Genomic DNA, 57,671 nt, shown 5'->3' on the forward strand with positions numbered 1-57,671 from the left:
TGTTGGTGCCAGACCATTTACTCTCTCATTCTAACAGCTTCGGCTTTGAGATGGAAAAAGACGCGGCTGGCTGCCGCGCCTTAAACCGTAACTTTATTGTAGGAGAATGTAGTATGAATGATAACTCTACCAACCGAACTCTGGCTCCGTGCATCCATCAGGACGTCCAGCGATCCGGCTTCTTGAAGCTCCGTTGGAGCGAAAAGCGAAGCCGCTGGGAGTGCGACGACGTCTACTTCTGGCAGGACCCCAAGACCAATTGGAACTGCCGCAGTAAAAGCGGCAAGCATTACTATGGATTTCGCAGTCTGCGGGCTCTGCTGAAAAGCTATGTGGCTGGCATGCTGGGTGAGAAATACGGCTGTTCCGGTATCAAAAATGTCCGGGCAAACTATCACTTTACCCAGAATCCCAAGACATTGGTCTGTCACGTCACCCTGTGCTGCACCTACCTGGTCCCGCCACACGTTACGGAGGAATTCGAATGAGCAGAAAGAAAAAAGCAGCGTCAGCCCAGTCCACCCAGCAGCTGATGGGCATTGACAGTCTCAAGGACTATTGTATCTCCACCCACATGGGGGATCTGGTGTTCTTCATCATCAAGCCCACCAACATCAGCGTCCTGCCGGACACCAGCATCACCGCAAGGATCTATGCTCTGCTCAATGTGATGAAAGGGCTGGCCGAGGTGGAAATGCTGGCCCTCAACTCCAAGGAGTCCTTTGAGTACAACAAAAACTTCTACCAGGAGCGCATGGAGCAGGAGGAGCTTCCCGCCATTGGCAAGCTTCTGGCCCAAGACAGCCAGCACCTGGATCGCATCCAGGTGTTGATGGCCTCCAGCCGGGAGTTTTATATCGTCGTTCGGCTGCGGGAAGATCAAGGCTCAGATGTCTTCCCCTATCTCTCCCGCATCGAGCAGAGCATCAACGACAACGGCTTCACCACCCGCCGGGCCACCCAGCAGGATCTCAAGCGGATGCTTGGTGTCTACTTCGAGCAAAACGTGACCACAGAAGACTTCGAGGACTTCGACGGGGACCGCTGGGTCACAACCAAAGAATAAGGAGGTATCCATCTTGGCAAGAAAACCGAAAAAGTCCGCTGCCCAGATCAGCGAGGAGGCCAACACCAAGTCCTTTCTGGACATGATCGCCCCCTCTGTGGTCAGCTTCATGCCCGACCACTTTATCTGCGGCAACACCTACCGTTGTGTCTGGGCACTCCGGGAATATCCCACCAGCACCGACGAGCAGGCCATTCTCCGTCATCTGGGCAAGAAGGACGGCATTACCCTGCATATCTACACCAGGCAGGTCACTGCCGCCGAAGAAAAGCGCATCATCCAGAATGCCACCAACAAGAACCGCCTGAGCAGCTCCAACACCAGCAATCTGCAGGAGACCATCACTGCGGAGAGCAACCTGCAGGATGTGGCCACCCTGGTGGCTTCCATGCACCGCAACCGTGAACCTCTCCTCCACTGTGCCGTGTACCTGGAGTTGGTGGCCCCAGATTACAATGCTCTCAAACTGCTCCAGACCGACGTGCTCACCGAGCTGGTTCGGAGCAAGCTGAATGTGGACAAGCTCCTGCTCCGTCAGCAACAGGGCTTCCGCTGTGTAGGACCCAGCGGTCACAACGTCTTCGGAGTCCAATTTGAACGGGTGCTGCCCGCAAGTTCCGTGGCCAACCTGTACCCTTTCAACTACTCCGGCAAGCTGGACCCCAAGGGCTTCTACATCGGCAAAGACAAATACGGCAGCAACATTCTGGTGGACTTCGACCAGCGAGACGAGGACAAGACCTCTGCCAACATTCTGATCCTGGGCAACTCCGGACAGGGCAAGTCCTACCTCATGAAGCTGCTCATCCTCAATCTGCTGGAGTCTGGCAAATCTGTCATCTCCCTGGATGTCGAACATGAGCAACAGGAGATGTGCGAGGCGGTGGGTGGTTGTTTTGCCGACCTCATGGCCGGACACTACCTCATCAACGTCCTGGAACCCAAGTGCTGGGACAACCAGCGTGCCGCTGGAGGCAATTCGCACACGGACATGGTCGGGACAGCAAACCTTCCCGCCTGCGACGACAGTGGATGCGTACCCAAAGCCTTTTTGGGCGATACCATGCTGGCTCAGCACATCTCCTTCCTGAAAGACTTCTTCCGAGCCTACAAGGATTTCAGCGATGCCCACATCGACACCATCGAAATCATGCTCTCCAAGCTGTACCAGAAGTTCGGCATCACCGAGAACACCAACTTTTCTCAGATGCGCCCGGAGGACTACCCCACCCTCTCCGACCTCTACGACCTGATGGAGGAGGAGTTTCACTCTTACGATGCCAGCTGTCACCCTCTCTACACAGAGAAACTTCTGCAGGAGGTGCTGCTGGGGCTGCACTCCATGTGCAAGGGCACCGATGCCCAGTTCTTCAACGGACACACGAACATTACCTCCAGCCGCTTCCTGGTCTTTGGTGTGAAGGGGATGCTCAGTGCGGCGAGAAATGTCCGCAATGCCATGCTCTTCAATGTGTTGTCCTATATGTCTGACAAGCTCCTCACCGAGGGAAATACCGTGGCCGCCCTGGACGAGCTGTATATCTGGCTGTCCAATCCCACTGCCATCGAGTACATCCGCAACTGTCTCAAGCGGGTGCGCAAAAAGGAGTCCGCCATGCTCCTGGCCAGTCAGAACCTGGAGGACTTCGACCAAGAGGGCATCCGGGAGATGACCAAGCCCTTGTTCAGCATCCCGCCCCATCAGTTTCTCTTCAACGCAGGCTCCATCGACAAGCGCTCCTACATGGATATGCTCCAACTGGAGGAAGCCGAGTACAATCTCATCAAGTTTCCCCAGCGGGGTGTCTGCCTGTACAAGTGCGGCAACGAGCGATACCTGTTGGAAGTCCATGCCCCGGCCTACAAGGAGAAGCTCTTTGGATCGGCAGGTGGTCGCTGATGGCAATCCCTGCGGCAATCGCCAAAGCCGCCGCCACGCTGCTCACCAACGAGAAAACTCGAAAAGGGTTTGGCTGGGTGCTGGTTGCAGTCTTCTCCCCTGTCATTCTTTTGATCGCCCTGCTCTGCTCCATTGGCTCGGGCGGTGCCGAACATAACAATGCCTCAGTGGAAGCGTGCTTCTACGGCAGCACACTCTCTGCTGAAGTCCCTGCGGAGTTTCGCAACTCCATTGAGGAGATGCGTTCCGCCTTCTCCCTTCTGGATTCAGCGGTGGCCTCTGCCAATGAGCAGACGGAGAGCGGCAACGGCCTTGACCCATTGCGAGTCAAGGCCGTTTTTTATGCTCTCTGCTTTGGTGAGGATGCTCCGTCCCAAAGCGAAGCGGACAGCTTCGTGGCATGCTTCTACACCACAGAAACCCGAACCCGCACCGTGGAGATAGAGCAAGAGGACGGCATCGTCACCACCGAGGAGGAGACCTACACCGTCAACGTGCCCCTTTCTCTCTACCAGGCATACACCCATCTGGAAGCTCATCTGGGCAGAGACATCACAGAGGATGACAGAAACAACATCAACCACGTCTACACCTCGGTGGCTGGAACTGCTGGCGGTGGCAGCTACAACGGTGAGTATCTCCGTGGGGATGGAACCAGCATCGAGCTGGACATCTCCACCTTCACCGATCCCTCCACCAAGAATGCCACAGACCTGGCTCTCTATGCCATTCACGCCTGGGAGTCCGGCTGGGGCTATGTGTGGGGAACCTACGGCAACGTCCTCACCGATTCCCTCTTCGCCTACAAGCAGGAACAGTACCCCGACGGTGTTGGTACCTATGCAGACTTCATTCGTTCCAACTGGCTGGGCGGTCGGACCACCGACTGCGTGGGTCTGATCAAAGGCTACGGCTGGCTCGACCCGGAGACACTCACCATTGGTTATGCCACCAACGGTATGCCCGACCTGGGCGCCAACCAAATGTTCTACTCCGCCTCCGTGTCTGGGCCCATCGATACCATGCCGGACACACCTGGCCTGGCCGTCTGGCAGAACGGACACATCGGTGTGTACATTGGCGGCGGCTATGTCATCGAAGCCATGAACACCCAATGCGGTGTGGTGAAGACCCAGCTGGAAGGTAGAGGATGGACACACTGGCTGGAGATTCCCTATATCAACTATAACTGAGAAAGGAAGTGCCCATGAAGCAAGTGAACCTGACCATCACCTTCGATTTGGCTGTGCCTGCAACCCTTGACTGGTTATCGGGATACCGATATAATCGGAGGTGGGTGATGCATATGACAATCCAACAAGTCCTGCGGGAAAAGGGTCTCTCCCGCTACCAGCTCTCCAAGCGCAGCGGGGTTCCATGGGCCACGCTGGCGGACATCTGCTCGGGCAAAACGTCGCTGACGCGGTGCAATGCCGGGACGCTGAGCAAGCTTGCCGCCACGCTGGACATCCCCATGGAGCAGCTTCTGACCATGACCGTAGAGCAAAGGCAGGCCACGGACGGGAAGCCAAACGACCGCTCCTATCTGGAAAGGGACCTGCCGGCCAGCCTGCAAAAGGCCCTGGATGAATATATCCAGGGAGAGAAAAACCATGTGTCCTACATGGACTGCCTGTGGGGAGAGCTGTATGGCGCCATCAACTCCAACCAGTGGAGCAACGCCATCACGCAAGAGCAGGCGGACTACCTGAGAGCAAAATATCTGTAATGGGGAGGAACGACACGTGATCGATTTTACCAACTGCCCTGTCAACCGTTTCCGTGCCTATGGCGGTGCGAACGGAAATAAGATCAATATCTCCTATGCGGGCTCCAGTTATATGCTGAAGTTTCCTCCACGCCCCAGCCGGAACAAAGAAATGAGTTACACCAACGGATGCATCAGCGAATATGTGGCCTGTCATATTTTCGAGATGCTGGGCTTCCGGGTACAGGATACTCTGCTGGGTAATTACACAGATCGTCGGGGCAAAAGCAAGCTGGTAGTTGCCTGCCGTGATTTTACAGAGGGCGGAAAGCGGCTGATTGAGTTCGCCCAACTGAAGAACACCTGTATCGACAGTGAGCAAAATGGCTACGGCAAGGAGCTGTCATCGATTCTGCAGGCTATTGATGAGCAAACATTATATCCAGCAGATGAACTTCGGAAATTTTTCTGGGATATGTTTATTGCGGATGCGCTTCTCGGAAACTTTGACCGGCATAACGGCAACTGGGGCCTGCTGGTAAATGAGGAGGAGCAAAGCGTGGAGATTGCGCCGGTCTATGACTGCGGCTCCTGTCTCTATCCGCAGCTGGATCTGCCCCACATGGCAGAGGTACTGAAGTCACAGGAAGAAATTGACCGGCGAATCTATGTGTTCCCCGCATCTTCCATTGAAGAAAACGGTGTGAAGATTCCGTACTTCGATTTCATCGCTTCCCTGCGCTATCCGGAGTGCAATGATGCACTCAGACGGATCGCCGCACGTATCGATCTGGACAGGATACAGAGGTTCCTGGATGGAATCCCGGAGCTCCAACCGCTCCAGCGGGAGTTCTACCTCACCATGCTGACAGATCGTAAGGAAAAGATACTGGACTACAGTATGAACCTCCTGATGCAGCAGGAGCAACAGTCGAGGAACCCCGAGTTGACAATGTGACCAGCTAGAATGCAGAGGGATCGCATCTCATAGATGCGGTCCCCTTTTCCATTCCGCTGATCATCTTGTCGGTAAACTCTGCTGGAGAAAACGCCCATCCAGATGGATGAGCTATTCTGCCCAGGATACAAATCCAAACTGATCTTACCCCTGTGTAGGCCGGAGCGAACGCTCCGGCCTTTCTCATTTCGGAGAACAGACTGTGTTTGTCTCATCCAACTCGACCCGGAACCCTCCACCATCGGCTATGCCCCCACTGGCTGGAAATTGAATACATCAATTACGACTGAGAAAGGAAGTGCCAATGAAACAAGTAAACCTGACCATTTCTTTTGACGAGGAAAAACTCTCCGCCCTGAAACGCTACATGAGCAAGCGAGATCTGGAACTGGAGCGTGAGATGACGGATGCCCTGGTAAAACTCTACGAAAAGTCTGCCATCTTCCTCATTCTCCCCGAGGAAGACACCACCAAAAACTTTATGGCGGGACTAATGGTCCAGAACTTGAGCCGAGAGCTGTTTGCTGTGGCAGACGAAAACGGCGGCAAGCTGAAAAATCGGGTGGTGCTGTTCTGCGATGAGTTCGGCACCATGCCCCCCTTTGACATTCTGCCCCTCTTCTCTGCTGGCCGCTCCCGCCGTCTCACCCTGGTACCCATCATTCAATCCTTGGCACAGTTGGAGAAAAACTACGGAAAAGAGGGCTGTGAAATTATTGCTGACAACTGCCAGGACACCATTTTCGGTGGCTTTGCCCCCAACAGCCAGACCGCTGAAGTGCTGTCCAAAGCCCTGGGCAGCCGCACCGTCCTGTCCGGCTCCGTGAGCCGTGGCAAGAACGATCCACGCCAGAGCCTGCAGATGATGGAGCGTGCCCTTCTCACCCCGGACGAGCTGAAATCCATCCCCAAGGGTAGCTTCATTGTCATGAAAACCGGCACCCATCCCATGCGTACACGCCTCCGGCTCTTCCTGGATTGGGGCATCACCTTTGGAGCGCCTTACATCGTGCCGGAGCGAGCCAATCGAGAGGTGGCCTATGCCAACCGTGTGGATCTGGAACAGAACCTGCCCCAGTCCAATAAGTTCGTGGGGCAGGATGCAATCTGGAATCAAACTGCGGTTAAGAGGAAATCCAGCCGCACGAAAGCGTTTGGAGATGATGAGATATGAGTTACTTCGGAACCATTTATGCAGACACCGAGCTACCCTCCCGAGCCAAGACAGTTTATATGTACCTGTGGGATCGCTCCGATGCCGAGGGCAAGTGCTGGCCGGGTATCAACACCATTGCTTCGGACATGAAGCTGTCCCGCTCCACGGTGAAGCGGGCGCTTCATGATTTGGAGCAGCACGGATATCTGGAGAAGACGCCTAGGCATCGAGCCAACGGTAGCTCTACCTCCAATCTATACACCGTCCGATAAGGCCGCAAAAAGCGCAGCTCTCCACCAAGGGGGAGCTGCGCTCATCTGCTGGACCCAGCGGTGGTTCATGATGGACCGCCCAGAAGGGCTCATTCTAACTGAGTATTCGTTCAGAGGATGCATTTACACGGTACACGTCTACGCATCAACCCATTTCAAGCTCACCGTTTGGGTGCATCCTGGTATTCTCTCACATGCAAAAGTTCCTCAGCGGCCTGAATTTCTTCTTCAGTTGGGACCCGGACACCATCCAAAGAATATGGGATGTTTAGGTTCTGCCATTTAAACGTACCCAAGGTGTGGTAAGGCAAAATTTCTACCCGTCGCACGGTAGGCAATGTCCTGATAAACGCATTCAGACGACGAAGGCCTTCGGTATCATCTGTCAGGCCGGGAACCAGTACATGGCGAATCCAAAGGGGAATTCCTTTTCTGGCAATGTATTGTGCCATTTCCAGAATATTCGTGTTGTCGTGACCGGTCAGGGCACGATGCTTTTGGTTGTCCACTTCCTTCAAATCCAAAATCACCAGGCTTGTATGCTCCAACAATGCATCGAACCGGGCCATCCAACGGGCATTGTCAGGAGAAAACGGCTGTCCGCTGGTGTCCAGTGCCGTGTGAATCCCTTTGTCATGGGCTAAACGGAACACCTCGCTGACAAAGTCCATCTGCAAGAGAGGTTCACCTCCGCTGATAGTCAGGCCACCGTTGTTACGCCAGTAATTCCGATAACGGTATGCCGCATCAAAGGCTTCCTGGGGCGTTTTCCCATTGCTTTGGGTAAAGGTCCAGGTTTCAGGATTATGACAGTATTGGCAGCGCATGGCACATCCTTGCATAAAAATCACGTATCGAACTCCTGGCCCATCCACCAAACCAAATGTTTCAACAGAATGGACATATCCAATCCGTTCATCTTGTGCCATAGTAGTCCACTCCTTCATATACATCGTTGTGTGAAAAACCCGCGGCCGCACAAGCAGCCGCGGGTTTCAAAATCATTTTATCAGATTACATGACCTTGTGGCAAGTGCGGGCAATCACATCCATCTGTTGCTCACGGGTCAGATCGATGAACTTGACTGCATATCCCGATACCCGGATGGTGAAGTTGCTGTACTCTTCCTTCTCAGGATGCTCCATGGCATCCATCAGCTTTTCCACACCGAACACATTGACGTTCAAGTGATGGGCACCTTGGTCAAAATATCCATCCATGACCTGAACCAGATTCTCCACCCGCTCCTGCTCACTGTGACCCAGCGCCTCAGGACTGATGGTCTGGGTGTTGGAGATTCCATCCAACGCCCAGTGGTAGGGCAGCTTAGCCACCGAGTTCAAGGAGGCCAGCAGGCCATTGGTTTCAGCCCCATAGCTGGGGTTACCTCCGGGAGCAAAGGGCGTGTAGGCCTTGCGTCCGTCCGGCATGGCACCGGTGGCTTTGCCGTACACCACATTGGAGGTGATGGTCAGAATGGAGGTAGTTGCCTCAGAATTGCGATAGGTGTGGCGGCGCTTGATCTTCTCCAGGAAGCTACGCAGCAGCTCAACGGCAATGTCATCCGCACGGTCATCGTCGTTGCCGTACTTGGGGAAGTCACCCTCCACCTCGTAGTCGGTCACCAACCCCTTTTCGTTGCGGATACACTTGACCTTGGCATACTTAATTGCACTCAGGGAATCAACCACATGACTGAACCCAGCAATGCCTGTGGCAAAGGTACGGCGCACTTCGGTGTCAATGAGGGCCATCTCAGCCGCTTCATAGTAATACTTATCATGCATGTACTGAATGAGATTGAGAATGTTGACGTACAGACCAGCCAACCAGTCCATCATCACGTCGTATTTCTGCATGACCTCTTGATAGTCCAGATACTCACTGGTGATGGGGGCGTAGGCCGGGCCCACCTGTTCCTCCAGCTTTTCGTCCATGCCACCGTTGATGGCGTACAGTAGACACTTGGCCAAGTTGGCACGAGCCCCAAAGAACTGCATCTCCTTGCCAGTCTGCGTGGCAGACACACAGCAGCAGATAGAGTAGTCGTCTCCCCAAACCGGCTTCATCACGTCGTCATTCTCGTACTGGACCGAGGAGGTATCAATGGAGACACGAGCAGCATAATCTTTGAATGCTTTGGGCAATGCAGAAGAGTACAGGACCGTCATGTTGGGCTCGGGAGCAGGCCCCATGTTTTCCAGCGTATGCAGGAAACGGAAGTCTGTCTTGGTGACCATGGAACGGCCATCCATGCCAATGCCACCCACTTCCAGAGTGGCCCACACCGGATCACCACTAAACAGCTGATTGTAGCTGGGAATCCGTGCAAACTTGACCATACGGAACTTCATAACCAGATGATCAATGAGTTCCTGGGCCTCATGTTCCGTGAGAACACCCCGCTCCATGTCCCGCTGAATGTAAATATCCAGGAACGTAGAGACACGGCCCACACTCATAGCCGCACCATTCTGCGTTTTGATTGCGGCCAGATAGCCGAAATACAGCCATTGGACGGCCTCTTTGGCATTGGCGGCAGGCTGGGAGATGTCATAGCCGTATGCGGCGGCCATGTCTTTCATACCCTTCAGCGCATGGATTTGCAGTGCAATCTCCTCACGCTGCCGGATCACGTCATCCAGCATCGTGCCGTCGCCGCAGTTGGCCAGATCTTTTTGCTTTTCCTGGACCAAGAAATCAATGCCATACAGCGCCACACGGCGGTAATCTCCCACAATGCGGCCACGGCCGTAGGTGTCAGGCAAACCCGTGACGATGTGGCTATGCCGGGCCTTCTTCATTTCAGGGGTATATGCATCAAACACCGCCTGGTTATGGGTACGGGCATACTGGGTGAAAATCTCATGCAGCTTTTCGCTGGGGGTATAGCCGTAGGTGGTACAAGCCTGTTCTGCCATCTTGATGCCACCATAAGGCATAAATGCACGCTTGAGTGGTTTGTCAGTTTGCAAACCAACCACCTGCTCCAAGTCCTTGAGTTCAGGATCAATGTACCCGGGGCCATATGCAGTCAGGCCAGAGACAACCTCGGTCTCCATATCCAGCACGCCACCCTTGGCTCGCTCTTGTTTCTGCAAGGCCTGCAAGGCATCCCACAACTTGTTTGTCGCCTCAGTAGGGCCAACAAGAAAAGCCTCGTCCCCATCATATGGCTTATAGTTTTTCTGGATAAAGTCGCGGGTATTGACCTCTTCCTTCCAGATACGGCCTTCAAAACCTTCCCACTGCTTATAATTTGTCATGACGTTCTCCTTTCACAAAATGCGGACTACATCAAAGCGGAAAAGAATCTATATGAATCCGCTGTACGGTGTAACGCTATTGCCTGCAAGTGGGTTAGCCACCGCTAACCACAGGAAATACATTACCACATCGCATTATAGATTGTCAAGGCGTTGCACAGATGAATTCATTTGACCCTACTATCTGATTTTGACACGATGGTTTTCACTCCAAAGACAAAGTAGATAACATGGCACACCCAGACAATGGCCAAAATAATACTGGGAATCACAATTCCACCTCGTAGCATCATAAAGATACCAACTCCCATCAGAAGTGTCACAGGCACCATGATGCCAACCTTTGTCTGTACTGTCATGCCCTTTTTCTTCACAAAGGAGTCCAGATGCTTTTGGTAAAGCCGCGTCCCCACAAACCAGCTATGAAGTCTTTGGGAGCTTTTTGCAAAGCTGAATACGGTGACCAGAAAAAACGGCACTGTGGGCAGTATGGGCAGCACAACGCCAATGCACCCCAGCCCCAGACAGACACAGCCCAGCACCAGAAAAAACAGTCGTTTCACTTTCATAGAAGGCCTCCCCTTTCCTCCCTACACCGGAATCACAAAGGGCTTTCCGTCCACGCTCTGGATGGTCAAGTCCACGTCATACACCTCTTTGACCAGTTCTCCGGTCAAAATGCACTCCGGTACCCCCTGAGCAATGATTTTTCCGCCCTTCATGGCCACAATTTCATCGCTGTAATAGAGGGACTGGTTGATGTCGTGGAGCACCATCACAATGGTAATGCCGTACTCCCGATTTAATTTTTGAATCAGTTTGAGGATTTGGAGCTGGTAGCGCACATCCAGATAGGTGGTGGGCTCGTCCAAAAAAAGCACCTTGGTATCCTGGGCCAGGGCCATGGCAATCCACACCCGCTGCTTCTGGCCGCCGGACAGCTCTGCCACCGGCTTGTCCTTGTGTTTGACCGTGTGGGTGATCTCCAGAGCCCAGCGGATCTTCTCCTCGTCCTGCTGGGGGTCGCCGGACAGACCCAGGGTATGGTAGGGGGTCCGACCATATCCCACCAGCTTCTCTACGGTCAGGTCTGGGGGGGCGGTGTTGTACTGGTGGACGATAGCCACCTCTTTGGCAAAGTCCTTCAGCCGAAGATGGGCGATGTCCTGCCCCCGGAACTGGATTTCCCCCTGGTCTGGTTTCAGATTTTTGGTCATCAGGTTGAACAGGGTGGATTTGCCACAGCCATTAGCGCCAATCAGTGTGGTAATTTTCCCCTCACGGAGGGAAAAGTCCAGTCCCTGGAGCACTTGGTGCTTTCCGTATGCAAAGGATAGGTTTTTGACGGTAAAAATATCACTGACCATAGCTCTGTCTGGACCTCCTCAGCAAAATGATAAAGAACGGGCCACCCACCACAGACATGATCACCGATGCACTGATCTCGTAGGGTGCGGCAATGGTACGCCCCACCGTGTCAGCCAGCAGCAGGGTGAATGCTCCCAACAGGATGGTGTAGGGCACCAGAATTTTATGGTTGCTGCCCACCAGAAGCCGGGCAATGTGGGGGACAATCAAACCCAGGAAGCTGATGGGGCCGATGACGGCGGTGGCAATCCCCGCCAGCAGCACGGCAATGACAGAGATGACAATCCGGCTCCGATTCACATTGACCCCCAGGCTTCGGGCAGTTTTGTCCTCCAAAGCCAGCAGGTTGCACTGTCCCAGCACAAAGAACGAGGCAATCAGTCCCACCAACCCGTAGAGGAGCAGGGTTTGCAGGTCGCTCCATGTCTTCATGGTAATATTGGCGTTGACAATGCTGGCCACCCCGGAATAGTTGCTTCCGGTGCCGGAGTTGAAGGCACTCATGAGGCCGGAGAACATGGCATTCACCGCCACGCCCACCAAAATGATACGCAGCGGGGACAGCCCGCCCTTCCAGGACAGGGAGTACACCAGGAAAAAGGCAAGCATACCACCCAGAAAGGCAAACAGCGGAGTAAAAAAGTAAAGTGCGGGGAAAAAGGCGGTGATGAGCACCGCCACCAGGCTGGCACCGGAGCTGATGCCAATGATGCCGGGGTCCGCCAGCGGGTTTTTCAGCACCGCCTGCAGCAGCACGCCGGACACCGCCATAACAGCTCCGCCGAACATGGCAATGAAAATACGGGGAAATCGCAAGTCAAAAATGGTGGCCACGTTTTCATTGTAGGCCACAAAGAGTCCTCGGAACAGCTCCACAGGGGTGACCTTCAAGCTGCCGGTGTTGACTGCAAAGAGAAACAGCCCAACCAGCAGCACAGCCGTTCCCACAAAAGAGCCGATGATCTTTTTTCGGCTGATCAAGACGAGTAGACCTCCTTCCATGAGATAAAGCAGGCAGGGCCGGGATGTCGAAGTACGGCATCCCGGCCTTTACTGTGGTATCAGCCCTTGCGTTTACGGGCAGCGTATACGGTGCATCCTGCCAGAGCTAGGCCGCAGCTCATCATCACTCCCACCAGAGGAAGCAACTGGGCGGAATCTCCGGTCTGGGGGACGTCACCCACCTGAGCAGTGTTTTCCGCATCGGTGATGGTGCTTCCTTTTTCCACCAGTGCATAGGCTCCGGCAGATTTGGTTATGACCGTATAATAGTCATCTCTCAAACTACCACGAACCAGCACTTTATTGTCCGTTGCCATGCGATACACAGCTACTTGTTGGTCCGCATATCCATTCGGAATGGGGAAACCAATGGAGACCGTTCCATTGGGTACCACCTGCTCCCCATTGGCATCCACAAATTTCACCTGGTAGAGCTTGAACTTCTTCCCAACCTCCTGGAGAGCGTAGGCAGCGGAAGAATACTCGCTGCCGGAGGTTATGGGCGTAATCTCAAAGCCCACGCCTGCAGGGAACACTCCCTTGTCAGCGCAGACGGTGACACCGGTCTTCTCATCCGTATAATTCACAGCAGGAGACTGCTCCACCGGCTCTTCCGGCTGGAAGTCAGGGTCATCCTCCGTGGTCTTCTCCAGACTAGACCAGTCAACTTTCATCAACACATCCTGATCACCAGTACCGGCGCTGATGGCCTCCATAATGGGCACGAAGACATGCAGGGGCACAAAGCCGTCCCGGTCAGCAATGGCGGTGGACACCAGGCGAATGCGCACCTGGTCGGGATATAGGTGGTTGGCATCGTTGTATTGGTCGATGACATCACTGCCGTCGGCATTCTTCTGTGTGGAGAGCACCTCGGCCAACACCAGATCTCCCTGGGGTCTGCCATACTGGCTGTACACATAGCCCTCATCGTAGTAGGACAGGGTGGACAGGTAGCCAAAGCGATTATCAATGGCCATGCCCTTGAAGTCCAGGGTCACATAATAGACTCCGTCTACCACTTCCAGCTTTACAGTGTGGTTGATGGCATTGTTGGACATGGACAGCTTGCTGCGGTCAGTCTGGTACATGTCCACCTTTACAGAATAGATGCCATCCTCCAGCACATCCTGATCCGGAGTTTCCCCGGTTCCGGTGCCGGAATAAACCACAATGCGATGTTCTGCCTTGGTGCCAGTCACTGTCTTGACCAAACGGTAACGGCCTTCAGGGGTAATTCCCTCCTGCTGGAAGGTGCCGGAGCAAGCATCCTCATCCTGGCTGACCTGTGTGGTGCTGAGGGTGTACCAGGTGCCGTTGCGAAGCTCCTGTACATCGGTGCGCACGGTGAAGGCATCCACAGTACCGGTCTTATCTGTGAGAATGGAGCCCTTGATAGACTCTTGAGAGAAGTCGGGCAAATCCACAGCCTGGAACTTTAGCAGCTCCTCCACGGTGTCAATGGAGGTTTTGCCCAACACTTCTTGCAGCTTGTCTTCGATTTCCCAAGACACATAGCCGCCCTTGCACAAAGCCCAATAGTAATAATCGAAGGCGGACAACTGAGACTGATAGCTCAAGGTGCCCTCCCCCACCTCCAGGGTGAGCCCCAGGTGATGCTTGGAGGGATATTCTCCTGCGGCCTTTTGAATGGTTGCAATCTGCTCCTGGGTAAAGCCGCTGAGATCACAGGTAGACAGGTCCACAGAGTTGTACTCAAAGGCGCTGGTAAATCCATAGCCTCCTTCCGCTACCTTGGCCAGCAACGGAGTAGGCAGGGTACGCAAACTATTCTTAGACAGATCCAGAGAGGAGAGGGCGGGATTGGTCTCTACCAGACTGGCCGGGACCTCCTCCAGCAGGTTATCGCTGAGATTCAGGGTCTCCAGGGCAAGCATCCCATCCAAATCGCTGCCCAACTGAGCAATATCATTTTGGTTGAGGTACAAGTCGGTAATGCCAGACATCTGGTTGATCCCCTCAGGAACCTGGATGAGTTGGTTGTCGGTGAGAGACAGCCAGGTAAAGGTCTCCCGCTGAGGCAGTGCATTGGCGTTGAGCTTCACCAGCTGGTTGCGAGCCAGATACAGACCAGTGACATGTTCCATATCATCAAAGGCACCGGCAGCAATGGAGGAGATCCGGTTATTCTCCAAATCCAGAATGTACTCGTCTTCCCCGGCACCTACCTGGCTGAGGCCGTCAAATAGTTTGTCGTTGATGACAGTAAGCAGGTTGCTGGCCAGCTTCATATCCTTCAGGGAGGAAAGCTGGGAGAAGGCATCGTCATCAATGGTGGAAATACAGTTGGCGGACAGGTTTAGGCTGGTGAGCTGCGTAAAGCCCAGGAACTCATCATGAATTTCAGAAATGCTGTTGCCGTTAAAGTTAATGCTTTCCAGGGACTTGTCCCCCAAATCAGCAAGCCATGAAATATCTTGAATCTTGAACGGATCAAAGACGCCGTAGGCGTTCATCAGGGTGCTGGAACTCAAATCCAGGCTCTTCCTGCCTTCCGCAAATCGGAAGTCGTTGAGCTCTTGCGTGGTGACATAGCCATCTCCGTCCATGTCCAGACCAGTCACGGTCATCAGCGCCCGGTTGATAAGCTTAGCCTGGGTGAAGCCGGAGTTTTTGATCTGGAAGCCCTCAAAGCCCTCGGTGACGGTGGTGTCAAATACCAGCTTCACCTGGGTGTATCGATCATACATGCCGTTCATAGCCTCAGAGCCGCCCATAGCCTGTACATTGACTGCACCCACCATATAACCACTGTCCAATGCGGAGATGGGCAAGGTGTACACAGCGGCTACCACTTTCCCGGAAGCGTCCATCTCAGGGACACGGGAGCCGTCGGTGATGGCGCCCTTCCAGGTGCCATCACTGCTCTGAATGGCAAAGTCCAGCATGGAGTGAGCGAACACGGTGTTGTAAAAGGAGGCGGTGAGAGTACCGTCCTGGGCCACCTTGATTTCCACATAGGGATCAAAGAAGCCAGCCAGCATGGACTCAGTGACCCCATCGTCAATGCGGAAGGCTTGGAAGGTGGCGGTGTACGTCTGCCCCGGCTTCATTTCACTGGCAGAAATTTGCGCACCACCAGTTGCATCGGCAGACTGATCCTCTTGCGTCAAGGTAACTTCGTCGAGGTTGCTGGCATCCAGCACCACGTGCTTGGTGCTGGAACCCTCCATCACTACGTCCAGGGTAATGGGCTGGGAAAGATCCCAAGTCTCAGAATCGAAGTTGAGCAGCATCTGCACGCCATCATCAACCCGCTTGAGGGCAAAGCCGCCCACGCCGCCGTTATAGACAAACTTCTCCTCCCGGTCCCCCTGGGTAACCCGGACAAAATACTGAGGGCTGGACATCTGGTCACTCCAAATGGCATCACCGTAACGGGTATCCTCAGTATTCAGGGTGAGGGTGGTGTATCCATCCTTGGGCTGGATCTCGGCACCGGTGAACTGGCCCAGCAAACTCCAGGTGTAGGTAGCAGTAGCCTCAAAGCTACTTCCCATACCATCTTTTACTGCAATGGCTTTGACCGTGGTCGTCTGGTTAATGGTAAAGGGGCCAGTGTACTGGGTGCTCTCCTGAGTGGGTGTGGTGCCGTCCAGGGTGTAGTAGATGGTGGCATCCGGGGTATCACAGGTGATGGTCACCTCTGTCTCCTCATAAATAGAGCCTTCGTTGGGGGAGATAACCGGTGTGGCCACAGAGGCAGTCTGTTGGTGGGCAGTGTCCCACTGCACGGACAAGGTGTAGGTGCCGTAAGTTCCATTACTCAGCTGATAAGTTCCGGAATAGTTCTGCTTTACACCATAATAGGGCAGTACAATGTTGGAAATGCCGCTGATGGTTTTATATCCCACTTCTCCAGACGCGGGAACAATCTCCAAAGCTGTTAGGTCTTGTGGGTCGTCCGAATTCTCTACCTGATACATGCTCAGTGCCGAGACCTTATTCCCCTGCCAATCCTGGAGATAGGTCAGTTTCATGGTCAGACTTCCATTCTGGTCTGCAGTGACCACAGCCTGAGTGTGTACATAGCTGGTCAGCTCCCATTGAGGGTCGTCCACCGAGATGGTTACCGCATACTCTTGGCCAGGCACCAGTTCAGGCATGGTGGTACGGGTAAAGGTGGCAGACACCACAGCGCTGGGATCATATTCACCCGGAACGTAGGCAATCGCCTTGACGGTGGTGGTTCTGGTTACTGTAAAGGGCTCGCTGTACACCTCTCCCGTCTGATAGCCGGAAGAATAGGACGGGTCACTGCCGTCGGTGGTGTAGAGAATGGTTGCCCCCGGAGTGTCACAGGTGATGGTGACCTCCTGGGAGGTTTCAAAATCTGCTCCACTGGGGGTGATCTCCGGAACTGCTGCCTCAGGCAGCACCTGCTCCAGCGTGGACCAGTCCACCGTGAGCACCATGTCACTCTGGGTCTCGTTGTTGAGGGTCACAGTACCTGTGTACTCATTACTGTCCCAGTAGGGCAGCACAAATGTGGCTTCGCCACGAATGGTATAATATCCTTCCGTGAAGGACACCTCATGAAATTCCAGTGCAACAGGGTCGGTGCTATCCTTTTCATAAACCTGCACGCCAGTAACCCACTGGGTCTCCGATGTCTCATAGTCGTCTGCCCAGACGACCACTTCAGGGAACCGGAGCTCCAAGGTGGGATTGCCATCGGAATCTGTGGTCACAGTGGCCGTGCGCTGAAGATGGCTGTAGAAACTGCTGTTCCATCCGCCTTCCTCGTCAGGCTTGCGCATCTGGACATCCACCTGGTAAGTGGCATTGGTTTCAAATTCTGGAGTGGACGGAGAAGCCGCCCACACCGGAGGTGTGGCCAGGCCCAACGTGAGGGCCGAAGCCAAGGACATGGCCAAGCTGCGCTTGACCCATGTCTGTTTGGTTGTTGTCATGATCTTGCCTCCTTTATGGATTTTGCTTTATTCCCTCGCCGTAGAGCAGCGGCTGCAGCTCTTCCAGCGCATCGGGGTAGTTGAACTTGGCACTCATGCCGAACAGGTCATAGGGCAAGTCATAGACACGCCCCTCCTGCACCGCCTCAAAGTGCTTCCAGATATCGTTGGTTTCAAATTCATCTTGGAACATCTCCACCACGTCTTCGGGCAGAGCATGGGCTGCCCGGAGAATGATATCTGGTTCCTTGGTTTTCATGTCCTCGGTGTTGGCGGTGAGGAATTCCTGGCCGTCCCCATCTCCATAGACGTTGACCCCACCGGCCAGTTTGACCAGGTTGCCCACATAGCTACTTTCCGTGGCCACAATGTAGGAACCGGGCAGACCCATGAGCACCAGCACCGTGGGGGGTTCTTTCCCCTCATTTTGGCTTCGGTACTCCTCCATAAACTGCTGGTATTCCTCCACCAGAGCCTGGGCCTGTTCCTCCCGGTCAAACTTCTCCCCCAGTCCCTCGATGGAGGCATACATTCCCTCCACGCTGCGCAGATTGAGAAACAGGGAGTTGACTTCAATGGAGGCGTATTTGGGCTGCAAATCGCTTTGCAGGCTGTTGGGGGAAATCACATAGTCCGGGTTCAAAGATTTGAGAATTTCCAAATCCGGACTCATAGCCGTCCCTACAGTGGTCACATCCTGATATCGTTCGGGAATGGTACTCAGAGTGGAGGAGCACACACCCACCAGATCCAGTTCCAGCTTGTCGCAGATGTCCACCGCAGCAGGTGAGGTTGCTACAATACGCACCTGGTCTGAACCGTCATCTGTGTTCTGCTCCGGATGTTGGTTGACACAGCCGGTGGCGGACAGGGCCAGCATTCCCGCCAGGCAGAGAGACAGAAGTCTTCTTGGTTTCATACTCGGCTCCTTCCCTCACTTCTTACCAAAGGGATGCTTGCCCTTTCTTACAAAGAAGACGTACCACACGCCGCCGCCCACAGCTGCGATGACCACCAGCCCTCCAATGACCCACCAGAGAACGGGAGAGCCGGAGGAGGAGTCGGTGTTTTCAGGAGCCTGGGTTTCCTCCACAGCGTTGCCCGAGGCGTCAAATTCCTCCAGGCCGCTGGCACTGGACTGGGCCTCTGGGTCTGTAGTGGGAGAAGGCTCCGGGGTAGCGGAGGGAGCCACTGTGGCCTCAGGCGTATGGGTAGCCGGGGCTGCCGGGGCCTTGGTGGGGGTGGGCGTGGAAGCCGCTGCCGGGGTCTTGGTGGCTGAAGGCGCAGGGGCAGCCGTAGCTTTGGGCTGTTCCACCGAGATGCTGGTAACAAAATCCCCAGAACCGGACTTCAGATTGCCCACGGTAATGTAAAAGATGACCTCACGGCCCATGGGGGTCACATACATATTGCAGCGGATGATAGATTTCTCGCTGTTGGCTTTCAAGCGAAAATCTGCAGTATTGCTGCCATAGTCTTCTTGCATCAGACTGGCAGAAACGGAACGTCCATCCACCTGAAACTTGGGTGATTGAATGTTGTCCATTAGATTTAAGCGAACGGTGATCCATGTGTTACCACTTGCATCTACCTCTACCAGAGCCTTTTTATTGGTAGCACTTTCTGTCATGGACTGACCTAGTACTGCAGAATTCTCTCCGCCAGAGTCTTCGATGACTCCTGTGGTTGGATGCCGGTAGTGGGCGGTAGCGGTGGCAGTATATATGCCGTGGGAAGCTGCCGATGCAGGCATGGAAACAATGCTCGCCGCAAGGGCGAGCATTGCCACCATACCGCAAAGCCCTCGAACAGCTTCTCTTGCGGTATTCTTCATAACATCAATCTCCCTATATCATTGTTCTTTTTTTCTGGCAAGCAGAATCCCCATCAGTCCGACACAGGACAGAGTCAACACTACAAAGGGAGCTACGTTTGCACGATCACCGGTGTCGGGATTGCCATTCACATTTGCGCTGTTTTCCGCATCCGTGATGGTGCTGCCCTGCTCCACCAGCGCGTAGGTGCTGAAGGTCTTGGTCAGCACCTTATAGTAGCCATTCTCCACAGTACCCTTAACCAGGGTCTTGGTTCCGTCCTCATTGATTCGATACAAAACCACCTTGTCAGCATCATATCCTTCGGGAATGGGGTAGTACACGGTGACCACACCGTTGGGCTGAACCTCAACACCATTCAGCTCAAAATGGATCTCGAACAGGCGGAACTTCTTGCCCATGTCGGCAAGCAGCTCAGCAGCCTTTTCGTAGACTTCCCCGGAGGTAATCTGGGTCACCACCTGCTGGACGCCCTCAGGAAACACACCTTTGTCAGCCTCTACCTTGATGCCGGTGGTGGTGTCGGTGACGTTGACGGCGGGGGACTGCTCCACAGGTTCTTCCGGCTGGAAGTTAGGATCATCCTCGGTGGTCTTTTTCAAGGTAGACCAGTCCAACTTCAGTAATACATCCTGAGTACCAGATCCAGCGGAGATGTCCTCCATGACCGGAACAAATACCTGAAGCGGCACGAATCCCTGCTCATCCTCCAGAGCATCCGATACCAGGGGGAATTTGATTTGATCTGGATAAAGTTTTCCAGCATAAATCCCACCCGCCTGATTGAATTCATCCACAATATCCGTTCCATCTGGATTTTTCTGTGTGGACAACACGGTTGCAGGCACCACAGTTCCCTGCAAATCACCATAAGCGCCGTATTGATAGCCATTTTCATAATAGGCCAGTTCCGCCAGATACCCATATTGATTCAGATAAGAAAGACCTTGAAAATCCATTGTCAGATAGTACTTACCGTCTTCCACGGTGAGTTTCAAGGTATGGTGGATGGCATCATTGGACATGGAGTAATCCGTTTGGTTTGTCTTGAACATTTCACCGTAAACAGAGTAGACCCCATCCTCCAGGGTATGTCGATCCAACTCCCCCTCTTTTCTCAGGTTATCCATAGCGGTTTGCAGTGCCTGAACTTGGGTATCCACCTCACTTTGTGTGGCATTGGCGTTGTCCAGCACTCGCTGAGCGTGGTCAATGGCCTGTTGCAATGCGCTCCAAGTAGCCTGCGTATATCCTTCATTCTTCAGAACACTCGCCTGTTCCAGAATAGTTTTCAACTCGTCCGTATTGGCGCGCTTCACCAAAGCCTCCAACGCGTTTCCTAGCTCACTCACAGCACGCGTAACTTCGGAGACACCTGCATTGTCGTCCCGCTCCACTTGTTTTGCTGCAGCCAGCGCAACCTGGAAGGGTTCCCATGTTTCAGGGGTATATTGAGACTCTTGGCAAACATCCGCTTTCTCGATGAGGGCACGGAGGGATGTCTTATCTCCTTTTTCTTCCAATTCGCTTATAGCAGCAGCAATAGCAGAGGCCATGTCCTGCTGCTCCTGAACCGTAAATTCCTTCTGATTCAGCACAGGAACTGCCTGGAAGCCAGCTCCCGACATCTCCAGCGTGGAATCGGGCCATATATTGGTGAGTTTACCACTCACATCTTCGATGGTTTCCTGCAAAGCCTGATAGGAGCTTTCCGTATAATTCCCTTTGGAAATATTCTTAGCCTTCCAAAGCTGATAACTTACATTTTCCTGAGCATTTTCCACCTCAGTAAGACTGCTCCAATCCACTTGTAGTCTGGCATACTGGTCTCCAGATGTGGGACTGATAGAGAACATAATGGGAACAAATACGTGCACATAGGCTGCATTGTTGACTGTGAACTCGCTGCTATTCTGCGGAATGTCAAACTCACCGGACTGATTGGCCACCACAACGGGAGTCACATCCAAGGCCATCATATGCTGATAGGGCAGGTTGTCAATGTCAATCAATCGAGGTTCATCATGCCCAAATCCAGCCGGTCGTGTCATGGTATCAGGATTAGACCCATCATACACCATTTCAGATTCTGGATTGTTATAGGCATCATACACGACGCTCCCATCTTGTGTTCGGTGTTGGGTCAACAGCTCTGCAGAAGTGTATGTACAGAAATTGTCGTCGGGATACCCGTATTTCGTTAAAACTTCTGCCTGGACAGATTCCAACTCCATCATAAAGCCATACTGCCCAATATACCCCATAGGCATAAACTCTACGATTGCAGTGGCTGTACCCTGCTCCACTACCAAGAGCGCCTGGTATTGGGTGTCGTCGGGATGTTTTTGCAGAAACGATTCACTGCCTCGAAGTGCTGCGTTTCCCATCGAGTACTGTCCACTACTGTTTGCATTCATTAAGTTCAAGGAAGCGGTGTATACCCCGTCTTCCACAGGCGCATCCAGTCGCTGAACAACTCTGGAGCCTTCTGGGTAGGTTATCTCATGGACAGTGTCCGCAAATCCATAATTGCTACCCAGGCTGGCTACCATAGCTGCTGCCAAAACGGCAGATGTGCCCTGCTTGGCCATACGTTTTCCAATCCACATAGAAGCAACCCCTCTCTTTCCTAAGAAAAAACTGACGATTTCTTGTTAGCAATTGCTAACCACTATACAAAAAGAAAGCCGCTGACACGGCAATTTGGGATCAAACCACCTCCTATTTCTATTCACATGATACAGCACCTTCCACCTTAGGTATGTTAGACTGTTCACCAGGCAAGCGATTAGCCGAAACTAACTGCCCGGCCAAAAAATAACTCCACAAGGAGCCGGATTTCGTCGATCTGTAAATCGCCATATATATTCTTCTCTTTGGACCTCAAACATTTCCTAAAGCACGCATAGTATATCCATTGTTTCCAGTGTAGTCAATGAATATTTTGTTGCACTTCTGCTACAAACCTATCTTTTCCCCATTAGAAAACGCCTGAAATCCTTTAGCCACAAAGAAATCAAGATTGGAGCAACTGTGCAACAGAAAATTTCTATCTTTCGGGCAACACCGTGTTTAATGGATGAACACAGTGAATACTGCTGTACTCTCTGGCATATGCATTTCCCCCACACTGCACTGCATCTTCAGGCACACGCTCCCATGAAGCAACGTGTCACGACCTTTCCCCATAGAGATAAACTGTAGCGCAGTTGCTGGGAAATATATGTAGCGTCCGTCCATTCCACCGTCCCGGAATTCCCCGTCGCATAGATATTGCAGCTTCTGAATCCGCCCCTCCATCTGCTTGCCGCTGGATGCCGACTGGGCCGACACAGTTTTGACGGTGAGATATACCAGTCCCTGGTGATCCTTCACCATCAGCTCACAGGGATGCTCGAAACCTTGATTTGCCATAGAGATATTGCTGTGATTTTTCATCTGCTCTCGATAGATGATAAACGGAAAGTGGTAGCTTCCGTCTTCCAGGAGGTCACAAATTTCGCCGCCATGAAATCGTTGACGGCCTGTAAAGTGTTCTTTGATTTCCATACGGCTCTCCTGTTCGGAGAGCCGATCCATAAATGCGTCAGAAAACCCCGCTGCCAGCCCCTGCAGCGCATTTTCTCGAATTTGACTTAATGGGACATCTAGGTACTGCATATATCGATGAAAAACACAGAATTTACGTCTGTATTGCTCCGCCAGCTTGATTCCAGGTACGGTGAGGGCCGTTTTGCGGTGTTCCAGCCGTTCTACAATTCCCTGTTTCTCCATGGCATCCATGGCACGGGTAATGGCCCATTTCCCTACCCCCAGGCTTCTGGCAGAATCGGTGACCGTACGCTTGGACGGCTCTGCCTCCAGATAGTACAGCAACAGCTGAATTTGAAATGGCGTCAATGCTTCTGACATACCAATCTTCCCTTCTCTCTCATCCCTTCATGCTGCAAAAACGGAATGCGCATGGGCGAATAACTTAGGCTTTCAACCGAGGTTAGCTTATGCTAACTTTCGAGTTAACTATACGCCTGTTTTTCCCACTTGTCAAGGAAGTGCTTTCTGCACGTACGCACAAACAGGCTTTGGATCTACCGGACAACAGAATTGCTGCCAAGAGAAAGACCCACAGCTCCTTTCGAACTGTGGGCTTCTCTCATTTCCTGATTGCACAAAGAATTATGAGCCTGCCCGATTCAACTGCCACTGAATGCTTTCGTTCTGAAGCTCTACCATGTGTCGGAACAGGCCACCTTCTGCCATCAGCTCTTGCGGGGTTCCCTGTTGGTCCACACAACCGTCTTTCAGAACAACAATATGGTCTGCCCCAGCCACAGTACGCATCCGGTGGGCGATGACCAGTACCGTCTTTCCGGCGAGAAGCTTCGAGAGCGCCCCCTGTACCTTGGTCTCATTTTCCACGTCCAGAGAGGCGGTGGCTTCGTCCAGCAATACGATGGGCGCGTCCTTGAGCAGCGCACGGGCGATGGAGATGCGCTGTCGCTCGCCGCCGGATAGCTTTGCGCCGTTTTCTCCGATGGGCGTTTGGTAGCCATGGGGCAGTTTGTTGACAAACTCCTCGCAGTTGGCGGCTTTGGCTGCGGCCATCACCTCCGCATCGGAGGCGCCGCGCCTGCCCAGGCGGATGTTTTCCATCACTGTGTCGTCAAACAGCACCACATCCTGAAAAACCATGGAATAATCGGTCAGCAGCACCTCTGGGTCCACCGTGGCAATATCCACCCCGCCCACTTTGATGGCGCCCCCGGTGACATCCCACAGACGCGCCGCAAGCCGGGCGCAGGTACTTTTACCGGAGCCAGAAGGACCGACCAGTGCAGTAATCTCGCCTTCTTTGGCGGTAAAGCTGACATCGTGCAGGACAGCCTTTTTGTCATAGGCAAACTCCACATGGTCAAATACGATGTCGTGTCCCTTGGGCTGGAAGATTTCCGCCCCTTCGTCGATGGGTGTCTCAAACAGAGCGTTCATCCGGTCTGCCGACACCTGGGAGACAAATAGCTCGGCGATCAGCGCAAGGCTCTGATCGAAGGGCGCATAGATACGGGTAATGACCATGAGGAACAGGAACAGCAGCATGAAGTCGATCTGTCCGGACAAAATTAGCCCCGCGCCCGTAAGGATCGTCGTTGCCACGCCCAGCCGCATGATGACGCTGGCCCCGTTGACGAACAGGCCGGTAACCAGCTCGCCGCGGATCATGATCCGTTCATGGTCGTCGATCTTCCGGTACAGCCCCGCAAGATAACGCTCCTCCTGATTGGTGGCACGGATCTCCCGCACATGTTCCAGCGCCTCCTGCATCCCATCTGAAACCCGCACGGCGGCGTGCTTGGTCTGCTCAGCCCGGCGCTCGGTGAGCTTCCGGCTTCCAAACAGCAGGCCAAACGCTACCGGAACTCCCCAAAGACAGGCAATGGTCAGCCGCCAGTCATACCAGAGCAGGCAGACCGCAATCACGGCGGTGGAAATGTAGGAGCCGTACAGGTAGCCCAGCACATGGCTCCAGACATGTTCCATGCGGTTGACATCACCCATCAGGGTCTCCGTCAGGTCGGCCAGATCGCGCTTACCGAAAAAGCCAAGGGGCAGCTTGCGTAGCCGTTCCGCCAAACCCAGCCGGGTGGCTTTGACTTCGCCGTACACAAGACCGTAGGTGGCCTTATACTGCTGGAAATGGGTGAGAAAGGAAAGAAGCGCAAACACCACAAGACCGGCCAGTACAGGCAGAGAGGCGGTCAAGGAGGCACTGTCGGTCAGAGATGCCATCAGGCCGGACATCACAAGGTACAGGATGCTGACCCCGCCCATGACCACCAGATTGACGACCACCGTCCAAAAGGTGCCCTTTTTGGTGTTCTGTACGCCCTGATCCGTCAGGGCATATTTCCGTTGAAATTTTGCTCCGAACATTTATTTTCCCTCCTTGCCGCTTTCCATTTTCCATTGGATCGCCCGATTATAGTCGGCCCACATCCGGGTGTACAATCCGCCTGCCGCAATCAGCTCCCCGTGGGTGCCCTGCTCTGTCACCCGGCCACCCTCCAGCACCAGGATCTTATCCGCGCCCACCACGGTGGAGAGTCGGTGGGCGATCATGATAACCGTACGATCCTTTGTCAGCCGAGCGAAGGCTTTCTGGATCAAGGCTTCATTTTCCGGATCCGCGAAAGCGGTGGCTTCATCCAGCACCACAATAGGGGCATCCTTCAAAATGGCCCGTGCCAGCGCAATGCGCTGCGCCTCGCCGCCGGAAAGATAGGTCCCCTCGGTTCCGATCACAGTATCCAGCCCCTGAGGCAGCTTTTCCAGAATGTCGCCGCACTGGGCGGCTTCCAGGGCGGCCAGCACCTGCTCCCGGCTGGCATTGGGACGGGCCGCCCGAACATTTTCCAGAATGCTGGCCTTGAACAGGCGGTTGTTTTGAAACACAAAAGCGACCTGATCCATCAGCACATGGGGATCGATCTGGCGTACATCCACGCCGCCCACTTCCACGGCACCGGTGTCCACGTCCCAAAACCGGGGAATTAGACTGGCGGCGGTGGTCTTGCCCCCGCCTGAAGGCCCCACTAGCGCCACGGTCTCTCCGGGCTCGGCGGTGAAGGAGACCTGGGACAGGGCGGGAGACTGCGCGCCGTCGTAGGTAAAGCTCACATCCCGGAATACCACCCGGTTGTCCCTGGGCGTCTGGGGATGATTCGGCACCGGCAGCATCGGTGCGTCCATGACCGGCTGGATACGCCCCAGAGCGGTGTTGGCCAGCATCATACCGGAAGCCGCAAACATAATCTTGGCCAGTGCCGTGGAAATGATGGCAGAGAATACGGCGTAGAAGGCGAAGTTTGTGACAAGTCCCGCAAAATCACCCGAAGCCAGTGCGCCGGGAGCCAGGAACAGCACCACCGGTACCAGAAACAGAAAGGCGCCCTCAGTAAAGGTCAGATTGATGGACTGCGGAACGCGGCACACATCACCTTGATAGTACTCCGCCTTAGCGCTGTACTCCTCAATGGCCTGCTGAAAGGCCTTGAAGGAGTAGACGGTCTGCTGAAAGATCTTGACCACCGGGATGCCTCGTACATATTCCGTGCCAGCTTTGGTCATACGGTCCTGGGCCGCCTGGTATTCCGCCATAAGCTCGGCGTTTTTGCCGCCCATCATGCTGAACATGGCAAGGATGGAGATCACCGCCGACAGCAGGCATGCCGCACCCATACGCCAATCAAACACGAACATCAGCACCAGCATGGCAAGAAACAGGGTGATTGTGCCCACGATGTCCGCCAGATTGTGAGCCAGCAGGGTTTCTGTATCGGCGGCCGCTGCGTCCAGGCGGCTGCGGATCAAACCGGAAGCATTGGCATCAAAATAGCCCAACGGAGCCTGCATCACATGTGCCATGCCCTGTTTGCGGATGTTGGACGCCGTGCGGAACGCCGCCAGATGGGTGCACATCAGACCCAGGAAGTAGATGAGGATGCCGCCCACCGCGAAAGCAAAGGCGATCCAGCCATAGCGCGTCACGCTCTGGGCCTGCGTCCAATCCGGCGCCACGGCAATCAAATCTCGGGCCGCCAGCCAGATACAGAGATAGGGAATCATACTGCACACCATGGATATTGCTGACAGTCCTAGCCCCAGGAAGGTAAGCCGCCTGTGGCTGCCCGCATATCCCAGCAGAACGGTCAGAGCGTTTTGCTTCTTTTCCTTCACAAATATTCCTCCTTTTATGGTTAGCTATCGCTAACCATTTGTGTAAAAAGAAAGGGGCAAAGCCCCGATCTTACGAAAAAGATTGGCGGTATGTTACTGGCCGATCAGCTGCAACCACCCGGCAGTGTAGAAATCCCGCAACTGGTCCACATACCGCATGGCCTGCTCCTTGGGCATGTCGTGGACGACGATCTCGAAAATGCCGTTAAACATTCCGCTGGCAATGATGTGGCATAGCTGTGCATCCAGCTGGGGGCATTCATGCCCCAGACGGTGGAGTACCTCCAGGTATTGGAGGGTGTATTCCACTTCGACCTCCACCATATTATGGACGAAATGCTCATAGCTGGTGCCCTCGGCCTTGCACAGCAGCAGCTTCACCGGCTCTCGGTGGTCGCAGATGTAGTCCACCATCCAATGGACGCATTGGCTGGACTCCAGTCCCATGTGTTCCGGCTGTTCCTGCTCCGGCAGCTCGGCAAAGGAGGTCTGGGCTTCCATGAACCGGCCCATCAGCGCAGCGGCGTGGGGCTCCACGATGGATGCAAAGAGCGCCTCTTTGCTGGAGAAATAGCCGTAAAATGCGCCGGTGGTGACACCAGCCTGCTTCACAATCTGCCGCAGAGATGCGCCCTGAAAGCCCTTCTCTGTAAATTCCTCCATAGCGGCCTGCTGGATTCTCTCCAGCGTGGCAGTCGATTTTTCTTCCATATACAACCTCATATAACAGTGACATATAACACTGTTATAATAGAGCGGTGAGCATTTTTTGTCAAGAGGCAGTGGAAGAAATATCGCAAAAGGGATTGCTGTATAAAATTAACACAGCAATCCCTTTATATCATACCAAACGTAGTTCCTATCCTTTTGTATAAACTTCTACTACTCCGTGTCCACCAAAACATAGTATACTGCTCACCTATACGCTACCAGAAAGTTCTGCGATAAAATATGGGCAAAATGGTCGTTTTATAACCTCAGATGTATCATCTTCACCATGCACCATCGATCAGAAACTGCCATACTGGCCTTTGTGGAGAATCGCAAACCATCTCTGGGGATATGGCGATAATAAGCTTCCTGGGCAAGAATCTCGACCCCGCCGCCGATTTTCCCGGTCAGTTCCGAGGCTTCATCCACATAGAAAAACATCCGGGCATCGCCGTGGCCTACCTGCCTCATGTACTTTTTCCGCATCATGGCCATGCCGCTTTTGCTCACAGCATCAAAGACAAGTTCTATCTCTCCGAATTGCTGCAGCATTCGAAGCAGCCCCATAACCTTGGCTTCCTCAAAATAGTGGAACAGCCCACCAGCGGTGACAAGGAGGGGAGCATCCGGCACATTGGCACGGATCCGCCTGATCCAGTCGTCATCAAAGGCATCGGCAGCAACATAGGTTTCCCGCTCCGGCTCCGGCAGCAACTCCCGCCGATACTCCACCACATGAGGCAAATCCACAGCATACCAGCGAGTGCGGCCGTTGTCGCAGCGATGATATGTGGTTTCCAGACCGCATCCAAGCTGGACGATGACCCCGTCCCGCCTGCGTCCCAGAAATGACCGGATGAACCGATCCATATTGGCTGACCGAACGGCGGAGGCCAGCAAGGTGTACTGGTTCTGGTCACCCGGCTTCAGCAGACCAGCCGGCAGCTTCTCCTTCAACTCCAGCGCCTTTTTATCGTATAGGATTTGCGGGCAATGTTCGCTGGCATAGAGCCTACCCAGCATAGGGACAAACAGCGTATCTTCCACAACGCCTAAATGGGACATTCGTTATCCTCCTTCCAAGCAACTAGCCTCAGCCCAGCGCCACATCCAGTGTCATCATGAGGGTAAATCCAACTGCAAACAGAATGGTTCCCACATTAGAGTGCTTTCCCACTGACATTTCCGGGATCAATTCCTCCACCACCACATAGATCATCGCTCCTGCGGCAAAGCTCAGGGCGTAGGGCAGTACCGGGACTAAAATTCCAGCCAGAAGGATGGTCAGGATGGCGCCTAACGGCTCCACCGCACCGGACAACGCCCCATACAGGAAGGAGCGGAATTTTGAGAACCCTTCCGCCTTCAAAGGCATGGATATGATAGCGCCTTCCGGGAAGTTCTGAATGGCGATTCCCAAAGAAAGAGCTAACGCCCCCGCCAGCGTGATCCCACTGTCTCCATAAAGCCACCCGGCGTAGACCGCGCCTACTGCCATTCCTTCTGGGATATTGTGCAGTGCCACGGCCAAAGTGAGCATGGTTGTCCTTCCAAGACTGCTTTTGAGCCCTTCTGCCTCCGAACTGCCGCGGTGCAGATGAGGAATCAGCCGATCCAGCCCCAGCAGAAATAGAACACCAAGCCAGAAACCCGCAACAGCAGGTACAAAGGACCATCGGCCCATATCTGCTGCCTGCTCCATCGCAGGTAACAGCAGACTCCAGATGGAAGCGGCCACCATCACTCCTGCCGCAAAGCCGGTAAGCGCACGCTGTACCAGCTCGCTCAAATTGTTTCGCATAAAAAAGACACAGGCCGAACCCAGCGTTGTCCCAACAAAAGGAATCAGCAGGCCTTGCCATAGTTCCATTGACATACGATCCTCCAATCTGGTCATGGTATTTGTTCGCAAAGTTTACCTGGACAATCTGGATATGCATGGACACCTCCAGTGCGCCGAGCGTCAGCAACAGGCTGCTTACCTGCCGCTCCAAAAGTGCTCTAACTGTTCGAAGGTAAAACGGGAGCGTCCCCATCGGACAGCTCTGATGAGTACGCTCCCATTTTCACTTTTACTTGCGCTTATATGACTCATGTATCATCAAAAAACGACCCATCAAGAAAAGTCGAGCGTAAAAATCATGAATCAGTAATAGTATCCATTCGGCATCAATCAGATATTTCATCCGGTCTGTTGTCATGATTGTGATGATGTTTTCCGCAACAGTGGTGCCCACCGTGCCCGCCGCAGCAACAATGGCCATTGGGGTTGAAGGGATCAAAATGCAGTAAATCAACTTTCTCGACGGAAACCTTAGTATTCATGACGTTGGTATTCTTGTGTTCCAGCATAAAAACACTCCTTCATTATAGTTTGTATTATTTGTGTTCCGAGAATGATCAGAACATAGAACGCTTGCAGTTAGCTATCGCTAACTGCATTAAATTCTACCACACGACTCTATCCATGTCAATCATAAGACCATTTGCATAGCGAAATCTTACCTTCTCCATGGGATTAAATTTTTTGGCCACCGTCCTTGCCACCACCGGTGTATTAGGGCCGGTTGTGGGAGCGCTGGTACATAATGCGGGTTCCGTCCTGGTCATTATCAACTCGGCGCTTCTCCTTGGCTGGAAGCAGAAGTCGCTATGACAAGCATGATTCCATCTCCTCTGTTCCCTGTATTCAGAAAATTCTTGCATCTTGTCGTATTATGATGTATCATCCAGTTAGTGTGCGCTAACCACTGGCGTTTGCTCTCGGAAAAGGTCTGTTTTATCGTGAGGCGGGATGAGAACATGTTGCGAGAATATCTACAAAGTCAACGGATTCACCAAATTTCATGGAGTGTCAGTATGCCTGGAGTCCAGATCTGTCACTTTTCCCTGACAAGGTCCAGCAGAAATGGACAACTGCCCATTCCGGTGGTGGGAAAGCCTCTGCATTTTGAAGCCTTCTTTTGTTTCGGTGGTCGGCTTTTCCTTCATCCTGATCAAGCAGAGCCCTATACCGTGGAAACGTCAGATATTCTTCTTCTCTCAGACCCCTCATGGCTTCTCTCCTGCCAGTGTAGCCCAGACCTGTGTGGTGTACTGGTGGCGGTAGATGCAAAGCTGGCAAAGGACAGTTTTTCCTCTATCTGTACCACAATGGGAATGGAACTCGACACTAGAATCGTCAGAGAAAAGATGATTTCAAACAGGGGGCATATGGTCATATCCGGAACCTCCTGGTCCCAAGCACTGTTTCAGGATCTTCTGAACCTGTCGAAAGAAGCTCAGGATCGGTATTGCGTATTTAAGGCTGTGGAATTGTTATATTTGCTCTGCTCCAAAGTACCAGTTTCTCATACACCAGGTACCAATGTCCATCGCTATGTCCCCCAGAGCATTTTGGAGGCCACATGGTATATGCAGGCCCATTTGGGGGAGAAACTCACCATCCCCCACATCTGCAAACAATGCTCTGTTTCCCCCACATTTTTGAAGGAATGGTTTCACCGTGCGTATGGGGTTTCCGTCCATAGCTGGTTGGTAGAACAGCGCATGAAACAGGCCCATAAACTGATTTGCACATCCAAACTCCCCATCCACCAAATCGCACAAGCCGTGGGCTACACCGGAATCAGTCAATTCAATGCAACATTCAAACGATTCTATGGTATGACCCCAAGCCGACTGAGAAAAATGTCAGAAACCGCAATCTCGCGTCCGATTTGACAACGAAAAGTGTCCTACTTTGCTGCTATAATGATGAGATATTCCAAAGAAGCCTGGAACAAAAGGAGTGACGCCAATGAAGCAGCATCGATTTTGGGCCTGGGGGGCCGTCATCTGTATGATCATGGTCATGGTGACAGGCTACAAGAGAAAGTAAGGGAAAGGATGGGTTACCATGAGTATTTATAGCAAATTGGCCTGCTTTGCAGGCGGAGCCTTGTTTGGATCCTTCGGGATCAAACTGCTGTCCAGCAAGGACGCAAAAAAAGCCTACGTTCATGCCACTGCCGTAGGACTGCGCATGAAGGATTCTGTAATGGAGACCGTAACCACGGTACAGGAGAATGCTGCTGACATTCTTGCCTCTGCCAAAGACTTGAATGAAGCTCGCGCTGCCAAGGAGGCAGAGGAAACTGCTGCCTCCAAGCTGGACGAGGTGGACGCCTAAGAAAACAGCAGAGGGAGCCGCATGGGCGGCTCCCTCTGCCTGTCGAAAAAGGTCACCTTTTGGTGGCCTTTTTCGACAGGCTGCGAGGAGCAAGCGTATGCTTGCTCCTCGTTGACTTTTGCTCAACCTATGCAGGCATGAACTGCGGCAGTAGCTCCATCTGCCACCGCCGTGGCCACCTGACGCACCTGCTTCACCCGAATGTCTCCCACGGCGTAGACACCAGGAATGCGGGTCTCCATCCAGTCGTTGACAGGGATGTAGCCGTCTTGCAGCTCCAGCTCCGTATACAGCTGGGTATTGGGTACCGTCCCGGCATAGACAAAGATGCCGCACCCGGGATCGTCCACGGTGGTGATGGAGCCGTCCACCTCACTGCGAAGGTCCAGCTGCTCCACTTGGTTCTCCCCGCGGACGGCGTGCAGGCGTGTGTTGAGCATCAACTGGATGTTGCGGGTCTTCTTCACCTTGTCTCGGAACTCCGCAATGCAGCCCAGTTGGGGCTCGAAGTGGATGATGGTCACCTTCTCTGCCAGGCTGGCCAGGTACAGGGCTTCTTTCACAGCGCCGTCAGCACCACCGACCACGTACACATGCTTTCCTGCGTAGTTGGCCCCGTGCTTGGCAGCGTTCATGCCCATTCCCTTTCCTGCCAACTCCATTTCTCCGGGAATCCCCAGCTTGCGCCCAGTGGTACCATTGGCCAGGATGAGCTTCTTGCAGGTATACTGTCCCTGGTCTGTGACCACCGTCTTCACGTCTCCTTGCATCTGGACCTGCTCCACCGTCTCCTGGCGGATTTCCACTCCGGCGCTCTCCGCCTGTTCCCGCATCCGGGCGGCAAAGGAGACTCCCGTCTCTCCAGGGATAATACCTGCATAGTGGGTAACCGTAGAGACCTTCCCGATGAGACCGCCCACCTCGCCTTTCTCCAGAATCAAAACCTTCTTGCCACGGCTGACACCGTAAATACCAGCACTAATCCCAGCGGGGCCAGCGCCCACCACAATGATATCATACATATCGCATACTCCTCTCTTTTTACATCAGGCCCAGGGCAAATTGCAGGACCAAACTCACAACGGTAATGGCCACCCAGCAGCAGGCACCCATGGCAATGGGCTTACCGCCGCTTTTGACCAATTGGATGATGTTGGTGTTCAGACCGATGGCAGCCATGGCCAACACGATCATGAACTTGCTCAGCTCCTTCAGGGGATCAAAGACCGCAGCGGGAATCCCATTGCTCACAGACACCGTGGTAATCACCGATGCGGCGATGAAAAACAGAATGAAGAAGGGAAAGATTTTAGACATCTGAATTTTGGCCTCGCCGTTGCCCCGCTCCTTCCGGGTGCGCATCAGAGCCAGCACCAAAGTGATGGGAATAATGGCCAGGGTGCGGGTCAGCTTCACAGTCACAGCCTTGTCCAGGGTCTGGGTACCCAGATTCCACATGCTGTCCCAGGTGGCAGCGGTGGCCGTGACCGAAGAGGTATCATTCACCGCCGTCCCGGCAAAGATACCGAAGGCCTCGCCAGAGGTGGTATCAAAGCCCACCAGCTGGCCCAGCGCTGGGAAAATCAAGGCGGCCAAGACATTGAAGAAGAAAATCACGGAGATAGCCTGGGCCACTTCGTTTTCGTCGGCGTCAATGACGGGGGCGGTGGCAGCGATGGCAGAGCCACCGCAGATGGAGGACCCCACACCCACCAAGGTGGCCACTTTGCCGGGGATGTTCATCCATCGGCTGAGGAGAACCGCCACCACCAGGGACACCGTAATGGTGCACACGATGATGGGTAACGATTGGCGTCCGGTTTGAATCACCACGTTCAGGTCCATTCCAAATCCCAGGAGCACCACCGCCCACTGTAACACTTTCTTAGAGACGAACTTGATGCCGCTGTCCACGGGCTCCCGCCACTTCCAAACTAAGGTGATCACCATGCCGGCCAAAATGGCGATGACCGCCCCACCAATAATCGGGAATGCTTTCCCTGCAAACCAAGATGGAACCGCTATGGCCAGGCACAGCAAAATTCCATATCCATTCTTTTTCACGAACTGCAACGTTATTCCACCTTTCTCTGATTTTGGTCTCTCTTGTTGTTCAAGTGCATTATAATATGGCTCTTCCAAAAAATAAAATTATTTATATTGATATATAGATAAATTTCCGTTATGATATAGGGGATGATTGACGAGGAGGGTCTCCCCATGCTGGACTTTCGCATTGAAACCTTTTTAAGTGTATGTCGGCATATGAGCTTCACCGCCGCCTCGGAGGAGCTGCACATCACCCAGCCCGCCGTCTCCCAACACATTCGCTTTCTGGAGAAGACCTATGGCTGTCCGCTCTTTCTCCGGGATGGGAAACGAATTGCCCTCACTCCGGCCGGTAAGGTGCTGCTGCGCACCATGGGTTCCCTGCGCAACGACGAGAAAGCCCTGATCCGGCGGATGCAAGAGGCGGGGTCCCAGGGGAAAACTCTGGTGTTCGGCGCCACCCGTACCATCGGAGAGTATGCCATCCTCCCTGCTCTGTCCCAGTATCTCAAACAGCACCCAGACGTGAATGTCCAGGTGCGGTATGGCAACACCCAAATGCTGGTGGACCTGCTCCACGCCGGGGAGATCGACTTCGCCCTGGTGGAAGGCTATGTCTCCCAGGACGACTTCGACATTTTGGTAGACCGGGTGGAGCCATATCTTCCGGTATGTGCCAAAGGCCACGTCTTTCAAAAGCCGGTGTCCTCCCTGCGGGATTTGCTGGGGGAGCGGCTGCTCATTCGAGAGAAGGGGTCGGGCACCCGTGAAATTCTGGAGAAATACCTCTCAGCCTTCAATCTGAGTGTATCCGACTTCTCCCACTATGCCCAGGTGGAGAACATGCACAGCATTGTGGGGCTGCTGCTCCAGGATTGCGGCATCGCCTTTGTCTACCAGGCCGCTGTGCAAGACCTATTGAAAGAGGGGAAAGTGAAGGTCATTCCCATTTCCGACTTCCAGATGCACCACGAGTTCACCTTCATCTGGAGCAAAAACAGCTGTTTTGCCCAGGAATACCGGGAGATCTGCCAGCAACTTCACAGCAACTGTCAACGCCCCCTTGACGAAGTCCCCGTCCAGTGATACCATTGGCGTTAGCGCAACCAAACTGCAAAGGAGTTTCACCATGCATTCCCAACTCATTTATCTCATTCTTCTCTCTACGGTCACCGGTGTGGGAGGCCTGGCCCTGGGTGGCCTGCTGGCTCTGCTGCTCAAGCGGGAGTCCCCCAAGGGCACCAGCCTGCTCTTGAGTTTCACTGCCGGGCTGATGCTGTGTATTGTCTGCTTCGACATGATTCCCGAGGCCATGGAGCAGGTGGACCAGCTCATCATTCCCCCTGTATGCCTGGTGCTGGGCTTTCTCATTACCTTCGCCCTCAACGCCTGGATTGACAAGAGCATGCACCACGAAGATCACCACCACCCCCACCACTGTGCCTGCGGCCACCATGACCTGAAGACCGCCGGGTTTGTGCTGGCCGCCGCCGTGGCCCTGCACAACATGCCGGTGGGTATGGCGGTGGGCACCACCGTGGCGGTACAGGGTATCTGCTATGCCAGCCTGCTCACCGCTGTCACCATCGCCTTTCACAACATCCCCGAGGGCATGAGCATTGCGGTCCCCCTCCTCCACGACGGCACCAAGCCTTGGTCTGCCATTGGCGTGGCCGCTCTTAGCGGCGCTCCCACGGTGCTGGGCGCTCTGCTGGGCTACTTCATCGGCAACCAGACCCCCATGGCCCTATCCGTGGCCATGAGCATTGCAGGCGGCGCCATGCTGTATGTAGTGTTCTTTGAACTACTCCCCGAGGCTTACCAGCAGTGGCGGTCCAAGTGGGCCATTCTGGCCACCATCATTGGCTTTGCCCTGGGTCTGCTGCTCATCTCCAGCCATCTGCACATCCACGTACATCCCCACTAATGAAAGGTGGTACAACTATGACAGACCGTGAACTGGTCGCTCTAGCCCACGTCATGCTGGACCGGGCCTATGCCCCCTACTCTCACTTCCCGGTTGGGGCGGCGCTGCTGTGCTCGGACGGGACGGTATTTACTGGCTGCAACGTGGAAAACGCGGCCTATGGACAGTGCCTATGTGCCGAACGCACGGCGCTAGTTAAGGCGGTGAGCGAGGGACACACCCACGACTGGGAGACCCTGGCTGTGATCTCCCGGGGAGAAGATTACTGCTGGCCCTGCGGCGCCTGTCGTCAAATGTTGTATGAATTCAAACCAAATTTACGTATTTTAGTGGCCCGAGGAGACCAAAGCTATCAGGAAGTAACCTTGGAGCAACTGATGCCCCACGGCTTTGGCCCTGAGCAGCTCAACGATGTTTGATGAATAAACCTCCTTTCCCCTGCCCATACTACCAGTGGCAGAGAAAAGGAGGTTTTTCACGTGTTTTTAGACAAATTAGCCTTGTCCCTGGCCATTATCGGTGGTCTGAACTGGGGCGCCATCGGTCTTTTTAACTTTGACTTGGTGGCCCTGATCTGTGGTGGCTCCGGCAACTGGCTGGCCCGCACCATCTATGCGCTGGTGGGTTTGGCCGCTGTGTGGTGCATCACCCTGCTGTTCCGTCCCATGGAACACCATGACAACCGACAGACCTATCACGGATAAGTCCGTAAAAATCCCCCGACTTTTGAAAGTCGGGGGATTTTTAAGCGTGTCGAAACCATTCGACACGCTTCTCAAAAATGCCAGCATTTTTTCGAGGAGTTGCAGCCCGCTGCATGCAGCCTTGGGTCAAAGGGCGACCCAAGGCCACACTGGCGGGCTGAGAAGTGTTTTTCCCGATGCGCATGTCCCCGGGAAAAACAGATTTTGATTTATTTTCCCGCCCTGGGCGGGAAAACTCTGCCGAGGGCCCGTTGATGATACAAGCAGATGTATCCTTCTTACATAGATATGAGGTTTTTATCTGCTTATTTTAACAACAAATTCACGGAACCGCCCAGGGCCTCAATGACCCCGTACCCTTCCCGGGCGTGGCAGCCGCCCACGGAGCCGGGATTCATCAGGTAGATACCCTCCCGGTACACCACCTTGGCTAGGTGGGTGTGTCCAAAGCAAGCCACCTGCACCTGGCGGTTTTTTGCCTCCTGGAGTAGCTCATCCAGCCCGCTTTTTACGTATTGCAGGTGTCCGTGAGTGAGGAGGAACCGCACTCCTTCCAGCTCCACCACCCGCAGGTCTGGGCCCTTGCCCCAGTCGCAGTTGCCCCGGACAATGTCCATGGGGATATCCGGGTACAGCTGGGACAGCTCGATACCGTCCCGGTAGTGGTCGCCCAGAAAGAAGACATGATGGGGCCGTTCGTGCTCCATGGCCTCCACCATCTTGCCCATGGCGCTGTGGGAGTCGGAGAATACAAGTATTTTCATGGTAGTCACCTTTTCTTTGTTTACTCATATAATAGAGCAGGCGAGCCAGAAGGGCTCTCCTGCCGTAGAGGAGGAATTGCCATGGCAAACTTGAATGGTCTGCTCCACAATCCGCAGGCCGCACAGCTGCTGTCCGACCAAAAAAAGCTGGAAGAGCTGCGTAACGCCCCGGAGACGCAACAGCTGTTCTCCATGCTGCAAAAGAGCACCGGCGGCGACCTGGAACAGGCGGCCAACCATGCCGCTCAGGGGGATTCCGCTTCCCTGGTCTCCGCCATTCGCAAGCTGATGCGGGACCCGGAAGGGGCCAAACTCATGGAGAAGATGAAACAACATCTCAACCAATAGCCACAAACAGGAGGGGGAGCCAATGGCGGAGTGGGAAGAAAAACTGGAGGGGATTTTGTCCAATCCCCAGGCCATGGAACAGATCATGTCTCTGGCCAAATCTCTGGAGGGGGGCGAGAATTCCGCCTCTCCATCCGCTTCCGCTCCGGCCCCTTCCCCGCCCTCTGCCCCCTCTGACTTGTCCGGGTTCTTGGGGAGTGTGGGGCAGCTGGACCCTAAAATCTTGTCCACAGCGGCCAAACTCTTCTCTCAAATGGGTAGACAGGACGATCGGCGCACCGCTCTGCTCCAGGCCCTGCGGCCCTTTGTGAAACCGGAGCGGTACGCCAAGCTGGACAAAGCCATCCAAATCGCCAAACTCTCGGTGCTCATCCGCAGCGGACTAGAGCTATTCCGGGCAAAGGAGGATGACCATGTATAGCCACTACTTACACGATGACGATTGGATGGTATTGGACGACCAGCCTGCCCAGGAGCCGCCCCGACGGGAGCGGCCCCACAGCCAGCCAACGCCCCCGGCCAACAACGCCCTCTTTCGAGAGGTGTCCGGGGGCCTGACGCAGCTATTAGACGGGCTTGGAAAGCATTTCTCCCTGGAAAACATCGACACGGGCGACATTCTCCTGGTGCTCATTCTGCTGTTTCTCTTTTTAGAGGGGGATAACCTGGAACTGGTCATCACCTTGGGGCTTATGTTGCTGTTGGGTCTGGGGGGCGATGAGGAAAAAACATAACCCTTTAGGGGGCCACAAAGCCCACCTTTTTATACACCTTCCGCAGGGTCTTCTGGGCCACGCGGGAGGCTTTTTCTGCGCCGTCACGGTAGACGCTCTCCAAATAGGCCTTGTCCTTCATGATGCGGGTGGCCTCCTCCCGGATGGGACGCAGGCACTCCACCACGGCCTCACCCACAGCGGGCTTAAAGACGCCGTAGCCCTGTCCGTCAAACTCCTGCTCGATCTCCTGGAAGGTCTTACCCGTCACGGAGGAGTAAATGGTCATCAGGTTGGCCACACCGGGCTTGTGCTCGGGGTCATAGCGCACACAGTTCTCCCGATCGCTGTCGGTGATGGCACGCTTAAACTGCTTCATGATGACGGTGGGGTCATCCATCAGGCACACCCGTCCGGTGTCCTCATTCTCCGACTTGGACATTTTGGAGTCGGGGTTGGTCAAGGACATGATACGAGCTCCCACCTTGGGAATGTAGGGCTCGGGCATCTTAAACACGTCTCCATAAATACCATTGAAGCGCTGGACGATGTTGCGGGTCAGCTCCACGTGCTGCTTCTGGTCCTCTCCCACAGGCACATAGTCAGGCTGATAGAGGAGAATATCCGCGGCCATGAGAGAGGGATAGGTGAACAGGCCACCGTTGATATTGTCCGCATTCTTGGCAGACTTATCCTTAAACTGCGTCATACGAGACAGCTCGCCAAACATGGCATAGCAGTTGAGCACCCAGCCCAGCTCGGCATGCTGGTGGACGTGGGACTGGATGAACAGGGTGTTCTTCTCCGGGTCCAGACCACAGGCAATATACTGGGCCAGCTGCTCCAGCGTGCGCCGACGCAGATCGGCGGGATTCTGACGCACGGTGATGGAGTGCAGGTCTGCCATGAAGTAGTAACAATCATATTCTTCAGCTCGGGCTGCCCAATTCTTAATGGCGCCCAAATAGGAGCCCAGGGTCAAATCCCCGCTGGGCTTAATACCGGATAGCATGACTTTCTTTTCCGTTTGCTGTTGCATATGCTTCACAACCTTTGCTATTTTTCCCAATCAGCCGCCCGTATTGGGCATAAATGGGCCAAATTTTAGCCCTTTGCTGTTTTCCACACATTATACCACATCCCTGTAAGGGCTGCAACCAGCGGGTGTAATTACTACAATTTGTTTCCACATCCTTAAGAATTCTTAAGAAAAGACCCATGGCAGTATTAAAATTTATCCCCCATACTATGACACATGTAGGGGGCTGTTCCCCCTGACACCTCATAGGAGACAGATACGCTATGACGAATATTTTGGAATACCTGGAACGCAGCGCACAGCTGTTCCCTGAAAAACCGGCTCTGGTGGACGAGCGGCAGTCGATTACCTTCACCCAAGCGCTGGAGGACAGCCGACGGGTTGGTTCCTCCCTGGCCCTCTCCCTGGCCAAGGGGCAGCCTGTGGCTGTCTATATGGAAAAGAGCGTGAAAAACCTCTGCGCCTTCTGGGGCATTGTGTATGCCGGCGGTTTTTACGTATCCTTTAATACCCAGCTTCCCACTTCCCGGCTCCAGCAAATGCAGTCGGTGTTGCAGGCGCCCTTTGTCATCACCGACGAGGAGCACCGGGCAGCCCTGGAAGAGGTGTTCCCGCCTCACCGCATCCTGCTCTATCAGGACCTGGTGAAAAGCACTGTGGACCGTGCCCTGCTGGCCCAAATCCGGCAGCGCCATGTGGACACCGCCCCTCTCTACGCCAACTTCACTTCCGGCTCCACTGGGGTACCCAAGGCCGTCGTGGTGGGACACCGCTCCACCCTGGATTTCATTGACCACTTCTGCCCCATCTTCTCCATTACCCAGAAGGACGTCATTGCCAACCAGGCCCCCTTTGACTTTGACGTATCGGTGAAGGACATCTACTCTGCCCTGGCCACTGGTGCCACCCTGGTGCTGGTGCCCCGCCCCCTGTTCTCCCAGCCTCAGCAGTTGCTGGATTTCCTGTGTGAACACCGGGCCACCACCCTGATATGGGCGGTATCCGCTCTGTGCTTAATCACCACTGTCCACGGTTTGGACTATCGCACACCAGAGACGGTGAACAAGGTGCTGTTCAGCGGCGAGGTGATGCCCGCCAAGCACCTGAAGATCTGGATGGAGCACTTGCCCCGCGCCCAATTTGTCAATCTGTACGGCCCCACTGAGATCACCTGCAACTGTACATACCATATCATTGACCGGGAGCGGTCCTATCCCGACGGCATTCCCATGGGACAAGCGTTTCCCAACGAGGATGTGTTCCTACTGGACGGAGACGACCAGCTGGTCACTTCTCCCAACGTAGTGGGCGAGGTGTGTGTGCGAGGCTCGGCCCTGGCCTTGGGCTACTACCGAAACCCGGACCAGACGGCCGCTGCCTTTCCCAACAATCCCCTCAACCCATGCTATCCCGAGCGCATCTATCGCACCGGAGACTTGGCCCGATACTCCACCCTGGGAGAGCTGCACTTCTGTGGTCGCAAGGACTTCCAGATCAAGCACATGGGCCACCGTATTGAGTTGGAGGAAATTGAGCGGGCTGTGTCCAATCTCCCCGGTGTGCATCGGTGCTGCTGCGTGTTCCACAGCGAAAAACATCGGCTGTATGCCTTCTATCAAGGAGAGCTCACCTCCAAGGAACTGCGCTTGCAGCTGCTCCCCACCCTTCCCCCGTATATGATTCCCAATGTGTTCCGTCAGGTGGACCAGTTCCCCCTGAACAAGAACGGCAAAATTGACCGCACATTACTGATGAAAGGAGCTGGTAGCCGTGGATGATATCGCTGTGCAATCCCTGCTCACGCAATATGCCACCCCCCTGTACCTGTTTGACGGGGAAACGCTGCAACAGCGGGTTTCCTACCTGCGTTCCAAACTGCCTTCCGGAGTAGGTCTGTGCTACGCCATCAAGGCAAATCCCTTCCTGGCCGGGTACCTCTCTCCTCTGGTGGAGCGGCTGGAGCTGTGCTCCCCCGGTGAGTACCGCATCTGTGCCCAACAGGGCCTGCCCCTGTCCCAGTTTGTGGTATCTGGGGTGTACAAGACCCCAGAGTTCATCCAGGAAATCCTGCCCAACTCTCCGGCCATCTTTACGGTGGAGTCCATGGAGCAGTTTGATCTCATCCACTGCACCGCCCAGGACAGCGGCTCCCCGGTGTCCCTGCTGTTGCGGCTGACCAGTGGAAATCAATTTGGTCTGGAAAAGGACGAGATCATCGAGATTCTCACCCAACACCAGAATGATCCGCTGCTCCACTTTAAGGGTATCCAGTACTTCTCCGGCACCCAGAAGACCTCGGTGAAGCGTCTGACCCGGGAACTGTCCACGGTGGACGAGTTTTTGCAGACTCTGGAGCATCTGCTGGGCCATCCCATGGAAGAATTGGAGTTTGGCCCCGGCTTCCCGGTGAGTTACTACGCCGAGGATGACTTCCCGGAGGACGAGTACCTGGAGCAATTTGCCCAGCTGCTACAAACTATGACCTTCTCCGGCACCATCACCCTGGAGCTGGGCCGGAGCCTGGCCGCTCACTGTGGCACCTACTTCACCCGGGTAGTGGACGCCAAGTGCAACCACAAGCAGAACTACGCCATTGTAGACGGTGGCATGCACCAGCTGGTGTACTACGGCCAGTCCATGGCCATGAAGCTGCCCCCCATCCGCCACTACACCCACCATTCCCCGGGAAATGTGGAGCCGTGGAACATCTGTGGCTCTCTATGCACCATCAATGACATTCTGGTCAAGCAGCTGCCCCTCCCCTCTCTCCACGTGGGAGATGTGCTGGCCTTTGAGCGCACGGGGGCCTACTGCATGACCGAGGGTATTTCCCTATTCCTCAGCCGGGACCTGCCCGCCGTGCTGTACCGCCACCCAGACGGACAGGTGGACGAGCTGCGCTCCCACTTTGAAACCTACCATCTCAATACATCAAATCTACAGAAATGAGGTAATTATCATGGAACAACTGCTGGAAATCTTGGAGGAAATTCGCCCCGACCTGGACTTTGCCAATTGCCAGGACCTCATTGATGGGCACCACCTGAACTCTCTGGACATTATCTCTATCGTGGCCGAGCTGGAGGACGCCTTTGATATCACCGTTCCCACCGTGGAAGTCATTCCCCACAACTTCAACTCCGCCCAAAACCTCTGGGCTATGATTCAACGTCTCCAAGAGGAGGGATAACATGGCCTCCTACTTCTCCCCCCAGTACCTGGCCGTCCTGCTCCCTGCTACGGTGGGGCTCTATGCCATCACACCGCAACGGGCGCGCCGCGTGATCCTGCTGCTGGCCAGCTATGCGTTCTTCTGGGCGGTGAGCGGGTCGCTGATTGTCTATTTACTCTTTTCCACTCTGTCCATTCACCACCTGGGGCTGTGGTTGGAACTGACCGCACGCAACGGGAAGGAAAAGCTGGCACTGGCGGAGTCGGACCAACGGAAAGCCATCCGTGCTGGCATTCAGCGGCAACAGCGGGGCATCATCCTGCTGGCGGTGGTCATTCACATCGGCCTGCTCCTCACCCTCAAGTACAGCCACTTCTTCCTCAGCAACGGAAACGCCCTGCTGCGCTTCCTCCACATGCCCGCCATTCTTCCGGTCCCCTCCTTCTTGCTCCCCATCGGCATCTCCTTCTACACCCTCCAGGCTGTGTCCTACCTGATTGACGTGTATCGGGGCAAGATTCAGGCCGACCACAATCTCTTCCGCCTGGCTCTGTTCCTGGGCTTCTTCCCCCAGATGATGGAGGGCCCCATTTGCCGCTATGAGCAGACCGCCCAGCGGCTGTGGGAGGCGCCCCCCATGTGCTGGAACAACTTCCTGCTGGGTGGTCAGCGCATCCTGTGGGGCATCATCAAGAAGATGGTGGTGGCGGACCGACTGAACATCTTCATTCTCAACGTCTTTTCCGACTACGACCAGTACAACGGCTCCATCATCGCCGTGGCAGCCATCTGCTACACCATTCAGCTGTACATGGACTTCTCCGGCACCATCGACGTGGCTCTGGGCAGCGCCCAGCTCTTCGGGGTCGCCCTGCCGGAAAACTTCCAGCGTCCCTTCTTCTCCCGCACCATCTCGGAGTTCTGGCAGCGGTGGCACATCACCCTGGGCACCTGGTTCAAGGACTACATCTTCTACCCGGTGAGCATGTCCAAGCCCATGAAGAAGCTCACCTCCAAGGCCAGAAAGCGCTTCGGCCCCCGTTACGGCCCCATCCTCACCAGCAGCGTGGCGCTGTTGTGTGTCTGGCTGTGTAACGGCCTATGGCACGGTTCGGCCTGGAACTACATCTTCTTCGGCCTGTACCATTTCGCCCTGATCTTTGCTGGAAATCTGGTGCAACCTCTGGTCCTCACCGTCACCGAGCGGCTCCACATTGACCGCAACCACATCGCTTACCGGCTCATGCAGACCCTTAGAACCTGTGTGCTGGTGTGCATCGGTGAGCTGTTCTTCCGGGCGGAGGGCCTGAAGAACGGCCTGAAAATGGCCTGGCGCATAGTGACCGACTGGTCCTTCTCTCCCATCCTCAAGGGCAACCTCTTTGCCTACGGCATTGACGGCCCCGACACCGTTCTGGTGGCGCTCTTCCTGGTATTTCTGCTGGTTGTGGGCATTATGCAGGAGCGGGGCGTCAAGTTGGGTGAGACCCTGGTGTCCAAGTCCTGGCCGGTGCGCATTGCCGTGTATTATGCGGCCATCTGCTTCCTGGTCATCTTCGGTGCCTACGGTATCGGCTACATCCCTGTTGACCCCATCTATGCAGGCTTTTAATCGGAGGTAATCTCATGGTAAAAATCGCAAAAACCCTCTTGGGCCTTGCCGCCTTTGCCCTGGGGCTTCTGGTAATCCTCTACGGCCTGTCCTTTCTCTTCATTCCCAAGAACAACACCAAGGACGCCGGTATGGAAGAGGTCATCGCCAACGGCATTCAGGGAGAACCCGAAAATTCCATTGACGTGGTAGTGGTGGGAGACAGCGAGTCTTACTTCTCCATCTCCCCCCTGCTCATTTGGAAAGACACCGGATACACCAGCTACGTATGCGGCAGCGGCCGCCAGTATCTCTCCTACAGCAAGACCCTGTTGGAGCGTGCTTTTGAGACCCAGTCCCCCAAGCTGGTGATTCTGGAAACCCTGTGTATCTACCGTCAAATTCCGGCTAAAACCGTGGTGATGGATGAGGTATCCCGGTACCTGCCCATCCTCCGCTACCACGACCGCTGGAAGACCATGACCCGGGAGGATTTCAGCCCCACCGACGGCAACAGCTACACCACGCCCTATAAGGGATACCGCCTGAGCAGTGCAGCCAGCAGTGCAGATGCCACCAACTACATGGCCTACACGGATAAAACTGCATCCATTCCCGTGCTCAATCGGCTGTTGGTGGAGCAGATTCAGGAGCTGTGTGAGGAACACGGCGCCAAACTGCTGCTGCTGAGTACCCCCAGCACCGTCAACTGGAACTACCAGCGCCACAACGGCATTCAGGAGCTGGCAGACGAGCTGGGCCTGGAGTACATCGACCTGAACACCAAGACCCAGGAGGTCCCCATCGACTGGTCCAAGGACACCTTTGACCGGGGCGACCACTTGAATCACACCGGAACGGTCAAGGTCTCTCAATTCCTGGCCAAATACCTGGAAGGGACCCAGATGTTCTCTGATCGCCGGGGAGACAGCAAATATGCCAGCTGGAACACCCTCCTTCAAGATTACGAGGCGGAAGTGGCCAAAGCTTCCTAAACACACAAATGTCCTCCTGCATTGGCAGGAGGACATTTGTGCGTGTCGAAAAAGTTCGACACGCTTCTCGAAAATGCCAGCATTTTCTCGAGAAGTTGCAGCCCGCTGCATGCAGCCTTGGGTCAAAGGGCGACCCAAGACCACACTGGCGGGCTGAGAAGTGTTTTTTCCGATGCGCATGTCCCCGAAAAAAACAGATTTTGATTTATTTTCCCGCCCCCGGGCGGGAAAACTCTGCCGAGGGCTTTTTATGGTGCAAGACGATGTATTTTTCTTGCATGAATATGAGGTTATTGACAGCCTGTCCTTTTCTGCAAAAATCCCCTGTCGTTTTAGACAGGGGATTTGAATTACCGCCGGCTTCTGGAACCCAGAAAGCGCAGGAGATACAAAAACAGGTTGATGAAATCCAAATACAGCTGGAGAGCGGAGTAAATCGAGGCCCGCTCCAGCAGCGCCACATCATGGCTGAAATACTCGTAGTTCTTCTTGATCTTCTGGGTGTCATAGGCGGTGGCACACAGGAAAATCACAAGCCCCACCATACACACCAGTCGATCCATCGCACGGATATCAAAGAGCATCAGCACCAAACCGCTGATGACCAGGAAGATGAGCCCGCCAAAAATCAGAGGACGCAGACGGGACAGGTCCGTGTGGGTAAATCGGCCATACAGGGCAAAGCCACCGAAAAACAGGGCGGTCAACCCAAAGACCAAAATCAACGCCGCCACATCAAAGGCCACAAAATAGACGGAGAACACCACGCCATTGAGAATGGAGTAGATGAAAAACAGGCCTCTGCTCACATGCACCGACTGCTTATGCAGGCGGGCGGAGAAGACCAAAACCACGGCGATTTCCGCCACCAGCAGTATCATCAAAATGGAGGGCGTAGTCATCAGCAGCCGAATCACCAGGCCGCTGGCGGCCATGTACCAGGCCAGCGCAAAGGTAACCATAAGCCCCAAGAACATCCAGCCAAAGGTGCGGGACATATAGAGATTGAGGGTCAGCCCTCCGGCTGCATAGCTGCTGTCAAATTCGCCAGGGTTAAAAGAACCATACTGTTTCATATCAGGTCTCCCGATCCACTTGTTTCATGGTTTTCAAATTTCCAATTTTCAAACTGCGGCGATCCAGCTCGGCCATCACATCCTCCAGAGGGATGTTCTGCTGGGCCATCATCACCATCAGGTGATAGATGAGGTCGGAAATCTCGCCCACGGTGTCCTCTTTGACTCCGTTTTTGGCGGCGATGATGGTCTCCGCACACTCCTCCCCCACCTTTTTGAGAATCTTATCCAGCCCCTTGTCAAACAGGTAGCAGGTATAGGAGCCCTCCTGGGGATTGGACCTACGGTCCAGAACCACCGAGTACAGGCTCTGCATAGTATCGTTCATGGGAATCCTCTCCTTATCGTATTCCATGGTACAGGTTGATTATACCTCGATTTCCCGGAAAAAACAACTGGTGGCCCCGGTGTGACAGGTGGGGCCTTTAGGGGTACACAGATACAGCAGGGTATCGGTATCGCAGTCGGTAAAAATCTCGTTGACATAGAGGAAGTGCCCGCTGCTCTCCCCCTTATTCCACAGCTTCTGGCGGCTGCGGCTCCAGAACCAGGCGGTTTTGGTCTCCAAAGTCTTCTCCACCGCCTCCCGGTTGGTAAAGCCCAGCATCAGCACCTGGCGGCTGTCCGAATCCTGGATGATCACCGGGATAAGGTCTGACTTTTGAAAGAGCAAATCCAGATCAAACATGGCCCTCTCCCCTCTCTCGCACCGGGATATTCTGCTCCCGGAGGTATTCTTTCACCTGGGGGACAGTAAGCTCTCCAAAGTGGAACAGGCTGGCCGCCAAGGCGGCGTCGCACCCGGTCTCCTCAAAGACCTGAGCGAAGTGGCTCAGCTCCCCACAGCCTCCTGAGGCAATCACCGGGATGGTCACGGCGCTGGTCACCGCCCGGGTCAACTCCAGGTCGAACCCCGCCTTGGTGCCATCGGCGTCCATGGAAGTGAGGAGGATTTCTCCCGCTCCCAGCTTCTGGCCCCGCTTGGCCCACTCCACGGCGTCCAGCCCGGTAGGAATGCGGCCACCCGCCACCACCACCTCAAACCAGCCCTCTTCTCGACGCTTGGCATCAATGGCCAGCACCACGCACTGAGAGCCGAAGAGCTGGGCGGCGTCGGCTATGAGCTGAGGATTTTTCACCGCCGAGGAGTTGACGGAAATCTTGTCCGCCCCGGCCCGCAGCAGGCGGCGGAAATCCTCCACCGTGCGGATGCCGCCCCCCACAGTGAGGGGGACAAACACCTGGCTGGCGGTGCGCTCTACCACGTCCTCTACGGTGTCCCGGGCATCGCTGGTGGCGGTGATGTCCAAAAAGACGATCTCATCCGCCCCCTGGTCGGAGTAGTACCGGGCCAGTTCCACCGGGTCCCCGGCGTCTCGGATGTTGACGAAGTTGATTCCCTTTACCACCCGTCCGTCCCGGACGTCCAGGCAGGGGATGATGCGTTTGGCTAGCATTGGGCTCCACCGTCCTTCACCGCCTGGGCCAGATCGATGGCCCCGGCGTAGTAGGCCTTGCCAATGATGGCCCCGTATACCCCCAGGCGCTCCAGGTCCACGATATCCTGGTTGCAGGACACGCCACCGGAGGCAATGAGCTGGCAAGACACCGCTTTCTGTAGCTGTTGCAGGCGGCCAAAAGAGGGGCCAGACAGCATACCATCCGTCTCAATGTCCGTAAAGATGATTCTCTTTACACCAAGTTTCTCCATCTGCTTTGCAAAGTCCAGATAGTCCAGCCCGGAGTCCACCTCCCAGCCGGCGGTTTTCACCTTGCCGTCCCGGGCGTCAATGCCCACAGCGATGCGGTCGGCCCCATAGGTGGCGATGGCCTGGGCCACCAGCTCCGGATTGGAGACTGCTGCGGACCCGATCACCGCCCGGGTCACTCCCAAGTCAAACACGGCTTTCAGGTCTTCCATGGAGCGGATGCCGCCCCCCAGCTCCACCTGGAACCCCAGGGCTGCCACCGCCTGTACCAGCTGGCCATTGCGGCGCACGCCGTCCCGGGCCCCATCCAGGTCCACCATGTGAATCCAGGTTGCCCCGGCCTCCTGAAAGGCCCGGGCCACCGTCACCGGGTCGGTGGCCACCTGGTGCACCGTGTCAAAGCTACCTTTGTAGAGCCGTACCACGGCCCCATCCTTCAAATCAATGGCTGGTAATATGATCATGGGTTCATCGCTCCAAAATTCTTTAGGATTTCCAGGCCCACATCCCCGCTCTTCTCCGGGTGGAACTGGGTGCCGAAAAAGTTGCCGTTTTGCACGGCGGCCACCACCTCCATGCCGTAGTCCGTGGAGGCGATCACCTGGCTGGGATCGGCTGCCCGTCCAGAAAAGGAGTGGACAAAGTACACCCACGCCCCTTCCCTCAGCCCTCGGAACAGGGGCGAGGGGTTGGGAAAGGACAGACTGTTCCAGCCGATGTGGGGCAGCTTGTAGGTGGTCTCCATGCGCTGGACCGTGCCGGGGATCACCCCCAGGCCGGAACAGGTCTCCCCTTCCTCTCCCTGGGCAAAGAGCAGCTGCATGCCCAAGCAGATGCCCAGCACCGGCTTGTCCTGTCCCATGCGGACAATGGCCCGGTCCAACCCAGTTTGGCGGAGCTTGCGGGCGGCGTCCGGGAATGCCCCCACGCCGGGAAGCAGAATGGAATTGGCCCGCTCCAGCTCCTTGGGGTCTCCGGTGATGCGGTTGTCAAGACCCACGTAGGTCAGGGCGTTGGAGACGCTTTTCAGGTTCCCCACCCCGTAGTCTACAATGGCGGTATAGCTCATAGCGCTTCCTCGTTTCTCTAGAGTACCCCTTTGGTGGAGGTCACACCGCTGCCCACCACCTGGGCGGCCTCCTTCAGGGCCATGCCCAGGGATTTGTACAAGGCCTCGGTGATGTGGTGGGCGTTGTCCCCGTACTCGCAGGTCTGGTGGAGGGTAATGCCGCCGTGGACGGCGAAGGCCTGCATAAATTCCTTAGTCAGACAGCTGTCATAACCCCCGATCATGGGCTGGGGCATGTTCGCCTGGAACACCAGATAGGGGCGGTTGGAGCAGTCCAGCACCGTGCGGCACAGGGCCTCGTCCATGGGCACATAGGCGGTGCCGAACCGGTGGATGCCCACCTTATCCCCCAGGGCCTGGCGGAAGGCCTGGCCCAGTACGATGCCCGTGTCCTCCACCGTGTGGTGGCCGTCCACATACAGGTCCCCCTCCACCCGGAGGGTGAGCCCCCACCCGGCGTAAAAGGCCAGGGCAGTGAGCATATGGTCAAAAAATCCAATACCCGTGGACACGGACACCGCGCCCCCCTCCAGGCAGAGGGAGAGGGAGATGTCCGTCTCCTTGGTCTTTCGGCTGATGTCTGCGCATCTCATGGGTCAGCCCTCCTCTGCAAAGCGCACCTGGATGGAGTTGGCGTGGGCGGTGAGGTGCTCGGACTGGGCCAGGGTAATGATCTCGTCCTTCACCCGCTCCAGGTCCTCCCGGCCATACTCCAGCACGCTGGTCTTTTTCACAAAAGAGTCCACCGACAAGGGGGAGAAGAACCGGGCGGTGCCACTGGTGGGCAGCACGTGGTCCGGCCCTGCCATGTAGTCCCCCAGAGGCTCCGGGGTATTGCCCCCCAGGAAGATAGCTCCAGCGTTGTGTACCAGCTCCAGCACCCGGCGGGGGTCTTGGGTGACAATCTCCATGTGCTCCGGGGCCACCTGATCGGCCAGTCTGGCACAGGTGTCCAAGTCAGGGCAGACAATGGCGCAGCCGAAGTCCCGCAGGGACTGCTCCATGATCTCCCGGCGGCTTAAATAGCCCAGCTGGCGGGTGATCTCTTTCTGTACCGCCTGGGCCAGCTCCATGCTGTCGGTGAGGAGCACTGCCGAGGCCAGGGGGTCGTGCTCGGCCTGGCTAAGCAGGTCGGCGGCCATGTGGCAGGGGTTGGCGGTCTTGTCGGCAATCACCAGCACCTCGGAGGGACCCGCCACCATGTCAATGTCCAGGTTGCCGTAGGCCATGCGTTTGGCCTCCGCCACAAATGCGTTGCCCGGTCCCACCAGCTTGTCCACCCGAGGGATAAAGCCCGCCCCATAGGTGAGGGCGGCCACGGCCTGAGCACCACCCACAGCGATGCATCGGTCCACACCTGCCACCCAGGCGGCGGCCAGCACCACATCGCTGAGGTTTTCCGTGGGAGGGGTGACCATGATAACCTCTTCCACCCCCGCCACCTTGGCAGGAATCACATTCATGAGCACCGAGCTGGGGTAGGCAGCACGGCCACCGGGGACATACACCCCCACCCGCTGCAAGGGGCGGACCAGCCGCCCCACCTTGCCCCCGCTGGGGCTGTCCCACAGACGAAGGCCCATCTGCACCTCGCTCAACAGCTCCTGCTGATAGGCCCGGATGTGCTGGGCGCTGCGCTGGAGGGCAGTCAGCAGGTCCGGGGCAATCCGCCCCGCCGCCTGTTCCAGCTCCTCCATGGACACCTCGCGGGGCGGGTTTTGGTCAAATTTCACGGAGTACTCCTCCACCGCATCGTAACCCCTGGCCCGCACATCCTCCATAATAGCCGCCACACTGCGCTGAATCTCCGCCCCCGTCTGTGCGGCACGGGAGCGCATGGACGCCAATTTTTCCTGTTCACGGCCTTCTCCGGCCACCACCAATTCCAACATATCCGTCTCCCCTTTTCTCTCAAGTGCCGGACAGGTTAGCCTGGCACTGCTGAATGAAATCTAAAATCTCCTGTTTGTGCAGCTTCATGCTGGCGGTATTCACAATGAGCCGGGCAGACACCTGGGCCACATCCTCGATGGGGGTGAGGCCGTTCTCTTTCAGGGTGGCCCCCGTCTCCACGATATCCACGATGCCGTCAGCCAGCCCCAAAATGGGAGCCAGCTCCACGCTGCCCTCAATTTTGATGATGTCCACGTCCATCCCTTTGCGCTCAAAGAAGGCACGGGTGACGGCGGGGTACTTGGAAGCCACCCGGCGGGTCTTATAGGTGGCGTAGAAGTCGGTGCCCTCTTTCACGGCCAGGGTAAACCGACACCGCCCAAAGCCCAGGTCCAGAACCTCGTAGAAGGCGCCCCCCTTTTCCAGAATGGTGTCCTTGCCCACAATACCCAAATCACACACCCCGTGCTCCACATAGGTGATGACATCGGGGGCCTTGGCCAGCACTGCATCCAAGGGGTAGTTGGGTACCGAGTGGATGAGCCGCCGCCCTGGGTGCCGGATGGGGGTGCAGTCCAGCCCCATCTTCTCAAATAGCTCCACCGATTTGTCTTGCAGACGCCCCTTGGTCAGGGCGATTCTCAGTCGCTGACTCATACCTCCAACCACCTCTCTCCGGAATTGTCCAGGCACAGCACTTGCAAGGCACCCTTCTCACTGGCCAAATTCATGGTGCTGGACAGGGTGCGGCAAGGGGACAGCTCACAGGTGCCGGCGGGCAGGCGGTCCATGACCTCCAGTGCCCGTCCCAGCATGCCGCTCTCATAGTGGATGACGGTGCGCAACTGGGGCACCTCCACCTCCAGGCAGCCGCCCACAGCGTCCACGTCCACGGCAAAGCCCGTGGCCTCTGCCCGTCTGCCGAACAGCTCCACCAGGTTGTCGTATCTGCCACCGGACAGCACCGGGGCCCCTGCCCCGTTGGCGTAGCCTCGGAACACCACGCCCGTATAGTAGTCAATCTGATGGACCAGACCCAGATCAAATTGCACCCAGTCGCCATACCCCGCCTGGCACAGCTCCCGGTACAAAAGCTCCAGATAGTCCAGGCTGGTACACGCCCCGGCCAGCGTCCGGGCCTCCTCCAGCACCTCTGCCCCGCCGAACAGGTACGGCAGACGGCGGAGGGCGGCACAATCGGGTTGGGCGGAATAGGGCTCCAGGAAGTCGTTGAGGACGGCGTAGTTCTTGCCCTCAATGAGCAGCCGCATCCGCTCCTGCTCCTCCTGGGGCATGTTCATGCGGCTGGCCAGGTCCTGATAAAAGCCCACATGGCCCACCTCGATGTGGAATCCGCTGAGGCCACAGGCCCGCAGGGCATCCACCGCCAGGGTAATCATCTCCAGGTCCGCTTTCATTCCCGTGGCACCCAGCATTTCCACGCCACACTGGGCAATCTCGCTGCTGCCGCCCTCGTGGGCATTCCCAGAGCGGAACACGGTCTGATCGTAGTACAGCCGCTGGGGCAGCGGCAGGGTCTTCAGCTTGGTGGCCGCCAGCCGGGCAATGGGGGTGGTGGTGTCCGGGCGCATGACCATGATTTTTCCCGAACGGTCAATGATTTTCAGCATGGTCTCCTGGGGCAACGGGCTCCCCGAGTGGACAAACAGGTCATAAAACTCCACCTCGGGAGTGATGACCTCTGCATAGCCCCGGCGGCGGAACAAGTCCACCAGGGCACTCTGCACCTGACGCCGCTCCAGGCACTCGGCAAAGAGCCGGTCCCGGGTCCCCTCAGGGGTATTGAAGTGTATGTTCATGGTGTTTCCAGCCTTTCTTTAGCTCGCTAGTGTAGTGAATATACCACAGAATCGACCGATTGTCAACGGGGGGTATGACAAAGCCCCCTTGTGCAGGGGGCTTATATCATAGATCAAAAGAAAGAGAACTGGCTGCTATCCGGCAGGTCGCCAAAGGCCCCCGCCTCTTTCAACTGTTGCAGATGGGTGTTGGACACCTTGGTACAGGCCAGGGAGAACTCTTCAATGGAGATGAAGGTCTTCCCCTTCCGCTTCTCCATGATGTCCCAGCCCACGGTTTCACCCAGGCCAGCCACCGAGGTAAAGGGAGGGATAAGGGCGTTGCGCTCCTCGTCCACCAGGAAGTTGATGGCGTGGGAGCGGGAGATATCCATGCGGGCGAAGGTGAGGCCACGGAGGTAGAACTCGTAGCACACTTCCAAGGTCACCAGCATGTCCTCTTCCACCGCAGAGGGGCGGTCCGCCTTATCCTTGGCGTTTTTCTTGGCCTGAATCTCCTTCATCTTCTGCTTGACCACCTCAATGCCTCGGCACATGTACTTCTCATCAAAGGCCTTGGCACGGATGGAGAAGTAGGCGGCGTAGAACGCCAGGGGCCGATGCACCTTATACCAGGCGATGCGGAAGGCCATCATCACGTAGGCCACAGCGTGGGCCTTGGGGAACAGGTAGGCGATCTTCTTACAGGAGTCAATGTACCACTGGGGCACCCCGTGCTCCTTCATCTCGTCCTCAGCCCCCTCGGGCAGACCTCTGCCCTTTCGCACCGACTCCATGATCTTAAAGGCCCGGGTGTCCTTAAAGCCCTTGGAGATGAGGAAGATCATAATATCGTCACGACAGCCGATGGCCTCGTTAACCTGGGCGGTGCCAGACGTAATGAGGTCCTTGGCGTTGCCCAGCCACACGTCGGTGCCGTGGGAGAAGCCAGACAGACGCACCAGAATATCGAATTGGTTGGGGTGTGTGTCCTCCAGCATACCACGCACGAAGGAGGTACCGAACTCGGGGATGGCCACCGCTCCGGTGGGGCCCAGGATGGGGTCATCCATAAAGCCCAGTTTCTCCGATGTGGTGAACAGACTCATGGTGTCCGGGTCGTCCAAGGGAATTTTCTGGGGGTCCACCTTGGTGATGTCCTGGAGCATACGAATCATGGACGGGTCATCGTGGCCCAGCATGTCCAGCTTCAAGAGGTTGGACTCCATGGAGTGATATTCGAAATGGGTGGTAATGATGTCCGAGTCCTTATCGTCTGCCGGGTGCTGCACCGGGCAGAAGTCGTAGATCTCCTTGTCCTGGGGGATAACCACCATGCCGCCGGGGTGTTGTCCGGTGGTGCGCTTGACCCCCATACACCCACGGGCCAGGCGCAGTACCTCGGCAAAGGGCACGTTGTAGCGGCCCACCCGCTCCAGGTACTTGCGCACATAGCCGATGGCGGTTTTCTCTGCCACCGTGCCGATGGTGCCCGCTCGGAACACGTGGTTGCTGCCGAAGAGCTCAAAGGTATACTTGTGGGCGCTGGACTGGTACTCGCCGGAGAAGTTCAGGTCGATATCTGGCACCTTGTCGCCGCCGAAGCCCAGGAAGGTCTCAAAGGGGATGTTGAAGCCGTCCTTGGCGTAGTCCGCCCCGCACACCGGGCACTTCATGTCCGGCATATCGGCGCCGCAGCCATAGCCGTGCTCTACGGCGTAGTCGAAGTCGGAGTGCTTACAGTTGGGGCAGCGGTAGTGGGCGGGCAGCGAGTTCACCTCGGTGATGCCCGACATGAAGGCCACCAGGGACGAGCCCACCGAACCACGAGAGCCCACCAGGTAGCCGTGCTCCAGGGAATTCTGCACCAGCTTCTGGGCGGACATGTAGATGACGTCGTAGTGACAGCCGATGATATCTTTCAGCTCAGCGTTGATACGGTCCACCACGATCTGGGGCGGGTTCTCCCCATACAGGGCGTGAGCCTTACCCCACACCAGGTCCTTCAGCTCGCCCTCGGAGTTTTCCAGCTTGGGGGTAAACAGGCCGTCGGGCAGAGGCCGCACGTTGTCGCACCAGGAGGCCACCAGAGCCGGGCTCTCTATAACCACCTCATGGGCGGTCTCTGCCCCCAGATAGGCAAACTCTTTCAGCATCTCGTCAGTGGTGCGGAAATACAGGGGGTTCTCGCTGTCGGCGTCGTCAAACTCCTTGGCAGCCAGAAGGATGTGGCGGTAAATTTCCTCCTCCGGGTCGGTAAAGTGGACGTCGCCCGTGGCGCACACTGGCTTGCCCAGCTTGTGGCCCAGCTCCACGATCTTCCGGTTAAAGTTGCGCAGGTCCTCTAGAGACTGGGCAATGCGTCGTCCCTCCTTGTCCGGCCGGAGCATGTAGGCGTTGTTGGACAGGGGCTGAATCTCCAGATAGTCATACCAGGAGGCAATGCGCTCCAGCTCCCGGTCGTCCTTGCCATCCACCACCGCCCGGAACAGCTCTCCCGCCTCACAGGCAGAGCCCACAATGAGCCCTTCCCGGTTCTCATTGATGATGGACTTGGGCATGATGGGAAAGCGATTGAAGTGCTCCAGATGGGACAGGGACACCAGCTTGTAGAGGTTGCGCAGGCCGGTCTGGTTCTTGGCCAGCAATATGAGGTGGTTGGCGCTGCGGCGTCCCCGTCCGCCCCGCTTCTTCCCTGCCAAGGCCCCGTTGATCTGGGACACTCGCTCCACCCCCAGTTCCCGGAGCATGGGAATCATGGCGGCGAAAATCTGACCGCAGATGGCGGCGTCATCGTCTGCCCGGTGGTGGTGGAAGGGAGGCAGTCCCAGGTGGGTGGACACGGTGTCCAGCTTGTGGTTGTTCAGCTGAGGGCACAGGTACTGGGCCAAAATGAGGGTATCAAAATAGAGGGGGTCAAACTCCCGGCCTGCTCTCTGGCAGTAGGCCCGGACAAAGCCGGTATCAAACTCCGCATTGTGGGCCACCAGGGGGGTATCCCCAGCCCAAGCCAGGAAATCGGCCACCGCCTGGGCGGGCTTGGGGGCGCCCCGCACCATCTCGTCGGTGATGCTGGTCAGAGACACCGTCTTGGGGCTCAAGGGGTGGCCGGGATCTGCAAAGGTGGAATAGTGCTCCAGCACCTCCGCCCCCCGCATGCGCACAGCGCCAATTTCAATGATGGCATCCGTGTTGGGGTCCAGTCCGGTGGTCTCCAGGTCGAAGGCGATAAACTCCCCATCCAGAGGCATGTCCCCGGGGCCGTGCACCGACACCCGCTCGTCCACGTCATTTTGATAGTAGGCCTCCACGCCGTAGAGCACCTTAATTTTCTCCCCTCGGCCCGAGGCGTTGTAGGCATCGGGGAAGGACTGCACCACTCCGTGGTCGGTGATGGCGATGGCGGGATGTCCCCACTCGATGGCCCGCTTGACAATGGCTTTGCCATCGCACAGGGCGTCCATCATGGACATCTTGGTGTGGAGGTGGAGCTCGATGCGCTTCTCCTCGGCGGTGTCCTTGCGCCCCTCGGGCATGGGCACCTCGTTGATGCCGTAGGGCTCCAGCACCATGTCGTTTTCGAAGCGGCTCACGTTCAGCCGCCCCTGGACCTGGACCCGCTGGCCCTTTTTGATGCCCTTGACGATGGGGTTGGCCACCTCTCCCTCCAGGAACTGATTGACCCGGATGGAGCCGGTGTTGTCGGTGATGTCAAAGCAGATCACCCACGCCTTGCGCTTGGGCAGTTCCCGGTGCTCTACGTTGAACACGGTGCCCTCCACCAATACGCTGCCCATATCCAATTGCAGCTCTCCCAGGGGCACCGGCTTTTTCTTGCCGTTGATCTTGCCGTAGAGCTGCTTGACCTTGGGCTTACCGTGGCCGCCGCCGGGCATGCTCTGATTGAGCACCTTGCGGCGCATGGCCTCCAGCTGGGCGTACAGGTCCCCACCCGGGGCGGGCTGCGGTGCCGCTGGGGGCGTCTCCACCGCCACCGGGGCAGGCTGCACCTCCGCCTGGGCGGCATGGAACTCCACCGCCGCCTGGTGCAGGTGGAAGGCCCGGGCCAGGCTCTGCTGGACCTGATCCACCAGGTTGGGGGCCAATTGCTCCCCCTCCAGCTCCACCGTCATGGTGCGGGCCTGGCGATTCACCTTCACCCGGGTGGGGTAGGCTGCAAAAGAAGTCAATACCCCTTCGGGGAAGGGGTATTGACCAAAGGTCTCTTGAAATGTCACTTGCTTGTCTGACATGAAATGTACTCCTTGTCACAGGGTATCAATAAGGGCCATGAGACGGGGAATGAGCTGGTCCTCCGGGACCTTGTCCACAATCTCCCCATGGAGGAAGAGCACGCCCTCCCCCTTGCCTCCGGCGATGCCCACGTCGGCGTGGCGGGCCTCTCCAGGTCCGTTGACCACACACCCCATCACAGCCACGGTGATGGGCTTGTCCACGCCCTTCAAAAGCTCCTCCACCTTGTGGGCCATGGGGATAAGGTCGATCTGGGTCCGGCCACAGGTGGGACAGGAGATGAGCTCCGGGCCGTCCTTACGCAGGCCCACCGCCTTGAGAATCTTCTTGGCCAGCACGATCTCCTCCACCGGGTCGGCGGTGAGGGTGACCCGGAAGGTGTCACCGATGCCCAGGCCCAACAGGCCGCCAATGCCAGCGGCGGACTTGATGGAGCCGATCTCGGCAGTGCCCGCCTCGGTGACGCCCAGGTGCAGGGGGAAGTCAT

General features: G+C 55.7%; 53 protein-coding genes and 1 pseudogene (1 of these 54 running past the window's edge). 22 read left to right on the forward strand and 32 right to left on the reverse strand.

All coding sequences use genetic code 11. The features are described 5' to 3' along the window. Positions 1 to 113 precede the first annotated feature (113 nt). The 8 genes and pseudogenes from B5F12_RS05735 (at position 114) to B5F12_RS05770 (ending at position 7,060) form a co-directional block, all read left to right on the forward strand. Positions 114 to 488, forward strand: coding sequence for a hypothetical protein (locus B5F12_RS05735; RefSeq protein ID WP_087231640.1), 375 nt, complete (start codon positions 114 to 116; stop codon positions 486 to 488). After that, the gene (locus tag B5F12_RS05740) at positions 485 to 1,066 is read left to right on the forward strand and encodes a hypothetical protein (protein WP_087231644.1); all 582 of its coding nucleotides are present in this window, start codon (positions 485 to 487) and stop codon (positions 1,064 to 1,066) included. Before B5F12_RS05735 ends, B5F12_RS05740 begins: the two co-directional genes overlap by 4 nt. Before the next feature lie 82 nt (positions 1,067 to 1,148). Further along, positions 1,149 to 2,966, forward strand: coding sequence for a type VI secretion protein (locus tag B5F12_RS05745; protein WP_087231841.1), 1,818 nt, complete (start codon positions 1,149 to 1,151; stop codon positions 2,964 to 2,966). Next, positions 2,966 to 4,159, forward strand: a complete 1,194-nt coding sequence (locus tag B5F12_RS05750; protein WP_087231646.1) for a hypothetical protein — start codon at positions 2,966 to 2,968, stop codon at positions 4,157 to 4,159. Before B5F12_RS05745 ends, B5F12_RS05750 begins: the two co-directional genes overlap by 1 nt. A gap of 113 nt (positions 4,160 to 4,272) precedes the next feature. Next, complete coding sequence (locus tag B5F12_RS05755; protein ID WP_087231648.1) at positions 4,273 to 4,695, forward strand: helix-turn-helix transcriptional regulator; 423 nt, start codon at positions 4,273 to 4,275, stop codon at positions 4,693 to 4,695. A 16-nt stretch (positions 4,696 to 4,711) separates the two neighbouring features. Next, positions 4,712 to 5,632 (forward strand): HipA domain-containing protein, encoded by a 921-nt coding sequence (locus B5F12_RS05760; protein ID WP_087231651.1) that lies wholly within the window; start codon positions 4,712 to 4,714, stop codon positions 5,630 to 5,632. Positions 5,633 to 6,059: 427 nt separating this feature from the next. Further along, positions 6,060 to 6,806: pseudogene (locus B5F12_RS05765) on the forward strand (TraG/TraD/VirD4 family protein); the annotation flags it as partial. After that, positions 6,803 to 7,060: a helix-turn-helix domain-containing protein gene (locus tag B5F12_RS05770; protein ID WP_087231654.1), complete on the forward strand. Its 258-nt coding sequence runs from the start codon at positions 6,803 to 6,805 to the stop codon at positions 7,058 to 7,060. The pseudogene B5F12_RS05765 and the gene B5F12_RS05770, both read left to right, overlap by 4 nt. Before the next feature lie 161 nt (positions 7,061 to 7,221). Here B5F12_RS05770 and pflA read toward each other — a convergent pair whose 3' ends face one another. The 16 genes from pflA to B5F12_RS11705 form a co-directional block, all read right to left on the reverse strand. Then, complete coding sequence (gene pflA / locus B5F12_RS05775) at positions 7,222 to 7,989, reverse strand: pyruvate formate-lyase-activating protein (RefSeq protein WP_087231657.1); 768 nt, start codon at positions 7,987 to 7,989, stop codon at positions 7,222 to 7,224. Positions 7,990 to 8,074: 85 nt separating this feature from the next. Then, positions 8,075 to 10,327 carry a formate C-acetyltransferase gene (pflB, locus tag B5F12_RS05780; RefSeq protein ID WP_087231660.1) on the reverse strand — a complete coding sequence of 751 codons (2,253 nt, stop codon included), beginning with the start codon at positions 10,325 to 10,327 and terminating at the stop codon, positions 8,075 to 8,077. 167 nt (positions 10,328 to 10,494) lie between these two features. After that, positions 10,495 to 10,896: a YbaN family protein gene (locus B5F12_RS05785; protein ID WP_087231663.1), complete on the reverse strand. Its 402-nt coding sequence runs from the start codon at positions 10,894 to 10,896 to the stop codon at positions 10,495 to 10,497. A gap of 21 nt (positions 10,897 to 10,917) precedes the next feature. Continuing rightward, the gene (locus tag B5F12_RS05790) at positions 10,918 to 11,694 is read right to left on the reverse strand and encodes an ABC transporter ATP-binding protein (RefSeq protein ID WP_087231666.1); all 777 of its coding nucleotides are present in this window, start codon (positions 11,692 to 11,694) and stop codon (positions 10,918 to 10,920) included. After that, entirely contained in the window at positions 11,684 to 12,697 is a 1,014-nt protein-coding gene (locus B5F12_RS05795) for an iron ABC transporter permease (protein WP_087231669.1), read from the reverse strand. Before B5F12_RS05795 ends, B5F12_RS05790 begins: the two co-directional genes overlap by 11 nt. Before the next feature lie 59 nt (positions 12,698 to 12,756). Then, positions 12,757 to 17,631, reverse strand: coding sequence for a chitobiase/beta-hexosaminidase C-terminal domain-containing protein (locus tag B5F12_RS05800; RefSeq protein ID WP_087231672.1), 4,875 nt, complete (start codon positions 17,629 to 17,631; stop codon positions 12,757 to 12,759). 13 nt (positions 17,632 to 17,644) lie between these two features. Then, positions 17,645 to 18,550: a heme ABC transporter substrate-binding protein IsdE gene (isdE, locus tag B5F12_RS05805; protein WP_087231675.1), complete on the reverse strand. Its 906-nt coding sequence runs from the start codon at positions 18,548 to 18,550 to the stop codon at positions 17,645 to 17,647. A 15-nt stretch (positions 18,551 to 18,565) separates the two neighbouring features. Continuing rightward, a complete protein-coding gene (locus B5F12_RS05810) occupies positions 18,566 to 19,465 on the reverse strand; it encodes a heme-binding Shp domain-containing protein (RefSeq protein ID WP_087231678.1) in 900 nt (299 codons plus the stop codon). An 18-nt stretch (positions 19,466 to 19,483) separates the two neighbouring features. Beyond that, complete coding sequence (locus B5F12_RS05815) at positions 19,484 to 22,075, reverse strand: NEAT domain-containing protein (protein WP_087231681.1); 2,592 nt, start codon at positions 22,073 to 22,075, stop codon at positions 19,484 to 19,486. A gap of 463 nt (positions 22,076 to 22,538) precedes the next feature. Then, positions 22,539 to 23,378: a hypothetical protein gene (locus tag B5F12_RS05820; protein ID WP_087231684.1), complete on the reverse strand. Its 840-nt coding sequence runs from the start codon at positions 23,376 to 23,378 to the stop codon at positions 22,539 to 22,541. A gap of 264 nt (positions 23,379 to 23,642) precedes the next feature. Further along, the gene (locus tag B5F12_RS05825) at positions 23,643 to 25,397 is read right to left on the reverse strand and encodes an ABC transporter ATP-binding protein (protein WP_087231687.1); all 1,755 of its coding nucleotides are present in this window, start codon (positions 25,395 to 25,397) and stop codon (positions 23,643 to 23,645) included. Next, positions 25,398 to 27,200 (reverse strand): ABC transporter ATP-binding protein, encoded by a 1,803-nt coding sequence (locus tag B5F12_RS05830; RefSeq protein WP_087231690.1) that lies wholly within the window; start codon positions 27,198 to 27,200, stop codon positions 25,398 to 25,400. A 93-nt stretch (positions 27,201 to 27,293) separates the two neighbouring features. Continuing rightward, a complete protein-coding gene (locus B5F12_RS05835) occupies positions 27,294 to 27,911 on the reverse strand; it encodes a TetR/AcrR family transcriptional regulator (RefSeq protein WP_087231692.1) in 618 nt (205 codons plus the stop codon). 258 nt (positions 27,912 to 28,169) lie between these two features. Continuing rightward, the gene (locus tag B5F12_RS05840; RefSeq protein ID WP_087231695.1) at positions 28,170 to 28,976 is read right to left on the reverse strand and encodes a class I SAM-dependent methyltransferase; all 807 of its coding nucleotides are present in this window, start codon (positions 28,974 to 28,976) and stop codon (positions 28,170 to 28,172) included. Between the two features lie 28 nt (positions 28,977 to 29,004). Then, positions 29,005 to 29,787, reverse strand: coding sequence for a ZIP family metal transporter (locus B5F12_RS05845; protein ID WP_087231698.1), 783 nt, complete (start codon positions 29,785 to 29,787; stop codon positions 29,005 to 29,007). Between the two features lie 293 nt (positions 29,788 to 30,080). Next, the gene (locus tag B5F12_RS11705) at positions 30,081 to 30,263 is read right to left on the reverse strand and encodes a hypothetical protein (RefSeq protein ID WP_143482339.1); all 183 of its coding nucleotides are present in this window, start codon (positions 30,261 to 30,263) and stop codon (positions 30,081 to 30,083) included. Positions 30,264 to 30,713: 450 nt separating this feature from the next. Between B5F12_RS11705 and B5F12_RS05860 the strand changes: the two genes are divergently transcribed. Beyond that, the gene (locus tag B5F12_RS05860; RefSeq protein WP_087231704.1) at positions 30,714 to 31,634 is read left to right on the forward strand and encodes an AraC family transcriptional regulator; all 921 of its coding nucleotides are present in this window, start codon (positions 30,714 to 30,716) and stop codon (positions 31,632 to 31,634) included. Positions 31,635 to 31,809: 175 nt separating this feature from the next. After that, the gene (locus B5F12_RS05865; protein WP_087231707.1) at positions 31,810 to 32,082 is read left to right on the forward strand and encodes a DUF6110 family protein; all 273 of its coding nucleotides are present in this window, start codon (positions 31,810 to 31,812) and stop codon (positions 32,080 to 32,082) included. Between the two features lie 122 nt (positions 32,083 to 32,204). Here B5F12_RS05865 and B5F12_RS05870 read toward each other — a convergent pair whose 3' ends face one another. Next, positions 32,205 to 33,104 (reverse strand): NAD(P)/FAD-dependent oxidoreductase, encoded by a 900-nt coding sequence (locus tag B5F12_RS05870; RefSeq protein WP_087231710.1) that lies wholly within the window; start codon positions 33,102 to 33,104, stop codon positions 32,205 to 32,207. 19 nt (positions 33,105 to 33,123) lie between these two features. Beyond that, positions 33,124 to 34,224 (reverse strand): YeiH family protein, encoded by a 1,101-nt coding sequence (locus B5F12_RS05875; RefSeq protein WP_143482340.1) that lies wholly within the window; start codon positions 34,222 to 34,224, stop codon positions 33,124 to 33,126. Positions 34,225 to 34,302: 78 nt separating this feature from the next. Between B5F12_RS05875 and B5F12_RS05880 the strand changes: the two genes are divergently transcribed. From B5F12_RS05880 to B5F12_RS05895, 4 genes are read left to right on the forward strand one after another with little or no spacing between them, the layout of a single operon-like run. Continuing rightward, positions 34,303 to 35,217, forward strand: coding sequence for a LysR family transcriptional regulator (locus B5F12_RS05880; protein WP_087231715.1), 915 nt, complete (start codon positions 34,303 to 34,305; stop codon positions 35,215 to 35,217). Between the two features lie 43 nt (positions 35,218 to 35,260). Further along, the gene (locus B5F12_RS05885) at positions 35,261 to 36,058 is read left to right on the forward strand and encodes a ZIP family metal transporter (RefSeq protein WP_087231718.1); all 798 of its coding nucleotides are present in this window, start codon (positions 35,261 to 35,263) and stop codon (positions 36,056 to 36,058) included. Between the two features lie 17 nt (positions 36,059 to 36,075). After that, positions 36,076 to 36,477: a cytidine deaminase gene (cdd, locus tag B5F12_RS05890; protein ID WP_087231721.1), complete on the forward strand. Its 402-nt coding sequence runs from the start codon at positions 36,076 to 36,078 to the stop codon at positions 36,475 to 36,477. A gap of 60 nt (positions 36,478 to 36,537) precedes the next feature. Further along, a complete protein-coding gene (locus B5F12_RS05895; RefSeq protein WP_087231725.1) occupies positions 36,538 to 36,762 on the forward strand; it encodes a DUF378 domain-containing protein in 225 nt (74 codons plus the stop codon). Positions 36,763 to 37,067: 305 nt separating this feature from the next. On the opposite strand, the gene B5F12_RS05900 is transcribed toward B5F12_RS05895, so the two are convergent. Further along, positions 37,068 to 37,526 carry a YfcE family phosphodiesterase gene (locus B5F12_RS05900; RefSeq protein ID WP_087231728.1) on the reverse strand — a complete coding sequence of 153 codons (459 nt, stop codon included), beginning with the start codon at positions 37,524 to 37,526 and terminating at the stop codon, positions 37,068 to 37,070. Between the two features lie 81 nt (positions 37,527 to 37,607). On the opposite strand from B5F12_RS05900, the gene B5F12_RS05905 reads away from it, so the two are divergent. From B5F12_RS05905 to B5F12_RS05915, 3 genes are read left to right on the forward strand one after another with little or no spacing between them, the layout of a single operon-like run. Next, positions 37,608 to 37,874, forward strand: a complete 267-nt coding sequence (locus B5F12_RS05905) for a hypothetical protein (RefSeq protein WP_087231731.1) — start codon at positions 37,608 to 37,610, stop codon at positions 37,872 to 37,874. A 22-nt stretch (positions 37,875 to 37,896) separates the two neighbouring features. Then, entirely contained in the window at positions 37,897 to 38,295 is a 399-nt protein-coding gene (locus B5F12_RS05910) for a hypothetical protein (RefSeq protein ID WP_087231734.1), read from the forward strand. Continuing rightward, a complete protein-coding gene (locus B5F12_RS05915; protein ID WP_087231737.1) occupies positions 38,288 to 38,608 on the forward strand; it encodes a hypothetical protein in 321 nt (106 codons plus the stop codon). Before B5F12_RS05910 ends, B5F12_RS05915 begins: the two co-directional genes overlap by 8 nt. Positions 38,609 to 38,612: 4 nt before the next feature. Here the strand turns inward: B5F12_RS05915 and trpS are convergent, their stop codons facing one another. Then, positions 38,613 to 39,626: a tryptophan--tRNA ligase gene (gene trpS / locus B5F12_RS05920; RefSeq protein WP_087231741.1), complete on the reverse strand. Its 1,014-nt coding sequence runs from the start codon at positions 39,624 to 39,626 to the stop codon at positions 38,613 to 38,615. A gap of 263 nt (positions 39,627 to 39,889) precedes the next feature. On the opposite strand from trpS, the gene B5F12_RS05925 reads away from it, so the two are divergent. The 5 genes from B5F12_RS05925 to B5F12_RS05945 are packed head-to-tail and all read left to right on the forward strand — an operon-like array spanning position 39,890 to position 45,384. Then, entirely contained in the window at positions 39,890 to 41,404 is a 1,515-nt protein-coding gene (locus B5F12_RS05925; protein ID WP_087231745.1) for an amino acid adenylation domain-containing protein, read from the forward strand. Continuing rightward, positions 41,397 to 42,575, forward strand: coding sequence for an alanine racemase (locus B5F12_RS05930; RefSeq protein WP_242954905.1), 1,179 nt, complete (start codon positions 41,397 to 41,399; stop codon positions 42,573 to 42,575). The genes B5F12_RS05925 and B5F12_RS05930 overlap by 8 nt, the downstream gene beginning before the upstream one ends. Positions 42,576 to 42,585: 10 nt before the next feature. Beyond that, complete coding sequence (locus tag B5F12_RS05935; RefSeq protein ID WP_087231748.1) at positions 42,586 to 42,816, forward strand: phosphopantetheine-binding protein; 231 nt, start codon at positions 42,586 to 42,588, stop codon at positions 42,814 to 42,816. 1 nt (position 42,817) lies between these two features. Continuing rightward, positions 42,818 to 44,410 carry an MBOAT family O-acyltransferase gene (locus tag B5F12_RS05940; RefSeq protein WP_087231751.1) on the forward strand — a complete coding sequence of 531 codons (1,593 nt, stop codon included), beginning with the start codon at positions 42,818 to 42,820 and terminating at the stop codon, positions 44,408 to 44,410. 14 nt (positions 44,411 to 44,424) lie between these two features. Next, positions 44,425 to 45,384 (forward strand): SGNH/GDSL hydrolase family protein, encoded by a 960-nt coding sequence (locus B5F12_RS05945; protein WP_087231754.1) that lies wholly within the window; start codon positions 44,425 to 44,427, stop codon positions 45,382 to 45,384. Positions 45,385 to 45,734: 350 nt separating this feature from the next. Here B5F12_RS05945 and B5F12_RS05950 read toward each other — a convergent pair whose 3' ends face one another. The 12 genes from B5F12_RS05950 to ispG all read right to left on the reverse strand — a co-directional run. After that, positions 45,735 to 46,460, reverse strand: a complete 726-nt coding sequence (locus B5F12_RS05950; protein ID WP_087231756.1) for a Bax inhibitor-1/YccA family protein — start codon at positions 46,458 to 46,460, stop codon at positions 45,735 to 45,737. 1 nt (position 46,461) lies between these two features. Then, a complete protein-coding gene (gene hisE, locus B5F12_RS05955; protein WP_087231758.1) occupies positions 46,462 to 46,788 on the reverse strand; it encodes a phosphoribosyl-ATP diphosphatase in 327 nt (108 codons plus the stop codon). Between the two features lie 39 nt (positions 46,789 to 46,827). Next, on the reverse strand, positions 46,828 to 47,148 hold the full coding sequence (gene hisI / locus B5F12_RS05960) for a phosphoribosyl-AMP cyclohydrolase (protein ID WP_087231761.1): 321 nt from the start codon (positions 47,146 to 47,148) through the stop codon (positions 46,828 to 46,830). Next, positions 47,141 to 47,917, reverse strand: coding sequence for an imidazole glycerol phosphate synthase subunit HisF (gene hisF, locus B5F12_RS05965; protein WP_087231764.1), 777 nt, complete (start codon positions 47,915 to 47,917; stop codon positions 47,141 to 47,143). Before hisF ends, hisI begins: the two co-directional genes overlap by 8 nt. Further along, the gene (gene hisA / locus B5F12_RS05970) at positions 47,911 to 48,633 is read right to left on the reverse strand and encodes a 1-(5-phosphoribosyl)-5-[(5-phosphoribosylamino)methylideneamino]imidazole-4-carboxamide isomerase (RefSeq protein WP_087231767.1); all 723 of its coding nucleotides are present in this window, start codon (positions 48,631 to 48,633) and stop codon (positions 47,911 to 47,913) included. Before hisA ends, hisF begins: the two co-directional genes overlap by 7 nt. Then, entirely contained in the window at positions 48,630 to 49,238 is a 609-nt protein-coding gene (gene hisH / locus B5F12_RS05975) for an imidazole glycerol phosphate synthase subunit HisH (RefSeq protein ID WP_087231770.1), read from the reverse strand. Before hisH ends, hisA begins: the two co-directional genes overlap by 4 nt. A gap of 17 nt (positions 49,239 to 49,255) precedes the next feature. Beyond that, the gene (gene hisB, locus B5F12_RS05980; RefSeq protein ID WP_087231773.1) at positions 49,256 to 49,831 is read right to left on the reverse strand and encodes an imidazoleglycerol-phosphate dehydratase HisB; all 576 of its coding nucleotides are present in this window, start codon (positions 49,829 to 49,831) and stop codon (positions 49,256 to 49,258) included. A gap of 3 nt (positions 49,832 to 49,834) precedes the next feature. Continuing rightward, positions 49,835 to 51,130: a histidinol dehydrogenase gene (hisD, locus tag B5F12_RS05985; protein WP_087231776.1), complete on the reverse strand. Its 1,296-nt coding sequence runs from the start codon at positions 51,128 to 51,130 to the stop codon at positions 49,835 to 49,837. 19 nt (positions 51,131 to 51,149) lie between these two features. Next, positions 51,150 to 51,788, reverse strand: coding sequence for an ATP phosphoribosyltransferase (hisG, locus tag B5F12_RS05990; RefSeq protein WP_087231779.1), 639 nt, complete (start codon positions 51,786 to 51,788; stop codon positions 51,150 to 51,152). Beyond that, on the reverse strand, positions 51,785 to 52,951 hold the full coding sequence (hisZ, locus tag B5F12_RS05995; protein ID WP_087231782.1) for an ATP phosphoribosyltransferase regulatory subunit: 1,167 nt from the start codon (positions 52,949 to 52,951) through the stop codon (positions 51,785 to 51,787). The genes hisG and hisZ overlap by 4 nt, the downstream gene beginning before the upstream one ends. A 113-nt stretch (positions 52,952 to 53,064) precedes the next feature. After that, positions 53,065 to 57,183: a PolC-type DNA polymerase III gene (locus B5F12_RS06000; RefSeq protein WP_087231785.1), complete on the reverse strand. Its 4,119-nt coding sequence runs from the start codon at positions 57,181 to 57,183 to the stop codon at positions 53,065 to 53,067. Between the two features lie 15 nt (positions 57,184 to 57,198). Then, positions 57,199 to 57,671 carry the 3' end of a flavodoxin-dependent (E)-4-hydroxy-3-methylbut-2-enyl-diphosphate synthase gene (gene ispG / locus B5F12_RS06005; RefSeq protein WP_087231788.1) on the reverse strand. It continues 565 nt past the right edge of the window, so the window shows 473 of its 1,038 coding nt (coding positions 566-1,038); its start codon lies beyond the right edge, outside the window — the gene reads right to left on this strand; it ends in the stop codon at positions 57,199 to 57,201.

Source organism: Pseudoflavonifractor sp. An176 (genome assembly GCF_002160435.1).
GTDB lineage: Bacteria > Bacillota > Clostridia > Oscillospirales > Oscillospiraceae > Enterenecus > Enterenecus faecium.

Coding starts and splice junctions, on each gene's coding strand:
- trpS (WP_087231741.1), bottom strand. CDS start 39,626: ATGCAACAGCAAACGGAAAAGAAAGTCATGCTATCCGGTATTAAGCCC.
- hisB (WP_087231773.1), bottom strand. CDS start 49,831: ATGAGATGCGCAGACATCAGCCGAAAGACCAAGGAGACGGACATCTCC.
- B5F12_RS05745 (WP_087231841.1), top strand. CDS start 1,149: ATGATCGCCCCCTCTGTGGTCAGCTTCATGCCCGACCACTTTATCTGC.
- B5F12_RS05925 (WP_087231745.1), top strand. CDS start 39,890: ATGACGAATATTTTGGAATACCTGGAACGCAGCGCACAGCTGTTCCCT.
- B5F12_RS05865 (WP_087231707.1), top strand. CDS start 31,810: ATGAGTATTTATAGCAAATTGGCCTGCTTTGCAGGCGGAGCCTTGTTT.
- hisH (WP_087231770.1), bottom strand. CDS start 49,238: ATGAGCTATACCGCCATTGTAGACTACGGGGTGGGGAACCTGAAAAGC.
- B5F12_RS05880 (WP_087231715.1), top strand. CDS start 34,303: ATGCTGGACTTTCGCATTGAAACCTTTTTAAGTGTATGTCGGCATATG.
- hisZ (WP_087231782.1), bottom strand. CDS start 52,951: ATGAACATACACTTCAATACCCCTGAGGGGACCCGGGACCGGCTCTTT.
- B5F12_RS05740 (WP_087231644.1), top strand. CDS start 485: ATGAGCAGAAAGAAAAAAGCAGCGTCAGCCCAGTCCACCCAGCAGCTG.
- B5F12_RS05950 (WP_087231756.1), bottom strand. CDS start 46,460: ATGAAACAGTATGGTTCTTTTAACCCTGGCGAATTTGACAGCAGCTAT.
- B5F12_RS05910 (WP_087231734.1), top strand. CDS start 37,897: ATGGCGGAGTGGGAAGAAAAACTGGAGGGGATTTTGTCCAATCCCCAG.
- B5F12_RS05870 (WP_087231710.1), bottom strand. CDS start 33,104: ATGTATGATATCATTGTGGTGGGCGCTGGCCCCGCTGGGATTAGTGCT.
- B5F12_RS05790 (WP_087231666.1), bottom strand. CDS start 11,694: ATGGTCAGTGATATTTTTACCGTCAAAAACCTATCCTTTGCATACGGA.
- B5F12_RS05770 (WP_087231654.1), top strand. CDS start 6,803: ATGAGTTACTTCGGAACCATTTATGCAGACACCGAGCTACCCTCCCGA.
- B5F12_RS05845 (WP_087231698.1), bottom strand. CDS start 29,787: ATGTCAATGGAACTATGGCAAGGCCTGCTGATTCCTTTTGTTGGGACA.
- B5F12_RS05885 (WP_087231718.1), top strand. CDS start 35,261: ATGCATTCCCAACTCATTTATCTCATTCTTCTCTCTACGGTCACCGGT.
- B5F12_RS05945 (WP_087231754.1), top strand. CDS start 44,425: ATGGTAAAAATCGCAAAAACCCTCTTGGGCCTTGCCGCCTTTGCCCTG.
- pflA (WP_087231657.1), bottom strand. CDS start 7,989: ATGGCACAAGATGAACGGATTGGATATGTCCATTCTGTTGAAACATTT.
- B5F12_RS05785 (WP_087231663.1), bottom strand. CDS start 10,896: ATGAAAGTGAAACGACTGTTTTTTCTGGTGCTGGGCTGTGTCTGTCTG.
- isdE (WP_087231675.1), bottom strand. CDS start 18,550: ATGAAACCAAGAAGACTTCTGTCTCTCTGCCTGGCGGGAATGCTGGCC.
- B5F12_RS05735 (WP_087231640.1), top strand. CDS start 114: ATGAATGATAACTCTACCAACCGAACTCTGGCTCCGTGCATCCATCAG.
- B5F12_RS05810 (WP_087231678.1), bottom strand. CDS start 19,465: ATGAAGAATACCGCAAGAGAAGCTGTTCGAGGGCTTTGCGGTATGGTG.
- hisA (WP_087231767.1), bottom strand. CDS start 48,633: ATGATCATATTACCAGCCATTGATTTGAAGGATGGGGCCGTGGTACGG.
- B5F12_RS05860 (WP_087231704.1), top strand. CDS start 30,714: ATGTTGCGAGAATATCTACAAAGTCAACGGATTCACCAAATTTCATGG.
- hisF (WP_087231764.1), bottom strand. CDS start 47,917: ATGCTAGCCAAACGCATCATCCCCTGCCTGGACGTCCGGGACGGACGG.
- B5F12_RS05915 (WP_087231737.1), top strand. CDS start 38,288: ATGTATAGCCACTACTTACACGATGACGATTGGATGGTATTGGACGAC.
- pflB (WP_087231660.1), bottom strand. CDS start 10,327: ATGACAAATTATAAGCAGTGGGAAGGTTTTGAAGGCCGTATCTGGAAG.
- B5F12_RS11705 (WP_143482339.1), bottom strand. CDS start 30,263: ATGCTGGAACACAAGAATACCAACGTCATGAATACTAAGGTTTCCGTC.
- B5F12_RS05825 (WP_087231687.1), bottom strand. CDS start 25,397: ATGTTCGGAGCAAAATTTCAACGGAAATATGCCCTGACGGATCAGGGC.
- B5F12_RS05795 (WP_087231669.1), bottom strand. CDS start 12,697: ATGGAAGGAGGTCTACTCGTCTTGATCAGCCGAAAAAAGATCATCGGC.
- B5F12_RS05835 (WP_087231692.1), bottom strand. CDS start 27,911: ATGGAAGAAAAATCGACTGCCACGCTGGAGAGAATCCAGCAGGCCGCT.
- B5F12_RS05935 (WP_087231748.1), top strand. CDS start 42,586: ATGGAACAACTGCTGGAAATCTTGGAGGAAATTCGCCCCGACCTGGAC.
- hisE (WP_087231758.1), bottom strand. CDS start 46,788: ATGAACGATACTATGCAGAGCCTGTACTCGGTGGTTCTGGACCGTAGG.
- B5F12_RS05940 (WP_087231751.1), top strand. CDS start 42,818: ATGGCCTCCTACTTCTCCCCCCAGTACCTGGCCGTCCTGCTCCCTGCT.
- B5F12_RS05815 (WP_087231681.1), bottom strand. CDS start 22,075: ATGTGGATTGGAAAACGTATGGCCAAGCAGGGCACATCTGCCGTTTTG.
- B5F12_RS05820 (WP_087231684.1), bottom strand. CDS start 23,378: ATGTCAGAAGCATTGACGCCATTTCAAATTCAGCTGTTGCTGTACTAT.
- hisD (WP_087231776.1), bottom strand. CDS start 51,130: ATGTTGGAATTGGTGGTGGCCGGAGAAGGCCGTGAACAGGAAAAATTG.
- B5F12_RS05750 (WP_087231646.1), top strand. CDS start 2,966: ATGGCAATCCCTGCGGCAATCGCCAAAGCCGCCGCCACGCTGCTCACC.
- B5F12_RS05900 (WP_087231728.1), bottom strand. CDS start 37,526: ATGAAAATACTTGTATTCTCCGACTCCCACAGCGCCATGGGCAAGATG.
- B5F12_RS05840 (WP_087231695.1), bottom strand. CDS start 28,976: ATGTCCCATTTAGGCGTTGTGGAAGATACGCTGTTTGTCCCTATGCTG.
- hisI (WP_087231761.1), bottom strand. CDS start 47,148: ATGTTTGATCTGGATTTGCTCTTTCAAAAGTCAGACCTTATCCCGGTG.
- B5F12_RS05905 (WP_087231731.1), top strand. CDS start 37,608: ATGGCAAACTTGAATGGTCTGCTCCACAATCCGCAGGCCGCACAGCTG.
- B5F12_RS05800 (WP_087231672.1), bottom strand. CDS start 17,631: ATGACAACAACCAAACAGACATGGGTCAAGCGCAGCTTGGCCATGTCC.
- cdd (WP_087231721.1), top strand. CDS start 36,076: ATGACAGACCGTGAACTGGTCGCTCTAGCCCACGTCATGCTGGACCGG.
- B5F12_RS06000 (WP_087231785.1), bottom strand. CDS start 57,183: ATGTCAGACAAGCAAGTGACATTTCAAGAGACCTTTGGTCAATACCCC.
- B5F12_RS05755 (WP_087231648.1), top strand. CDS start 4,273: ATGACAATCCAACAAGTCCTGCGGGAAAAGGGTCTCTCCCGCTACCAG.
- hisG (WP_087231779.1), bottom strand. CDS start 51,788: ATGAGTCAGCGACTGAGAATCGCCCTGACCAAGGGGCGTCTGCAAGAC.